Source organism: Paraburkholderia sp. BGA-UO-ETr-F12 (assembly GCF_059567945.1).
This window is the reverse complement of record NZ_JCAQOZ010000010.1, coordinates 1-56,049: the sequence shown is the minus strand read 5'-3', so window position 1 is coordinate 56,049 and position 56,049 is coordinate 1. Positions and strand designations below refer to the sequence as shown.

General features: G+C 61.5%; 52 protein-coding genes. 28 read left to right on the top strand and 24 right to left on the bottom strand.

All coding sequences use genetic code 11. The features are described from left to right. Positions 1-289 precede the first annotated feature (289 nt). Together AC57B6_RS03630 and AC57B6_RS03625 are read right to left on the bottom strand one after the other, a co-directional pair. A complete protein-coding gene (locus tag AC57B6_RS03630) occupies positions 290-1,558 on the bottom strand; it encodes an SGNH/GDSL hydrolase family protein (protein WP_496420706.1) in 1,269 nt (422 codons plus the stop codon). A 276-nt stretch (positions 1,559-1,834) separates the two neighbouring features. Beyond that, positions 1,835-3,460: an NAD(P)/FAD-dependent oxidoreductase gene (locus AC57B6_RS03625; protein WP_454806565.1), complete on the bottom strand. Its 1,626-nt coding sequence runs from the start codon at positions 3,458-3,460 to the stop codon at positions 1,835-1,837. Between the two features lie 216 nt (positions 3,461-3,676). Between AC57B6_RS03625 and paaA the strand changes: the two genes are divergently transcribed. The 8 genes from paaA to AC57B6_RS03585 all read left to right on the top strand — a co-directional run bounded on the left by paaA (position 3,677) and on the right by AC57B6_RS03585 (position 10,008). Further along, positions 3,677-4,675 (top strand): 1,2-phenylacetyl-CoA epoxidase subunit PaaA, encoded by a 999-nt coding sequence (gene paaA / locus AC57B6_RS03620; protein ID WP_028198608.1) that lies wholly within the window; start codon positions 3,677-3,679, stop codon positions 4,673-4,675. Positions 4,676-4,730: 55 nt separating this feature from the next. After that, positions 4,731-5,015, top strand: a complete 285-nt coding sequence (gene paaB, locus AC57B6_RS03615; protein ID WP_007179854.1) for a 1,2-phenylacetyl-CoA epoxidase subunit PaaB — start codon at positions 4,731-4,733, stop codon at positions 5,013-5,015. A gap of 8 nt (positions 5,016-5,023) precedes the next feature. Further along, positions 5,024-5,827, top strand: a complete 804-nt coding sequence (gene paaC, locus AC57B6_RS03610; RefSeq protein WP_491564805.1) for a 1,2-phenylacetyl-CoA epoxidase subunit PaaC — start codon at positions 5,024-5,026, stop codon at positions 5,825-5,827. A gap of 43 nt (positions 5,828-5,870) precedes the next feature. After that, the gene (paaD, locus tag AC57B6_RS03605) at positions 5,871-6,413 is read left to right on the top strand and encodes a 1,2-phenylacetyl-CoA epoxidase subunit PaaD (RefSeq protein ID WP_030102318.1); all 543 of its coding nucleotides are present in this window, start codon (positions 5,871-5,873) and stop codon (positions 6,411-6,413) included. 1 nt (position 6,414) lies between these two features. After that, complete coding sequence (paaE, locus tag AC57B6_RS03600; protein WP_025496386.1) at positions 6,415-7,503, top strand: 1,2-phenylacetyl-CoA epoxidase subunit PaaE; 1,089 nt, start codon at positions 6,415-6,417, stop codon at positions 7,501-7,503. Between the two features lie 158 nt (positions 7,504-7,661). Further along, on the top strand, positions 7,662-8,474 hold the full coding sequence (locus tag AC57B6_RS03595) for a DUF1835 domain-containing protein (RefSeq protein ID WP_496420705.1): 813 nt from the start codon (positions 7,662-7,664) through the stop codon (positions 8,472-8,474). 14 nt (positions 8,475-8,488) lie between these two features. Then, positions 8,489-9,097 carry a TetR/AcrR family transcriptional regulator gene (locus tag AC57B6_RS03590; RefSeq protein ID WP_144195267.1) on the top strand — a complete coding sequence of 203 codons (609 nt, stop codon included), beginning with the start codon at positions 8,489-8,491 and terminating at the stop codon, positions 9,095-9,097. 242 nt (positions 9,098-9,339) lie between these two features. Then, entirely contained in the window at positions 9,340-10,008 is a 669-nt protein-coding gene (locus AC57B6_RS03585; RefSeq protein WP_144195269.1) for a GNAT family N-acetyltransferase, read from the top strand. An 81-nt stretch (positions 10,009-10,089) separates the two neighbouring features. Here AC57B6_RS03585 and AC57B6_RS03580 read toward each other — a convergent pair whose 3' ends face one another. Further along, entirely contained in the window at positions 10,090-10,587 is a 498-nt protein-coding gene (locus tag AC57B6_RS03580) for an Lrp/AsnC family transcriptional regulator (protein WP_046567527.1), read from the bottom strand. Between the two features lie 208 nt (positions 10,588-10,795). Here AC57B6_RS03580 and hppD point away from each other — a divergent pair, with 208 nt between their 5' ends. Next, positions 10,796-11,893, top strand: a complete 1,098-nt coding sequence (hppD, locus tag AC57B6_RS03575; RefSeq protein ID WP_183804224.1) for a 4-hydroxyphenylpyruvate dioxygenase — start codon at positions 10,796-10,798, stop codon at positions 11,891-11,893. 139 nt (positions 11,894-12,032) lie between these two features. Here hppD and AC57B6_RS03570 read toward each other — a convergent pair whose 3' ends face one another. Continuing rightward, complete coding sequence (locus AC57B6_RS03570) at positions 12,033-12,239, bottom strand: hypothetical protein (RefSeq protein WP_030102320.1); 207 nt, start codon at positions 12,237-12,239, stop codon at positions 12,033-12,035. A 347-nt stretch (positions 12,240-12,586) separates the two neighbouring features. Between AC57B6_RS03570 and AC57B6_RS03565 the strand changes: the two genes are divergently transcribed. Further along, a complete protein-coding gene (locus tag AC57B6_RS03565) occupies positions 12,587-16,186 on the top strand; it encodes an indolepyruvate ferredoxin oxidoreductase family protein (RefSeq protein WP_046567521.1) in 3,600 nt (1,199 codons plus the stop codon). Positions 16,187-16,908: 722 nt separating this feature from the next. On the opposite strand, the gene AC57B6_RS03560 is transcribed toward AC57B6_RS03565, so the two are convergent. Next, positions 16,909-19,191, bottom strand: coding sequence for an NADP-dependent malic enzyme (locus AC57B6_RS03560; protein WP_028198600.1), 2,283 nt, complete (start codon positions 19,189-19,191; stop codon positions 16,909-16,911). A gap of 302 nt (positions 19,192-19,493) precedes the next feature. Further along, positions 19,494-20,729: an MFS transporter gene (locus AC57B6_RS03555; protein WP_028198599.1), complete on the bottom strand. Its 1,236-nt coding sequence runs from the start codon at positions 20,727-20,729 to the stop codon at positions 19,494-19,496. Positions 20,730-21,095: 366 nt separating this feature from the next. Between AC57B6_RS03555 and AC57B6_RS03550 the strand changes: the two genes are divergently transcribed. Next, the gene (locus AC57B6_RS03550; protein WP_252888503.1) at positions 21,096-21,782 is read left to right on the top strand and encodes an orotate phosphoribosyltransferase; all 687 of its coding nucleotides are present in this window, start codon (positions 21,096-21,098) and stop codon (positions 21,780-21,782) included. A 108-nt stretch (positions 21,783-21,890) separates the two neighbouring features. On the opposite strand, the gene AC57B6_RS03545 is transcribed toward AC57B6_RS03550, so the two are convergent. Next, complete coding sequence (locus AC57B6_RS03545) at positions 21,891-22,580, bottom strand: response regulator (protein WP_046567513.1); 690 nt, start codon at positions 22,578-22,580, stop codon at positions 21,891-21,893. Positions 22,581-22,846: 266 nt separating this feature from the next. Between AC57B6_RS03545 and AC57B6_RS03540 the strand changes: the two genes are divergently transcribed. The 6 genes from AC57B6_RS03540 (at position 22,847) to AC57B6_RS03515 (ending at position 29,570) form a co-directional block, all read left to right on the top strand. Beyond that, complete coding sequence (locus AC57B6_RS03540) at positions 22,847-23,449, top strand: YbhB/YbcL family Raf kinase inhibitor-like protein (protein WP_028198596.1); 603 nt, start codon at positions 22,847-22,849, stop codon at positions 23,447-23,449. Between the two features lie 68 nt (positions 23,450-23,517). Beyond that, positions 23,518-24,099: a flavodoxin family protein gene (locus AC57B6_RS03535; RefSeq protein ID WP_028198595.1), complete on the top strand. Its 582-nt coding sequence runs from the start codon at positions 23,518-23,520 to the stop codon at positions 24,097-24,099. 277 nt (positions 24,100-24,376) lie between these two features. Continuing rightward, on the top strand, positions 24,377-25,324 hold the full coding sequence (gene argC / locus AC57B6_RS03530) for an N-acetyl-gamma-glutamyl-phosphate reductase (protein ID WP_028198594.1): 948 nt from the start codon (positions 24,377-24,379) through the stop codon (positions 25,322-25,324). Between the two features lie 488 nt (positions 25,325-25,812). After that, on the top strand, positions 25,813-27,225 hold the full coding sequence (locus tag AC57B6_RS03525) for a DUF2957 domain-containing protein (RefSeq protein ID WP_030102325.1): 1,413 nt from the start codon (positions 25,813-25,815) through the stop codon (positions 27,223-27,225). Between the two features lie 100 nt (positions 27,226-27,325). After that, positions 27,326-28,573, top strand: coding sequence for a DUF2957 domain-containing protein (locus AC57B6_RS03520; RefSeq protein WP_028198592.1), 1,248 nt, complete (start codon positions 27,326-27,328; stop codon positions 28,571-28,573). Between the two features lie 172 nt (positions 28,574-28,745). Continuing rightward, positions 28,746-29,570 carry an OmpW/AlkL family protein gene (locus tag AC57B6_RS03515; RefSeq protein WP_035520426.1) on the top strand — a complete coding sequence of 275 codons (825 nt, stop codon included), beginning with the start codon at positions 28,746-28,748 and terminating at the stop codon, positions 29,568-29,570. Between the two features lie 293 nt (positions 29,571-29,863). Here the strand turns inward: AC57B6_RS03515 and AC57B6_RS03510 are convergent, their stop codons facing one another. Continuing rightward, a complete protein-coding gene (locus tag AC57B6_RS03510) occupies positions 29,864-30,499 on the bottom strand; it encodes a LysE family transporter (protein WP_491564801.1) in 636 nt (211 codons plus the stop codon). A 68-nt stretch (positions 30,500-30,567) separates the two neighbouring features. Further along, positions 30,568-31,437 carry an NAD(P)-dependent oxidoreductase gene (locus tag AC57B6_RS03505; protein WP_030102328.1) on the bottom strand — a complete coding sequence of 290 codons (870 nt, stop codon included), beginning with the start codon at positions 31,435-31,437 and terminating at the stop codon, positions 30,568-30,570. A 94-nt stretch (positions 31,438-31,531) separates the two neighbouring features. Between AC57B6_RS03505 and AC57B6_RS03500 the strand changes: the two genes are divergently transcribed. Together AC57B6_RS03500 and AC57B6_RS03495 are read left to right on the top strand one after the other, a co-directional pair. Then, positions 31,532-32,287, top strand: coding sequence for a Mut7-C RNAse domain-containing protein (locus AC57B6_RS03500; RefSeq protein WP_030102329.1), 756 nt, complete (start codon positions 31,532-31,534; stop codon positions 32,285-32,287). Between the two features lie 137 nt (positions 32,288-32,424). Further along, positions 32,425-32,703 carry a hypothetical protein gene (locus AC57B6_RS03495; protein ID WP_028198587.1) on the top strand — a complete coding sequence of 93 codons (279 nt, stop codon included), beginning with the start codon at positions 32,425-32,427 and terminating at the stop codon, positions 32,701-32,703. A 156-nt stretch (positions 32,704-32,859) separates the two neighbouring features. On the opposite strand, the gene AC57B6_RS03490 is transcribed toward AC57B6_RS03495, so the two are convergent. From AC57B6_RS03490 to AC57B6_RS03475, 4 genes are all read right to left on the bottom strand, one after another. Next, positions 32,860-33,072, bottom strand: a complete 213-nt coding sequence (locus tag AC57B6_RS03490) for a hypothetical protein (protein WP_028198586.1) — start codon at positions 33,070-33,072, stop codon at positions 32,860-32,862. A 226-nt stretch (positions 33,073-33,298) separates the two neighbouring features. Then, on the bottom strand, positions 33,299-34,051 hold the full coding sequence (locus AC57B6_RS03485; RefSeq protein ID WP_028198585.1) for an IclR family transcriptional regulator domain-containing protein: 753 nt from the start codon (positions 34,049-34,051) through the stop codon (positions 33,299-33,301). Between the two features lie 128 nt (positions 34,052-34,179). Further along, entirely contained in the window at positions 34,180-35,358 is a 1,179-nt protein-coding gene (locus AC57B6_RS03480; protein ID WP_183804232.1) for an SDR family oxidoreductase, read from the bottom strand. 79 nt (positions 35,359-35,437) lie between these two features. Further along, entirely contained in the window at positions 35,438-36,184 is a 747-nt protein-coding gene (locus AC57B6_RS03475) for a MipA/OmpV family protein (RefSeq protein ID WP_496420707.1), read from the bottom strand. Between the two features lie 201 nt (positions 36,185-36,385). Here AC57B6_RS03475 and AC57B6_RS03470 point away from each other — a divergent pair, with 201 nt between their 5' ends. From AC57B6_RS03470 to AC57B6_RS03460, 3 genes are read left to right on the top strand one after another with little or no spacing between them, the layout of a single operon-like run. Next, a complete protein-coding gene (locus tag AC57B6_RS03470) occupies positions 36,386-37,111 on the top strand; it encodes a response regulator (RefSeq protein ID WP_028198582.1) in 726 nt (241 codons plus the stop codon). Continuing rightward, complete coding sequence (locus AC57B6_RS03465; protein ID WP_496420704.1) at positions 37,112-38,527, top strand: ATP-binding protein; 1,416 nt, start codon at positions 37,112-37,114, stop codon at positions 38,525-38,527. A gap of 53 nt (positions 38,528-38,580) precedes the next feature. Further along, positions 38,581-39,516: a DMT family transporter gene (locus AC57B6_RS03460; protein WP_496420703.1), complete on the top strand. Its 936-nt coding sequence runs from the start codon at positions 38,581-38,583 to the stop codon at positions 39,514-39,516. 15 nt (positions 39,517-39,531) lie between these two features. On the opposite strand, the gene AC57B6_RS03455 is transcribed toward AC57B6_RS03460, so the two are convergent. The 6 genes from AC57B6_RS03455 to AC57B6_RS03430 form a co-directional block, all read right to left on the bottom strand. Continuing rightward, the gene (locus tag AC57B6_RS03455) at positions 39,532-39,783 is read right to left on the bottom strand and encodes a hypothetical protein (RefSeq protein ID WP_028198580.1); all 252 of its coding nucleotides are present in this window, start codon (positions 39,781-39,783) and stop codon (positions 39,532-39,534) included. 782 nt (positions 39,784-40,565) lie between these two features. Continuing rightward, positions 40,566-41,276: a DUF2242 domain-containing protein gene (locus AC57B6_RS03450; RefSeq protein ID WP_496420702.1), complete on the bottom strand. Its 711-nt coding sequence runs from the start codon at positions 41,274-41,276 to the stop codon at positions 40,566-40,568. A 177-nt stretch (positions 41,277-41,453) separates the two neighbouring features. Further along, on the bottom strand, positions 41,454-42,122 hold the full coding sequence (locus tag AC57B6_RS03445; RefSeq protein ID WP_046567490.1) for a lytic transglycosylase domain-containing protein: 669 nt from the start codon (positions 42,120-42,122) through the stop codon (positions 41,454-41,456). A gap of 123 nt (positions 42,123-42,245) precedes the next feature. Beyond that, on the bottom strand, positions 42,246-43,520 hold the full coding sequence (locus tag AC57B6_RS03440) for a cytochrome-c peroxidase (RefSeq protein WP_496420701.1): 1,275 nt from the start codon (positions 43,518-43,520) through the stop codon (positions 42,246-42,248). A gap of 8 nt (positions 43,521-43,528) precedes the next feature. After that, complete coding sequence (locus tag AC57B6_RS03435) at positions 43,529-44,758, bottom strand: alkaline phosphatase family protein (protein WP_496420700.1); 1,230 nt, start codon at positions 44,756-44,758, stop codon at positions 43,529-43,531. Between the two features lie 148 nt (positions 44,759-44,906). Then, the gene (locus tag AC57B6_RS03430; protein WP_244144001.1) at positions 44,907-45,890 is read right to left on the bottom strand and encodes a helix-turn-helix transcriptional regulator; all 984 of its coding nucleotides are present in this window, start codon (positions 45,888-45,890) and stop codon (positions 44,907-44,909) included. Positions 45,891-45,997: 107 nt separating this feature from the next. Between AC57B6_RS03430 and AC57B6_RS03425 the strand changes: the two genes are divergently transcribed. From AC57B6_RS03425 to AC57B6_RS03410, 4 genes are all read left to right on the top strand, one after another. Beyond that, the gene (locus AC57B6_RS03425) at positions 45,998-46,648 is read left to right on the top strand and encodes a glutathione S-transferase family protein (RefSeq protein ID WP_496420699.1); all 651 of its coding nucleotides are present in this window, start codon (positions 45,998-46,000) and stop codon (positions 46,646-46,648) included. Positions 46,649-46,843: 195 nt separating this feature from the next. Then, on the top strand, positions 46,844-47,104 hold the full coding sequence (locus AC57B6_RS03420) for a DUF6723 family protein (protein ID WP_496420698.1): 261 nt from the start codon (positions 46,844-46,846) through the stop codon (positions 47,102-47,104). A 250-nt stretch (positions 47,105-47,354) separates the two neighbouring features. Continuing rightward, a complete protein-coding gene (locus AC57B6_RS03415; protein ID WP_253045490.1) occupies positions 47,355-47,783 on the top strand; it encodes a copper-binding protein in 429 nt (142 codons plus the stop codon). A gap of 39 nt (positions 47,784-47,822) precedes the next feature. Further along, complete coding sequence (locus tag AC57B6_RS03410) at positions 47,823-48,656, top strand: hypothetical protein (protein WP_496420697.1); 834 nt, start codon at positions 47,823-47,825, stop codon at positions 48,654-48,656. Positions 48,657-48,740: 84 nt separating this feature from the next. Here AC57B6_RS03410 and glmS read toward each other — a convergent pair whose 3' ends face one another. The 5 genes from glmS to AC57B6_RS03385 form a co-directional block, all read right to left on the bottom strand. Continuing rightward, positions 48,741-50,558, bottom strand: a complete 1,818-nt coding sequence (gene glmS, locus AC57B6_RS03405; RefSeq protein ID WP_028198570.1) for a glutamine--fructose-6-phosphate transaminase (isomerizing) — start codon at positions 50,556-50,558, stop codon at positions 48,741-48,743. A 60-nt stretch (positions 50,559-50,618) separates the two neighbouring features. Continuing rightward, entirely contained in the window at positions 50,619-51,980 is a 1,362-nt protein-coding gene (glmU, locus tag AC57B6_RS03400; RefSeq protein ID WP_030102341.1) for a bifunctional UDP-N-acetylglucosamine diphosphorylase/glucosamine-1-phosphate N-acetyltransferase GlmU, read from the bottom strand. Positions 51,981-52,114: 134 nt separating this feature from the next. Continuing rightward, positions 52,115-53,113 (bottom strand): tRNA 2-thiocytidine(32) synthetase TtcA, encoded by a 999-nt coding sequence (gene ttcA, locus AC57B6_RS03395; protein ID WP_030102342.1) that lies wholly within the window; start codon positions 53,111-53,113, stop codon positions 52,115-52,117. Between the two features lie 3 nt (positions 53,114-53,116). Next, the gene (locus AC57B6_RS03390) at positions 53,117-53,512 is read right to left on the bottom strand and encodes a dihydroneopterin aldolase (protein ID WP_030102343.1); all 396 of its coding nucleotides are present in this window, start codon (positions 53,510-53,512) and stop codon (positions 53,117-53,119) included. Positions 53,513-53,610: 98 nt separating this feature from the next. Beyond that, the gene (locus AC57B6_RS03385; protein ID WP_153137760.1) at positions 53,611-54,429 is read right to left on the bottom strand and encodes an SDR family oxidoreductase; all 819 of its coding nucleotides are present in this window, start codon (positions 54,427-54,429) and stop codon (positions 53,611-53,613) included. Positions 54,430-54,442: 13 nt separating this feature from the next. Between AC57B6_RS03385 and AC57B6_RS03380 the strand changes: the two genes are divergently transcribed. Then, the gene (locus AC57B6_RS03380) at positions 54,443-55,633 is read left to right on the top strand and encodes a class I SAM-dependent methyltransferase (RefSeq protein ID WP_028198565.1); all 1,191 of its coding nucleotides are present in this window, start codon (positions 54,443-54,445) and stop codon (positions 55,631-55,633) included. Between the two features lie 22 nt (positions 55,634-55,655). Continuing rightward, the gene (locus tag AC57B6_RS03375; protein WP_028198564.1) at positions 55,656-55,850 is read left to right on the top strand and encodes a DUF2905 domain-containing protein; all 195 of its coding nucleotides are present in this window, start codon (positions 55,656-55,658) and stop codon (positions 55,848-55,850) included. Positions 55,851-56,049 lie beyond the last annotated feature (199 nt).

Here is a 56,049-nt window from a genome sequence, read left to right as displayed (position 1 = left end):
TTAATTTTTAAAGATCGAGTCCGCATTCACTACCGAATCCGCACCGCGTTGCCCACCTGCGCAACCACCGGTACCGCTTCGTTCTGCGTCGCTGCATCAGCAGCAGAGAAACGAGATTATGAAGGCTCTTTTTCGTTCTGTCAACAATATTTTTCCGCTTTCGCTTAAAACCTTGTTGACATCACAGCCGCTGGTTTCCGCCGCGGCCCTCGTTCGCAAACGAGGAGCCGAACTATAGGCGAACCTCGGCCATGTGACAAGGCTTTGGCGAAAATCTTTTTCTGACGACTCACTTCCGGGTCGAATTCACTAAAGCTGTGATCGGAACCGCGCCAGCCATTGCTGCGTATCCCGCGTCGCTGGGATGAATATGATCGCCACTATCAAAGGCTCGTTGCAGACGGCTCGGTTGCGCCGGATCGCGTAGCGCCGCATCGAAATCCACGATGCCGTCGAACGCGTGGCTGGTCCGAATCCACTGATTGACCGCCAGGCGGATCGCCTCCCGCGAGGCCGGCAACGAAGCCGGGGTCAACGTTGCGCCAAACACTTTTACGCCATGGCGCCGCGCATCCGCAATCACCCGCTGATAACCGGCAATCAGGTCGGTGGCAGTCACCGAGGTATGGGGCGAGTCACAGTCGAGGCCGTTACGTGCAGGCATCTCGGAGAAATTGATGTCGTTGATGCCGATCAGCAGAATCGCCGTCTTCACGCCCGGACGCTCCAGCACGTCCCGGTCGAACCGCCGCACGAGCGCATCGCCGTAGCAGACTGAGTCGCTCAATAAGCGATTGCCGCTGATGCCAAGATTGACGATCGCCGTCGAGCGATCACCAGTGCTGGCGAACCGACGCGTCAGCGCGTCCGGCCAGCGTCGGTTCTGATTCAGACTGGAACGCATGCCGTCGGTGATCGAGTCGCCGATCGCAGCGACTGCAACCGCCGAAGGCGCATCCACCGACAACCCCGTCACCCACACATATTGCGTAAACCGTCCGCGAAACGACTCCGCAGAGGCGTCGGCGGCATGATTTCCCGGCGAGGAAACGAAGTTCAACTGGCTCGAGACCCGATGCCACACCACGATTCGTTGGTCCGGCCCCATGAACGCGCTAACCGCGTAAGGCGCGCCTTCTACGATGTCGATGGCAATCGGGTCGCTGTCCAGCTCTGCTCCCGCCGGTACGCTCACCGAATTCTTGCCGCCAAATGTCACCCGCGCATCGCCATTGCCGAGCGCAGCAGCTCCGCCGGCCGAGCGCGCGATGCGCAAATCTTCGATGACAAGCGGTGTCTTGCCGTACTCGTTGCTGAGATGAATTCGCGCGGATTTACCCGCCAGCGTGGGATAGATGATCTGACGAACCGTCCGCCCTGCGACTTCCGGAGCGCGGTAAAGCGGCGGCAAGTCGGACCGCTGCGGGATGGGCTGCAAGGCAGTCGCCCACGCGGTAACCCAATGCGTTGAGGCGTCGGCGGCAAAAACAGTCGAGGAAACGGCGAATTGGCAAAGCAGCGCCGCGCCACATGCGGCAGCCAGGGTGCGAATGGTCATTCGGGTGGTCAGTTCGATGCGAAACGTGCATTGTGCCCGATCGCCAAGGCCATCGCGGCTCACCGCGCGGATGCCACCCTGCTGTCGCCGCGCCTCATATCAGGATGGCAGCGTCGAAAGATCGTTAAGCACCGACACGTAAAGTACGGAGATCCGGCCGTTGGAGCGGGAACCGGGCCTATTCGGATCTCGGTGCGAAGAGCACGACAAAGTACGAAATTTCAGGCGCGGTGCCTGCGCCGCAGTCATCCGACGCAAGCGCAGACGCATCGCCAATCAGCCCGCTACCGACGCCCCGGTCATCTTCAACGCAAGCGCCTCGGCCACTTCGATCCCGTCGATGGCTGCCGAGTAAATTCCGCCCGCGTATCCCGCGCCCTCTCCCGCCGGATACAGGCCCTCGACATTCATGCTCTGATAGTCGTCCCGGCGCCGCACGCGAATCGGCGACGACGTTCGCGTCTCGACGCCCGTCAGCACAGCATCATGCATGGCAAACCCGGCGATCTTCTTGTCCATCTGCGGCAAAGCTTCGCGGATCGCTTCGATCACGTAGTCGGGCAGCGCGGTGCTGAGATCGGTCGGATGCACGCCCGGCTTATAGGACGGCACCACCGATCCCAGCGAAGTAGACGGCCGCCCGGCGATAAAGTCGCCGACCAGCTGACCCGGCGCCATATAGTTGCCGCCACCCAGTTCGAAGGCCCGCTCTTCCCATTTACGCTGGAAGGCAATACCGGCGAGCGGGCCGCCCGGATAGTCGTCCGGCGTGATGCCGACGACAATCCCGGCGTTGGCATTGCGCTCCGCCCGCGAATACTGGCTCATTCCGTTGGTCACCACGCGGCCCGGCTCGGAGGTTGCCGCGACCACCGTGCCGCCAGGGCACATGCAGAAGCTATAAACCGCGCGCCCATTGCTGCAATGGTGCACAACCTTATAGTCGGCGGCGCCAAGCTGCTTGTGCCCCGCGAACTTGCCGAAACGGCTGCGATCGATCAGCCCTTGCGGATGTTCGATCCGGAAACCGAGCGAAAACGGTTTTGCTTCGATATAGACACCGCGGTCGCTCAGCATCTGGAAGGTATCGCGCGCACTATGACCGACCGCCAGCACGACATGGTCGCAGCGCAGCGTTTCACCCGTCGACAGTTTGAGCCCACGCACCTTGCCCTGATCGATTTCGATATCGTCGACCCGCGACTCGAAACGCACCTCGCCGCCCAGTTCGTGAATGGTCGCGCGCATCTTTTCGACCATGCTAACCAGACGGAACGTGCCGATATGAGGCCGGCTCAGATAGAGAATGTCCTCCGGCGCACCGGCGCGGACGAACTCCTCGAGCACCTTGCGGCCGTAGTGCTTCGGATCCTTGATCTGGCTGTATAGCTTGCCGTCCGAGAACGTGCCCGCGCCGCCTTCGCCGAACTGCACGTTCGATTCCGGATTGAGCACGGACTTACGCCATAGCCCGAAAGTGTCCTTGGTGCGCTCCCGTACGGCCTTGCCGCGCTCGAGAATGATCGGACGAAAGCCCATTTGTGCAAGGATCAGCCCCGCGAACAACCCGCATGGCCCCATACCGATCACGACTGGCCGCAAAGAAGCCATCTGAGCCGGCGCTTTGGCGACAAAATGGTACGTCATGTCCGGCGTCACACCGCAGTGCGGTACATCGGCAAGCCGTTTGAGCGCGGCCGCTTCATCCTTCACCTCGACGTCGACGATATACGTGAGCTTGATATCGGCGCGCTTACGCGCGTCGTGCGCGCGGCGGAACACGGTGTAACGGATGAGCCCGTCGTCAGCCACGCCGAGGTCAGCGAGGCGCGCGCGGACGGCGGCTTCGAGAGCACTCTCGGGGTGATCGAGCGGGAGTTTGATTTCGCTTAGACGTAACATGAGTGCCGGGGGATGCAGGAAGGCCGCAAATCGCAGCCAATTCGCAATTTTATAGGTTAAGTGTCCGCACGGGGCAGTGGCGCAAGTGAAACGCCGCCGGCGGCACGCCGTCACGCCCCTATCGATAATCGCAGTCCGTCTCAAAAAATTTATTAACCGACCGGTCGGTTGGTTTATACTGCGCAAACACAGACAACTTCCGCTGAGAGCGTCCTCATGTACACGCAATCCCTGGATATCCCCGGCAATGTCGCCCCGCTCGACGCGGCAGCGGGTTCGCCCGAGCAGGCGCAATTCGACGCGGTCATGGCCGCCGACGGCAAGATCGAGCCTCAAGACTGGATGCCCGACGCCTACCGCAAGACGTTGGTGCGGCAGATTTCGCAGCACGCACATTCCGAGATCGTCGGCATGCTGCCCGAGGGCAACTGGATCACGCGCGCGCCCAGCCTGAAGCGCAAGGCGATCCTCCTCGCCAAGGTGCAGGATGAAGCCGGCCATGGCCTCTATCTATATAGTGCGGCCGAAACGCTCGGCGTGTCGCGCGACCAGTTGATCGCAGCGCTACATTCGGGCAAGGCTAAGTATTCAAGCATCTTCAATTACCCGACGCCTACATGGGCGGACGTCGGCGTGATCGGCTGGCTGGTGGACGGCGCGGCGATCATGAACCAGATTCCGCTGTGCCGCTGCACGTACGGTCCGTACGCACGCGCCATGATCCGCATCTGTAAGGAAGAGTCGTTCCATCAGCGCCAGGGATTCGACGCGCTCATGTCGATGATGAGCGGCACCGAAGCGCAACGCGAACTGGTCCAGCAAGCCGTGAACCGCTGGTGGTGGCCGGTTCTAATGATGTTTGGTCCGAGCGACAAAGATTCGATCCACAGCAATCAATCGTCGAAATGGGGCATCAAGCGCATCTCGAACGACGACCTGCGCCAGAAATTCGTCGACGCGACCGTCGACCAGGCCAAGGTGCTCGGCGTCACGCTGCCGGATCCGAACCTGAAGTGGAACGAAGCCCGCGGCCACTATGACTACGGCGACATCGACTGGGAAGAATTTTGGCGCGTCGTGAATGGCGACGGCCCGTGCAACCGTGAGCGTCTCGCGACCCGCGTGAAAGCGCACGACGACGGCGCCTGGGTGCGCGAGGCTGCTCTCGCCCACGCCGAAAAGCAGCGCCAGCGCGCGCAACAGCACGCCGCTTAACTCATACAGTCACGCACTCACGCGACAAGCCGAACAAAGTATCAGGAGATCAGCAATGAACAAGGAATGGCCGATTTGGGAAGTCTTCGTGCGCAGCAAGCAGGGACTCGACCATAAACACTGCGGCAGCCTGCATGCCGCCGACGCGCCGATGGCGCTGCGCATGGCGCGCGACGTCTACACCCGCCGCCAGGAAGGCGTAAGCATCTGGGTGGTGCCGTCCTCGGCGATCACGGCCTCCGCGCCGGAAGACAAGGCGGAGCTGTTTGAACCGGCTGGCGACAAGATTTACCGCCACCCGACGTTCTACACGCTCCCCGACGAAGTCAACCACATGTAAGCGCGGCCATGAACATCACGCCCCAACATCTGCAGTACGTGCTGCGTCTCGCGGACACCGCGCTGATCCTCGGTCAGCGCAATACCGAGTGGTGCGGCCACGGCCCGATCCTCGAAGAGGACATCGCGCTGTCGAACATGAGTCTGGATCTGATCGGCCAGGCGCGTCTGCTGTACACGCACGCCGCCACGCTGGAGCAGCAACTCACCGGCAAAAGCCGCACGGAAGACGACTACGCGTACTTCCGCGCCGAGCGCGAGTTCGCCAACTACACGCTGGCCGAGTTGCCGCATTACGGCCCGCTCGCCGGCACCGCGCAAGCCGAGAAGGATTACGCGGTCACGATCGTGCGCAATTTCCTCTACTCGACGCTGATGGCGCATCTGTGGTCGGCGCTCACCGCGTCGAAGGATGAGCAGCTTGCCGCGATCGCCTCCAAGTCGATCAAGGAAACCAGCTATCACGTGCATCATGCGAGCGAATGGCTGATCCGTTTCGGTGACGGCACGGACGAATCGCATCGCCGCGCGCAAGCCGCACTCGACTATCTGCTGCCGTACACGCGTGAGTTTTTCAGTGCCGACGCCGTGGAAGAAGCCGTCGCCGCCGCTGGCATCGGGCCGCTGACGTCGGACCTGGAAGCAGCATGGCTCGAAGACGTCAAAGCCACCCTCGACGAAGCCACGCTCAAGCTGCCTGAAGCGGTCAAGCACATCACGACTGGCAAGCACGGTGAGCACTCGGAGCATATGGGCTTCGTGCTGGCTGAAATGCAAAGCCTCGCGCGCCAGCATCCCGGCGCAACCTGGTAAGCACGCAGCCGCGCGCACAACCGGAATCTGACGGAACTTCACGATGACGACCTCGACTGCCACGCCCGCCGCCGATGCCACGCTGGAACGCGCTTGGGCCGTGCTCGAAACGGTGCCTGACCCGGAGATCCCGGTGGTGTCGATTCGGGAACTCGGTATTCTGCGCGACGTGCGGCGCGCGGCCGACGGCGCGCTGGAAGTCGTGATCACGCCGACCTATTCCGGGTGCCCGGCGATGTCGCAGATCGCCGAAGACGTCGCTCATGCGCTCGATGTGGCCGAGTTGAAGCCGTATCGAATTGCCACGGTCCTCGCTCCGGCCTGGACCACCGACTGGATGACGGCCGACGCGCGCGAAAAGCTGCGCGCCTACGGAATCGCACCGCCCACAGGCAACTGCGGCACCGCCGTGCAGCCGCAGGAAAAAGTGCTGCGTTTCATGCCGCGCGCGCTGCCGGCGCCGTCGTGTCCGCGCTGCGGCTCGGCGCATACCGAGCGTCTCGCGCAATTCGGCTCGACGGCCTGCAAAGCGCTCTATCGCTGCCTCGACTGCCGCGAACCCTTCGACTACTTCAAACCATACTGATATGGCTACCCCGCAATTCCATCCGCTGCGTATCCGCGAAGTGCGGCCAGAAACCGCTGACGCGGTGTCGGTCGCTTTCGAAGTCCCCGCCGAGCTACGCGATCAGTATCGCTTCACGCAAGGCCAGTTCGTCACGCTGAAAACGCACATCGACGGTGAAGAAACGCGCCGTTCGTATTCGATCTGCGTCGGCGTCACCGATTACGACCGCGACGGCGAACTGCGCATCGGCATCAAGCGCGTGCGTGGCGGGCGTTTCTCGAACTTCGCGTTCGACACGCTGCAGCCCGGCCATACGATTGACGTGATGACGCCCGATGGCCGGTTCTTCACCCACCTGAACGCCGATCAGGGCCAGCAGTACATCGCGTTTGCCGGCGGATCGGGCATCACGCCGGTGCTCGCCATCATCAAGACGACGCTCGAAGTCGAGCCGCGCAGCACCTTCACGCTGGTGTACGGCAACCGCAGCGTCGACCAGATCATGTTCGCGGAAGAACTCGAAGATCTGAAGAACCGCTTCATGAACCGCTTCGTGCTCTATCACGTGCTGTCCGACGACTTGCAGGACGTCGAGCTGTTTAACGGCGTGCTCGACGAGGAAAAGTGCGCGGCCTTCATCGAAAATCTGCTGCCGGCCGACGCAATCGACGAAGCCTTCATCTGCGGCCCCGCCCCGATGATGGATGCCGCCGAGGCCGCACTGAAAGCCGCGGGCGTGCCGTCGGCCAAGGTGCACGTGGAGCGCTTCGGCTCGCCGCTGCCGCAAGCGGGCGTGCCGCCGGTCGAAATCACCGAAGACACCCCGGCCGCCGACCTCGAAATTGTCCTCGACGGGAAACGGCGCAAGCTGCGCCTGCCTTACCAGGGCGTGAGCGTGCTCGACGTCGGCCTGCGTGCCGGCCTCGCGCTGCCGTATGCGTGCAAGGGCGGCGTCTGCTGCACATGCCGCGCAAAGGTGCTCGAAGGCGAGGTCAAGATGGAAAAGAATTACACGCTGGAAGAACACGAAATCCGCGACGGCTTCGTGCTGACCTGCCAATGCCATCCGATCAGCGATCGTGTGGTGGTGAGCTACGACGAACGCTAAGCCAGGTGTGCCGGGTTGGCCATACGACGCCCGGAACGCTTTCAGCAGGTCCGCGATCCGCTTACACTAGGGGCCGCTCTCGATTGGACACCTGTTCCGATCGATGAGCGGCCCCTTTTTTGTCTTTTGTCGTTTTCTGCAAGCCCAAGCCACTGCCGATGAGCATCATCCACCTCACCAATGGCGACGTCGCCGCCGAATCACTGCGCGCCGCGCTAGCCGAGGCGAGCCGCGACGATCGCGTGCACGCACTGCGCGACGATCTGGCGGTCGGTCCGCTGCGCGGTATCGATGACGGACCCGACGTGCGAGCGGAATTCTGGGACCGTGTCAGCACCGACACCAGGCGTGATTTTCTGCGCGAATTCCGCGAGCAGGCAGCCGCGCTGGAGAACATCGCACGCAGCGAGGCGAACCTGGTGGTCTGGCACGGTGAAAGCTCAGCCGATCAACTTATGCTGCGCCGCGTCTGCTACCACCTACGCAACAGCCCGCAGCGACTCAATGAGGTGCGTCTGTCGATCCGTGACCTCACCGATCCGGGCGCATGGGCGCACAGCCGCAAAGACCGCGCGACCTCCGTCGGCATGTTCGCGCCGACTGTACTGCAAGGGCGCCTGACGGACGCAGCGCCGATTTCTGTTCTACGCATTAGCCGCCTCGCACTCGAATGGCAGGAAGCCAAGCACGCGAATGGCGAGACACGGCGCTGGCGCGACAACACTTTTACGAGCGGCAGCTTCACCGACCTGGACGCGCTGATTCTCGAACAGGCCACCGGCGACTGGCAACCCGCCGCGCGAGTTGCCGCCGAACTGATGACCGCCGATCTCGGGTATCTGGTAAGCGACAGCATCGTCCTGTGGCGCTTTCGCGAACTGGCCTCAACACGCCGCATCAAGCTGCGCGGCGACGCGGGCGCCTGGCGCACCCTGGAAATGTGCGCGGCGCTTGCCCCCTGTCCACACTAATAAAATAGACGACCATGGCCCGTACCCGAGCGCCCGACCACGAAACCCAGCGCGATCAGATTCTAGAACTGGCCGCGGCTAAATTCGCGCAGACCAGTTACCCGAGCACCTCGATGGCCGACCTCGCCGCCGCTAGCGGCACCTCGAAAGCACGCCTGTATCACTACTACGCGAGCAAGGAAGCGATTCTGTTCGATTTGCTCGACCGCTACACGAAGCGACTGATGCTGATCATCGCGGAGGTGGAAGGGGCAAGCCAGCGCCGCGGACTGTCCGAGCGGGAAACCTTCGCGGAACTGATCCGCGCGTTTCTGTCCGAGTACGAGACGTCGCACAGCCGCCACGTCGCGCTGCTCAACGACGTGAAATATCTGGTCGACACCCAGCGGGAGGTCATCCTGAACCGCCAGCGCGATGTGGTCGCGGCGTTCGCGCGGCAGTTGGCGCGCGCCTATCCGGAACGCGCCACGCGTGAAAACCAGACCGCGCTGACGATGATGGTGTTCGGCATGATCAACTGGACGTTCACCTGGCTCAAGCCGGACGGCCGGATGGGCTATCGGGAATTTGCCGAGCAGGTGGTCAATATGGTGGACCACGGATTGAGCTCTGCCGAGAGCTGATTGCGCAGGGCAACATTATTCATACGAGATAACTGCGGCAGGTGGCCTGAACGCAACAACTCGCCGCGAACGCTCGTTCAATTTAATTACCCTTAATAATCAATACATTAAAAAAAGGGCGCCATCTTTTTAGGCATTTGCTTCAGTTTTCGATACGGGTTTTCCCTAGTGTCAAGTCGAGGTTTCCGCTAAAATCGTTTTTGCGGTGCACCATGCCGCTCGATTAAAAGGAGAACCCGACCATGAACATGACTACACCCCGCACCGCTGAGCCGATCGTCGCACACGATCGTCTGTTGCAGTCAGGCGGTCGTACGCCTGCTCTGGTCCGCGAACTCACCGCCGTCGACCGCGAGCGGCTGCTAACCCACTTCCTCGCGCTTGACGAAGACGACCGCCTCCTGCGTTTCGGCCAGATCGTGCCGAACCACGTTATCGAGAACTACGTCCGCGCGATCGATTTCACGCGCGACACGGTTTTTGGCGTGTTCGACAGTCAGCTGCAACTCACTGGCGTCGGCCATCTGGCGTACCTGCCGGCCGAAGGCGACAAGCGCACAGCCGAATTCGGCGTGTCGGTGCTGGAGAGCGCGCGTGGGCGCGGGATCGGCTCCAAGCTATTCGAGCGCGCAGCCATCCGCAGCCGCAATACGCATGTCACCACGCTCTATATGCATTGCCTGTCGCGCAATTCGACCATGATGCACATTGCGAAGAAGGCTGGCATGAAGATCGAATACGCGTACGGCGAAGCCGACGCCTATCTGACGCTGCCGCCGGCGGATCAATCGAGCATCATTGCTGAAATGCTGCAGGAGCAAGCCGCGGTGTTTGACTACGCGCTCAAGCGCCAGGCGCGTCAGGCATCCAAGTTGTTCGAATCGTTCATGCCCGCAGCTGAGGCCGCTTAACCGGTCTGCGTTTCGAGCGAAAAAAGGGCAGCCGCGAGGCTGCCCTTTTTGTTTGCCTGTCAGTCGACGGCAGTCCGGCGCTCACAAAATCGGCAGCGCCGTCGTCTCCTTGAACTTCTCGAGCGAAAAGCTCGTCTTCACGTCGATCACAGAAGGGTGGTGCAGCAACTGCTCCTGTACGAAACGTGAAAAGTGCGCCATATCCTCGACCTGCACACGTAGCAGGTAATCCATATCACCCGTCATCGCGTGGCATGCGACCACTTCCGGCCACGTCTGCACCGCTGCGCGAAACAGATCGGCATGCGTGGCGCCACTGCGCGGACTGAGCGCCGGCCCGCTGCGCTTTTCCAACCGCACGTTGACATAGGCCAGCAGATCGAGCCCGAGCTTTTGCGGATCGAGCAAGGCAACGTAGCCTCGAATCACGCCACTCTCCTCCAATCGACGGATGCGCCGCAGACATGGGCTCGGGGATAGATTGATGCGCTCAGCGATCTCCTGATTCGACAGCCGGCCATTCTCCTGAAGGATTGCCAGAATGCGCCTGTCGATGGCGTCTATCTCTATTTTGGCCATTTCCTGCTACCCAGATTGAAAATCAAGCTAGAAAATAGCTTAAGCGTATCTCCGCACGATTAATTTCGCAAGTTTTCGTCGCCAGCCTGCCTTTACACTTGCGTCATTCGGTCGCGCTAACTCGCCCCCTCCCCCATCAGCATTTAGCTTTGCATGGGACCGGAGTAAGTGCTGAAGCGCCAACTCTGGTCGACATAGGAGACAGACAATGCAGGTTTCAACTTGGGAAAACCCGGTCGGCACCGACGGCTTCGAATTCATCGAATACACCGCCCCGGACCCGAAAGCGCTCGGCAAGCTGTTCGAACAGATGGGCTTCACTGCGGTGGCCCGGCATCGTCACAAAGACGTGACGCTGTATCGCCAGGGTGACATCAATTTCATTGTCAACGGGGAACAGCATTCGTTCGCGCAACGTTTCACGCGGCTGCATGGCCCGTCGATCTGCGCGATCGCTTTCCGTGTGCAGGACGCGGCGAAGGCTTACGAGCAGGCTCTGGAAAAAGGCGCCTGGGGCTTCGACAACAAGACCGGCCCGATGGAATTGAACATCCCGGCAATCAAGGGTATCGGCGACTCGCTGATCTATTTCGTCGACCGCTGGCGCGGCAAGAACGGCGCCGAGGCGGGTAGCATTGGCAACATCGATATTTACGACGTCGACTTCGAACCGATCCCGGGTGCGAATCCCCACCCGGTCGGCCATGGCCTGACCTATATCGATCACCTGACGCACAACGTCCATCGCGGCCGCATGCAGGAGTGGGCGGAGTTCTACGAGCGTCTATTCAATTTCCGTGAAGTCCGCTACTTCGACATCGAAGGCAAGGTGACCGGCGTGAAATCGAAGGCGATGACCTCGCCGTGCGGCAAGATCCGCATTCCGATCAACGAAGAAGGCTCGGACGTGGCCGGTCAAATCCAGGAATACCTGGACGCGTACCACGGCGAAGGCATTCAGCACATCGCGCTGGGCAGCAACGACATCTACCGCACGGTGGACGGTCTGCGCGCGGCAAACATCTCGCTGCTCGATACGATCGACACGTACTATGAGCTGGTCGATCGCCGCGTACCGAATCACGGCGAGCCGCTCGACGAATTGCGCAAGCGCAAGATCCTGATCGACGGCGCCCCCGACGACTTGCTGCTGCAGATCTTCACCGAAAACCAGATTGGGCCGATCTTCTTCGAGATCATCCAGCGCAAGGGCAACCAGGGCTTCGGCGAGGGTAATTTCAAGGCGCTGTTCGAATCGATCGAACTGGATCAGATTCGCCGCGGCGTGGTTCAGGACAAGGCCTGACGACTAAAAGCCGGCGCGGAATCTGGGAGAAATAAGAAAAAAGGGCGAGGATCTTCCGATCCTCGCCCTTCTTGTTTGTGCCATTGCCGAAGCACGGACAGCGGCAGATTTTCAACCGATACGTCGCTTCAGCGACGCATCACGAATTCTGATCTTCCTCGTCGGCCTTCGTGGATCGTGCAAGGCGTTCCACCGCAATGCGTGCGGGCGCGACTTGCGCCGTGCTGGTGATCGCGTTCGACAGCGTCCCTGCGCTGCCCGGGTTGGTGCTCGAGCGCACCGGTGCGCTCATGGCGAAGAATGCGGCCGAAACCATCAGGAACGTCTGGATGTTTCTCGTGTTCATGCGTACTCCTTTTCTAACTGCCCTGCTGTCCTGAAGCTCCACCGAATGCGGAGCGTTGCGTAGACATTGCTCGCAGGTGGGGTATTAGACAGACATTTCAACTGCGGTTCCGCAGATTTGTAGTTTTTACAGCTTGTTACAGTGCGACTCGAAAGCAGAAAGTCGTCCGTCTGTATCTGGCGAAAATCACGCTGCACCGCCGCATTTCCGGACACGCTGCGGCGGGTTTTTACCAGTGCTACCATCACTTAAAACACGTCAATATGGCGACCCCGGCCATACGCATTCACAAGATGCCGCGGCCCAAAAGTTTTGGCGATCCCAAACTGGGTGGAGGAGTACACATAATGAATGCCCCGCTAGACGCAGGTCAGCGAGCCTCGCTCGAAGCCGCTCTATCTTCCGTCACGCTCGACGACAAATACACCCTCGAACGCGGCCGCGCGTACATGAGCGGCATCCAGGCGCTAGTGCGTCTGCCGATGTTGCAGCAGGAACGCGACCAGGCGGCCGGGCTCAATACCGCTGGGTTTATCTCCGGTTATCGCGGATCGCCACTCGGCGGACTCGACCAGTCTCTGTGGAAAGCGAAGCAACATCTCGCCGCGCACCGGGTGGTCTTCCAACCCGGCGTCAACGAGGACCTCGCGGCGACCGCCGTCTGGGGTTCACAGCAGGTCAATCTGTATCCGAGCGCCAAATACGACGGCGTGTTCTCGATGTGGTACGGCAAGGGCCCGGGCGTCGACCGCTCCGGCGACGTCTTCAAACACGGCAATTCGGCCGGCTCGTCGCAACACGGCGGCGTTCTCGTGCTCGCCGGCGACGACCACGCCGCCAAATCCTCGACGCTCGCGCATCAGTCGGAACACATCTTCAAGGCGTGCGGCCTGCCGGTGCTGTTTCCGTCGAACGTGCAGGAATATCTGGATTTCGGCTTGCACGGCTGGGCGATGAGCCGCTACTCCGGCCTGTGGGTGGCGATGAAGTGCGTGACCGACGTGGTCGAATCGTCGGCTTCCGTCGATATCGACCCGCACCGCACAAAAATCATTCTGCCGGACGACTTCGCGATGCCCGAAGGCGGCCTGAATATTCGCTGGCCGGATCCGCCATTGGTGCAGGAAGCGCGTCTGCTCGACTACAAGTGGTACGCGGCGCTCGCCTATGTGCGCGCGAACAAACTGGACCGCGTCGAAATCGATTCGCCGCATGCGCGTTTCGGCATCATGACCGGCGGCAAGGCTTATCTTGACGTGCGTCAGGCGCTGACCGACCTCGGCCTCGATGACGAAACCTGTTCGCGCATAGGCATCCGTTTGTACAAAGTCGGCTGTGTGTGGCCGCTTGAAGCACAAGGCGCCCATGCGTTCGCGCGCGGTCTTCAGGAAATTCTGGTGGTCGAAGAGAAGCGCCAGATTCTCGAATACGCAATCAAGGAAGAGCTGTACAACTGGCCCGATGCGCAGCGTCCGCGCGTATTCGGCAAATTCGACGAGAAAGACGGCGCGGGCGGCGAATGGTCAGTGCCGATGGGCAACTGGCTGCTGCCGGCCCACTACGAGCTTTCGCCGGCGATCATCGCCAAGGCAATCGCCACGCGCCTCGACAAGTTCGACCTGCCGTCCGACGTTCGCGCGCGCATTGCAACACGCATCGCGGTAATTGAAGCGAAGGAAAAAGCTCTGGCGCGTCCGCGCGTCGAAGCCGAACGCAAGCCGTGGTTCTGCTCGGGTTGTCCGCACAACACCTCGACGAACGTGCCGGAAGGCTCACGTGCGATGGCCGGCATCGGCTGCCACTACATGACCGTCTGGATGGACCGCAGCACTAGCACCTTCAGCCAGATGGGTGGCGAAGGCGTCGCGTGGATCGGCCAGGCGCCGTTCACCAACGACAAGCACGTATTCGCCAACCTCGGCGACGGCACGTACTTCCATTCGGGCCTGCTCGCAATTCGCGCGGCAATCGCGTCGAAAGCAAATATCACCTACAAGATTCTCTATAACGACGCCGTCGCGATGACGGGCGGCCAGCCGGTCGACGGCGTGCTGACCGTGCCGCAGATTACGCATCAACTGGCTGCGGAAGGCGCGACGAAAATCGTGATCGTCACCGACGAACCGGAGAAATATTCGGCGAACGTCGGTCTCGTGCCGGGCATCGACATCCATCATCGCGACCAGCTCGACGAAGTTCAGCGTCAGCTTCGCGAGATTCCCGGCACTACTATCCTGATCTACGACCAGACCTGCGCAACCGAGAAGCGGCGCCGCAGGAAACGCGGCACGTATCCGGATCCGGCGCGCCGTGTCGTGATCAACGAAGCGGTGTGCGAAGGCTGCGGCGACTGCTCGGTCAAGTCGAATTGCCTGTCCGTGGAACCGCTCGATACCGAGTTCGGCACCAAACGCCAGATCAATCAGTCGACCTGCAACAAGGACTTCTCATGCGTGAACGGGTTCTGCCCGAGTTTTGTCTCGGTGGAAGGCGGACAACTGCGCAAGCCGAAGGCGGCGTCAGGCATCGTCGCCGATGCGATGCCGCCGGTGCCGGAACCTGAGTTGCCGTCGATCGAGCGTCCCTATGGCGTGCTGGTGACAGGCGTCGGCGGCACGGGTGTGGTGACGATCGGCGCATTGCTCGGGATGGCCGCGCACCTGGAAAACAAAGGCGTCACGGTACTCGACGTCACCGGCCTCGCGCAAAAGGGCGGCGCTGTGATGAGCCACGTGCAGATCGCGAGGAACCCGGCCGACATCCACGCAACCCGCATCGCGATGGGCGAAGCCAGTCTCGTGATCGGCTGCGATGCGATTGTCACGGCAAGCGACGAATGCGTCTCGCGGATGCAGGCCGGTCACACGCGCGTCGTGCTCAATAGCGCGCATACGCCGACCGCCGCGTTGATCAAGAACCCCGACTGGCGTTTCCCGGGCAGCAGCACGGAAGCGGACGTGCGCGCCGGTGCGGGAGACGACGGTGTCGATATGGTCGACGCGAATCACTTCGCCGTCGCGCTGCTCGGCGATGCGATCTACACGAACCCGTTCGTGCTCGGCTATGCGTGGCAACGCGGCTGGGTGCCGCTGACCTATCAGTCGCTGATGCGCGCGATCGAGCTGAACAACGTGCAGATCGAGAAGAACCGCGCGGCGTTCGAATGGGGGCGCCGTGCCGCACATGACCTCCCCGCGGTGCGCAAGCTCGCACAGTCGCAAGGACGCGGTGCCGCAGCGGAAACGACGAGCAACAAGATCATCTCGCTGCATACGCCAAAGGCGCTCGACACGCTGATCGACAAGCGCGCCGACTATCTCGCCGCATACCAGAACGCGGCTTACGCGGACCGTTATCGTGCGTTGGTGGCGCAAGTGCGTGTGGCGGAATCCGCGCTCGATTCAATCGACAGCCAGTTGCCGTTGACCGAAGCGGTCGCGAAAAATCTGCATAAGCTGATGGCTTACAAGGACGAGTATGAAGTCGCGCGCCTGTACAGCGACCCGGCATTCATCGAGAAACTGAACGCGACTTTTGAAGGCGACTGGAAGCTGCACCTCCATCTCGCGCCGCCGACATTCTCGAAGAAGGACGCCAAAGGACATCTGGTCAAGAAAAAGTATGGACCGTGGATGTTCAGCGCCATGCATATGTTGGCCAGACTGAAATTCCTGCGCGGCACGGCACTCGATCCGTTCGGCAAGACTGAAGAACGTCGCACTGAACGCGCGCTGATTGGGGAATATGAAGCGCTGGTGCGTGAGCTGATCGGAGGCCTGACTGCGCAAAAGCGCGAGCTGGCCGTCGAACTGGCGAATCTGCCGGATGGCATCCGCGGCTATGGCCATGTGAAGGAAAATAATCTGAAGGGCGTGCGGGTCAAGTGGAACGAGTTGCTAACGCGCTGGCGCTCGCCGGAAGCGGGGAAAACTCAGCACGCGGCTTGATTGCATTGCCGGCTTGATTTGCCAACGCTGGCCTGAAAATGGAAAAGGCGGCTGCCCTTGCGGACAGTCGCCTTTTTTTGCCTGCTTCGACACGTGATGCGTGTGTACAAGAACAAGCGGTACTGCTCCTTCCAACAACACAACAATCAACCAAAAACAAACAATTACCAGACAACAACTACTTACTGCGACTTCAACTACTTACTGCAACTTCAACTGCCCACAGCAACTTCAACTGCCTACTGCAACTTCAACCACCTACTGCAACTTCAACTACCTACTGCAACTTCAACTACCTACTGCAACTTCAACTACCTACTGCAACTTCAACTACCTACTGCAACTTCAACTACCTACTGCAACAACACACATCTACTGCAACTACTACAACCCATTGGTACAACTGTCTTCATCATCAGAACTGCAACTACTCAACACCAGAGATGAAGCGCAACGTCAGATTCGATGCAACGAAGTGACCAGCCGACTGTTTCGTTGCCATCGCTTAGTGCCGCGCCTCAGAAGTAACTTTACAAAAGTGTCACAGTGAATCGAATAGGACCAGTCTTAAAGCTCGTTTATCGACTTAAGAATCCTTCAGACAAACGCTCACTCAATTCAGAACGTGCAAATAAAAAGCGCCACGGAATCTGCTTCCGTGGCGCTTTTGCTGGCTTATCGCGAACGCCGCGATGCGGCGTCGCTTCGACATCAAATCATCATTACTGCGCGCTCACCCGCTTGCGTGCATTGGCCGAGGCCACTGCCGTCATGTTGATGATGCGGCGCACAGTCGCGGCCGGTGTCAGGATGTGCACCGGCTTTTCCGCGCCCAGCAGGAATGGACCGACCGTCACGCCTTCGCCGCCAACCATCTTCAGCAGGTTGTACGCGATATTGGCTGCTTCGACGTTCGGCATGATCAGCAGGTTCGCTTCACCGCTCAGCGTCGTGCCAGGGAACGCAGCCTTGCGGACCATTTCCGACAACGCCGCGTCGCCGTGCATTTCACCGTCGATCTCGAGCGAAGGCGCACGTTCAGCAATCAGCTTGCGCGCTGCAGCCATACGTTGCGACGACGCCGACGGCGCGCTGCCGAAGTTCGAATTCGACAGCAACGCGACCTTCGGCGTGATACCGAACTTTTCGATTTCGCGCGAAGCCAGCATCGTCATGTCGGCAAGCTGTTCGGCGGTCGGCGTTTCGTTCACGTACGTATCGCAGATGAACAGGTTGCGGCCCGGCAGCATCAGCAGGTTCATCGCGGCGAAGTTCTGCACGTTGTCCGCTTTGCCCAGCACCTGCTCGATGAATTTCAGATGCGTGTGGTACTGGCCAATCATCCCGCAGATCATGCCGTCTGCTTCGCCGAGGCGCACCAGGATCGCGCCGATCAGCGTATTGAACTTGCGCATCGCGGCCTTCGCGACGTCCGGCGTCACGCCTTCGCGCGCGCCGAGTTCGTGGTATGCCTGCCAGCATTGCTGGTAGCGCGGATCGTCTTCCGGATCGACCACCTCGAAATCTTCACCGCACTTCAGCTTCGAGCCCATCTTCTTCAGACGCATCTCGATCACCGACGGACGGCCGACCAGAATCGGCTTGGCGATCTTTTCCAGCAGCACGAATTGCGCGGCACGCAGCACGCGCTCGTCTTCACCTTCGGCGAACACGATACGCGCCGGCTCGGACTTCGCCGCCGCGAACACCGGACGCATCACCATGCCGGTGCGGTACACGGTCGTGCCGAGTTCTTCGCGATACGCGTCCATGTCCTTGATTGGACGGGTTGCGACGCCCGAATCCATCGCGGCTTGCGCAACAGCCGGCGCGATCTTGATGATCAGACGCGGATCGAACGGCTTCGGAATCAGGTATTCCGGGCCGAATTCGAGCGAGTGGCCTTCGTAGGCCTTGGCGACTTCATCGCCCTGATCGGTTTCTTCGGCCAGTTCAGCAATCGCGCGCACGCACGCGAGCTTCATTTCTTCCGTGATCGTGGTTGCGCCGACATCCAGCGCGCCACGGAAGATGAACGGGAAGCACAGCACGTTATTGACCTGGTTCGGATAGTCCGAACGACCCGTTGCGATGATGCAGTCCGGGCGCACCTTCTTTGCTTCTTCCGGACGGATTTCCGGTTCCGGATTCGCCAGCGCGAGGATCAGCGGTTGCGTGCCCATTTCGGCGACCATTTCCGGCTTCAGCACGCCGGCGCTCGAGCAACCGAGGAACACGTCGGCGCCGCGGATCGCGTCGGCCAGGGTACGCGCTTCAGTGTTCGCCGCGTAGCGTTCCTTTGAGGGATCGAGATTGCCGCGACCTTCGTAGATCACGCCCTTCGAGTCCGTGACCAGCACGTTCTTTTTCGACAGACCCAGATTCACCAGCAGATCCAGACACGCGATGGCCGCCGCGCCGGCGCCCGAACACACCAGCTTCACTTCGTCGAGCTTCTTGCCGACCACTTTCAGGCCATTCAGTATCGCCGCCGAGGCGATGATCGCGGTACCGTGCTGATCGTCGTGGAAGACCGGAATCTTCATGCGCTCGCGCAGCTTCTTCTCGATGTAGAAGCATTCCGGTGCCTTGATGTCTTCAAGGTTGATGCCGCCGAGCGTCGGCTCGAGCATGGCGATCGCTTCGACCAGCTTGTCCGGATCCGACTCGGCGAGTTCGATGTCGAACACGTCGATGCCGGCGAACTTCTTGAACAGGCAACCCTTGCCTTCCATCACCGGCTTCGCGGCGAGCGGGCCGATGTTGCCGAGACCGAGCACGGCCGTGCCGTTCGTGATCACGCCGACGAGGTTGCCGCGCGAGGTGTACTTCTGCGCGTCGAGCGGTTCGTCGTAGATCGCCATACAGGCCGCGGCGACGCCCGGCGAGTATGCAAGCGACAGGTCGAGCTGGTTCGACAGCGGCTTGGTGGGCGTGACCGAAATCTTGCCGGGTTTCGGATTCTGGTGGTAGGCGAGAGCGCTTTGCTTAAGTTGTTCGTCCATTTTTTAACCTGCGAGACGTAAGTAATTGGGCCCGGCACACTGCCCCGTGGCGGCGCTTCGCGTCTATCGAATGGATAATCGACGGCGGCGGTTTTCGCGTGCGCCGGTTGGGCGCAGCGTCGAACCTCGGCGGAGCGCAAGACGGTGCGGAGTGCTACGCGGGTCGATCAGTGTACACCCCGAACGAGTCGATGCACTGACTGGTTAACGCGGCTCGCCACCAGCGAAACAGGCGCCGGCAATGCTGCGGCGCCGCATCCAGTGGCCATTCCGCTCACCGTTGCGCGGGCGTCGAGCACACGTCATTCGAGTTCGGCGCCGCGTCGTTCGGGAATCAGAAAAAGCGTTGCGAAGACGTCGAGTAGATAAATCGACGCGAGCAAAACGAGCGCGGCGCCGAACGAATAGCGCGCGGCCAATGCGCCTACGACCACCGGCCCGAAACCGCCGACCGCCCGGCCGACGTTGAACAGTACGTTCTGCGCGGTGGCCCGCGCATCGGTGGGATAAAGCTCGGAAATCAGCGCGCCGTAGCCACCGATCATCCCGTTCACGAACACGCCCATTGCCGCGCCGCCGATCAGCAGCGCCATCGGGGTTGTCAGATGCGCGTAGACGAATACCATCACCACCGCGCCCACCTGGTAGAACAGGAACGTGGGCTTGCGGCCGAACCGGTCGGCGGCCATGCCGAACAGCCAGATGCCAGCCGCCATACCGAGAACCGTCACGGCTGTCCACACACCGGATTTGGTCAACGAATAACCGAAGGTCTTCGACAAATAGCTCGGAAGCCAGATCATCAGCCCGTAATAGCCGAAGTTCTGGACTGAACAGAGAATCGCCACGCCGATGCTGGCGCGCGTGGTGCGTGCGTCGGCCACCAGCAGCTTGAGCGGCAGCTTGCGCATGCCACGCGCAACGCGTTCGGTGAACAGTGCCGGTTCCTCAACGCTGCGCCGCACGAAAAACGACACCACGGCAGGTAGCAGTCCAAGCGCGAACATACCGCGCCAGCCAATCATCGGCAGCAGCAGCGGCGTCAGCAACGCGGCCGCCAGCACTCCAAGCTGCCATCCCAGCCCGACATACGACGACACGCGGGCCCGTTGCGACGCGGGCCACGCTTCGGCCACCAGCGTCATGCCGATGCCGAACTCACCGCCCAGACCAATGCCGGCAATGGTTCGATAAGCCAGCAGGTCGGTATAGCCTTGCGCCAACGCACAGAGGCCGGTGAATATGGCAAAAATCAGAATCGTCCACGTCAGCATCCGCACGCGGCCAAAATAGTCGCTTAAAACGCCAAAAATCAGGCCGCCGGCGACAGCCCCAATCAAGGTCCACGTCACAAGCGAACCTGCTTGTGCTGAACTCAGATGCAGATCCGCAGCAATGACCGGCAACATGAAACCGAGGATCAGCAGATCGAAGCCGTCCATCGCGTAACCGAGCACCGACGCGATCAGCGCGCGTCCCGCATAGCCACGCCTGGCGGGTTCACAGGTCTCGGTGGCAGAAGAAGAAGCGGCAGTCATTGAAAGCATTCCGTAGGACATGGCGACGGCCAACGTGCAAGGCCGCCAGGAAATTCGCGTGAGTGTAAAGGTGCCCCAAGCCGCTCACAAGCAAGCCATAAAACCGGCGCCCAGCCAACCCTGAAAGTCCCGTTCAGCGTGGCCGTTATGCCCGTCATTCGCGGCGAATGCACACGACAGCCTCCTCGGGAGGGGCCATTTCGGGTAAAATGTCGGGCTACGCGCGCAGCAAAATCGCAGTTAAACCGGCCGGCCTGTACTCCACCGACCGGCCGCGTATTCCGCCCATCATGGCGCGGATACCCCGCTTGCTGCGCCACCGGGCTTCGCGCCCGCTTCTCCTCGCTCACACCCAAGGATCCGCCCATGACAGGCTTCGATCGCCAGACGATCTCCGACACCACCGCCAAGATGCTGCTGGAAGTGCAAGCAGTGCACTTCAACGCGGAGACACCGTACATTTTCACGTCCGGCTGGGCGAGCCCGGTTTATATCGACTGCCGCAAGCTGATCTCGTATCCGCGCGTGCGCCGTGGCCTGATGGAAATGGCCGAAACCACCATCCTGCGCGACGTCGGCTATGAACAGATCGACGCGGTTGCCGGTGGCGAAACCGCCGGCATCCCGTTCGCGGCCTGGCTCTCCGACCGCCTGATGGTGCCGATGCAGTACGTGCGCAAGAAGCCGAAGGGTTTCGGCCGTAACGCGCAGATCGAAGGTCTGCTGACGGAAGGGCAACGTGTACTGCTGGTCGAAGATCTGACCACGGACAGCCGCAGCAAGATCAACTTCATCAATGCGCTGCGCACCGCCGGCGCAACGGTGAACCACTGCTTCGTTCTGTTCCACTACAACATCTTCAAGGAAAGCGTGTCGGTGCTGAAAGACATCGACGTCGATCTGCACGCGCTTGCCACGTGGTGGGACGTGTTGCGCGTCGCCAAGGCAAATAACTACTTCGATACCAAAACGCTCGACGAAGTGGAAAAATTCCTGCACGCACCGGCCGAATGGTCGGCGGCTCACGGCGGCGCCAACGCAACGCCGCAGTAAGCGCAGCCGCTTAATGCGGATGGAATAAAAAAGCCGCCTGTCTCATCGACAGGCGGCTTTTTTCATTGAGTTCGCATGGAGTTCGCCTGGCGGGACGAATGGTCGCGGCTAGGCCGCACTGCCGGTATCGTCGGCCGAGTGCGAAGACAGATTCAAGAGGCCGTTGCTCTGCGCGTACTGGAACAACTCCGAATCGCGATCGATCCCGAGTTTGCGCATCGCCGTATTCTTCTGCGTGCTGATCGTCTTGATGCTGCGATTAAGGTGCTCCGCGATCTCCTTGATCGTCATACCGGAGACAAACAGACGCACCACCTCGAGCTCGCGCCGCGACAGCATCACGTCTTCGTTCTTGCCGCCGGCATTCATGCGCAACGTGTCGAGCGACGCCTTGACGGACGGACTCATGTATTCGAGGTTGCGGCTGACGTGCTGCACCGCGAGCCCGATATGGCTCAGATCGTCCGATTTGTTGACGACCGAGGTCACCCCGAGTTCGCTCAGCCGCTTGAGCAGCGCGGCGTTTTCCAGCATCGTCAGCACGACAATGGGAAGGTCCGGGAAATTGCGGCGCAGATAGCCGATCAGCGGCAGACCGTCGCCATACTGGCCGCCAGGCATGGCCAGATCCGTGACGAGCACGTCGCACGGAATGGTCTGCAGCACCTTGATCAACTCGGTTGACTGTCGCGCGCGCGCGACGACCTGCAGACCTGGAAACTTGAGCAACGCTTGTTCGGCGCCGAACAGAATCACCGGATGGTCGTCAGCGACCACGACCCTGACTGGATCTTGCATTGCCCTCCCCTCGACAGATAAACCGCTCTCCAAAACTTCCGACATACCTTTCTATTCTTGGTACTTGAATTGACCGAGTGCGCGGTCTGTATTCGCGCGGACAATTCCTCCGACTATAGCCGATTTCACGCCCACCAAACCCGCCGGCGGCAACAATGAGCCGTCGCAAAGCGAATGTTAGACTTGAATCGACCTTGGGGCACAAAATAGGGACAATAATCCTCGCGAGGACAACCGCCTCGCGCCCCTGACAGGAGAACCGGCACATGCGCTCGCGTTGCCTGGTTGTTTCGCTTGCTTCGCTGTTCCGCCGGATGCCGTCCTTCACCTGCGCGATGCTGGGTCTTGCGCTATTCGCGGCGCATATCCCACACGCACTCGCCGAGGACGTGTTCACACTAACCAGCACCAGCTTCCATGCGGGTGGCGCCGTGGACGCGGCGCAGGTTTTTAATCAGGATGACTGCCAGGGCGGAAATCGCTCGCCACAGTTGACGTGGCGCAATGCGCCGGCCGGCACGCGCAGCTTCGCGATCACGATCTTCGATCCGGATGCACCCGGCCGCGGCTGGTGGCACTGGGCCGTGGCAGGCATTCCGGCCACCGTCGGCAGCTTGCCGGAGAACGCCAGCGCATCGGGCTTCCTGAAGAAACTCGGCGCGCTCGAGGCACGCAACGACTTCGATCTCGATGGATACGGCGGCCCTTGCCCGCCGCCCGGCAAACCGCATCGCTACATCATCACCGTCTATGCGCTGAGCACCGCGGACCTGCGCCTCGCACAAGGGCGCCCGGCACTCATGTTCGATCATGAGATCAGCACCGCCACGCTTGGCAGCGCGCGGATGGTGGTCAACTACGGACGGTAGCGGCGCCATCAACTCGCCACGCGCCGCTGCTATCCTTAGCTCTCTTTTTCAACTTGCCGGAGAATGCCATGTCGAAGATCGTCATCGTTTATCACAGCGGCTACGGCCATACGAAGAAAGTCGCGGAGGCGGTGCTGGCCGGTACGCTCGAAGCCGGCGCGGACGCGAAACTCCTGCCGGTCGGCGAGATCGACGACGCCGGCTGGGCAGAGCTGGCGGCCGCGGACGCCATCATCTTCGGCGCGCCGACGTACATGGGCGGGCCGTCCGCCGATTTCAAGAAATTTGCCGACGCGAGTTCGAAACCGTGGTTCGGCCAAACCTGGAAGGACAAGATCGCCGCCGGTTTCACCAATTCTGCGACCATGAACGGCGACAAGTTCTCGACGATCCAGTACTTCGTCACGCTGGCAATGCAACACAGCATGATCTGGGTCGGCACCGGCATGATGCCGTCGAACACCAAGGCGGCCACCCGTAACGATCTGAACTACGTAGGCGGCTTTACCGGCCTGCTGGCACAGTCCCCGGCGGATGCGTCGCCGGAAGAAGCACCGCCCGCGGGCGATCTGGAAACGGCGCGGATGTTCGGCGTGCGCATTGCCGGCGCTACGGCAAGATGGAAAGCGGGCGCGCAAGCAGGCGTTTGATAGCACGGTTCCATAGACTCGCCCCGCTTGGCGGTCTCACCGCCACGCGCGCGATGCGAGCGCCGCAGCGCTTCCCACGTATCGTCAATTTGCGCGGAACCGGCCTGCATCGGCATGCATCTGTCGCATAACCCGTCATGCCGATGTCACTTTAAGCGCGCATCGTCGTTTTTTCACCCCGCTTTGCACACCTTTTGCACACCCGTCGCTATCAGGTCTTAAAATAGCGTTCCGGCGCGGTGTCGCGCCCCGTTTCCAGTAAGCCAGTGAGATCGAGATGAGCACGAAAGTTTTTGTCGACGGACAGGAAGGCACGACCGGCCTGAAGATTTTCGAATACCTGTCGCAACGCGCCGACGTGGAGATCCTGCGTATCGAAGAAGCGAAGCGCAAGGACCTCGAGGAGCGCCGTCGTCTCATCAATGCATCGGACGTCACGTTCCTGTGTCTGCCGGACGTCGCTTCGCGCGAGTCGGCCTCGCTGGTCGAAAACGATCGCACCGTGCTGATCGATGCGAGCACGGCGTTCCGCACGTCGGCCGACTGGGCCTACGGCCTGCCCGAACTGGCTCGCTCGCAACGCGAGCGGCTGCGCACCGCGAAACGGATCGCCGTGCCGGGCTGCCACGCATCGGCCTTCGTGTTGGCCATGCGTCCCCTGGTCGAAGCCGGCGTCGTGGCGCCGGACTTCGCCGCGCACGCGTACTCGATCACGGGTTACAGCGGCGGCGGCAAGAAAATGATTGCCGACTACGAAGCAGGCGGCAACGACAAGCTCAAGAGTCCGCGCCCGTATGCACTCGGCCTCACGCACAAGCATCTGCCGGAGATGGCGGCGCACACCGGCCTGAACTCGGCACCGGTATTCACGCCGATCGTCGGTGACTTCTACAAGGGTCTCGCGGTCACCACCTTCTTCTCGCCGAACCAGTTGGCCAAGAAGACCACGCCGCAAGACGTGCGCGCGCTGTTCGCCGAGTACTACGCGGGTGAAGCCTTCGTGCACGTCGCACCGTTCGATTCCGAGGCGAATCTCGACGGCGGTTTCTTCGACGTGCAAGCGAACAACGACACCAACCGCGTCGACCTGTTCGTGTTCGGCAACGAAGAGCGCTTCGTGACCGTCGCGCGCCTCGATAACCTGGGCAAGGGCGCATCGGGCGCGGCCATCCAGTGCATGAACCTCGCCATCGGCGCCGCGGAAGAAGCCGGCTTGAAACGCTGAGCAAGTTCGAGATACAGACGTCTTCCACTGCCAATCCACTGAAAGGCCGGTCTTTACAGACCGGCCTTTTTGTTTTAAAAACCTGCCCGCCAAACTCCTCTTTTGCCGTTAATCAGTAGTAGCCCGCATTACTTTAAAAAGAAAAATCGGAATGCTTACCAACCGACGGTAATTCATTCCCAAAATCGACCCGTCCTGCATAGTTTTCCGCATAGGGAAACTCCGGATTTTTTCTCGAACGGTCGTTCGAAGAAGATAGAGCCATTTTGCTGTAACGCTTGCCTGGCAAGGGCGTGCAGCGAAGCAACGGTACGACTGTGGAAGCGAAAATTCCTTTTTTGTTTAAAAGGGCTGCGAAGTCCCGCGTAGTGTGCGTCCGACAAACAATGTCCTGTTTGAATCGATCTTTTTAGACGGCTCATTCAATTGACAGGCATTAAACGCGCAGCGAAATTAGTTCGCACAATTACATGAAGGGAGACAGCAGCATGTCGTACGCCATTATTCGAGGCCTGGCGATGGCCATCGCTACGACGCCATTGCTTATTGCTTGCGGCGGCGGCAAGGCCAGCGATCCCGGCACGATCAATGCCCCGCAATGCTCGGGCTCGAGTTGCGGCGTGCAGGGCCCACCGTCCACCGGCGCCGCCGCGGCCCCGCTGTGCCCCGCTACCGCGGACATTGGGAAGACCACCTTTCTCGGCGGCGCCGGCAGTGGCGAAGTGGTGCAACTGAACATCAACGCGACGGCGATGACGTACACGCTGAAGTGGCTCGAATCACCGATTCCGTTGCGCACGGGTCAAGTCACGCCGACGCGCGCGGGCACACAGATCACGGGCGCCGTGATCCACCCGCCGACCGGCGCGCTGCCGACCGCCGAACAAATACGCTGCGCCTTCATTCTCGGCGCAGGGACCGGCACCGCCGCCGGTGACGGTCAGCCTTACACGACACCCGATTTCGTCAATAACCCGAATCCCCCGATGATCCTCGTCGGTCAGGGCGTGGCTGGTGGCGGCATCCCGGGTGCGACGGTGCAGTTCAGTGGCCTGAACCTCGGCCTGCTCGGCTCGAACGTCGGCGCGGTGCCGAATCGGCATTTTGACTTCTATCCGTTTCTTGGTTTCGCGAGCACGACGACCGATATCACCAAGCTGCCAGGCACGTACAACGGCCTGCTTTACCACCTGACACCGTCGGGCAACTACGCGACGGTCGCGACCAACACGGTCGAAACGTTCGACGCCAGCGGCACCTGTACGAGCAGCAACGCCGCGAATCCGAATTATTCGCCAAACGCCGGCGGCTGCCTCACCACCGGCGATCCGTTGACGCTGAACAGCAATGGGTATTTCGATAGTCAGAAGGCCCCGCAGATCGTCGCGCAATTCAAGCTCCCGGTTCTGGGCCCAACCGGCAAGTCGGGCGTTGCCCACATGATTCTCGGTCAGGTCAACGGCGCCACGGTACCGCTGGTGGTCCGCACCGGTTTTGTCGACACGAGCAATCTGCTGACGGCAAAGGTCGACGACGAGTCCGGCATCGCCATGCTCGCCGCGGCCACGCCGCTTGCATCCGGTGGTTTCGATGGCGGCTACGTTGGCGCGGACTCGAACTTCAAGTACACCGCAACGTTGATCCAGGGTGCAGTCGGCACCTTCATCAATCCGAGCTCCTCGTCGGCGGAAAGCGGCTTTGGTCTGGGCTACGGGCTGCCGAGTCCGGGTCTCGTCGGCGTGCAGGACACCAACGGCAAAACCGGCTTTGCGATTGCGTCCGGCGGTCTCTACGCCATCGCCATCCAGGGCGCTGAGAACGGCGGCCTCACGCCGACCTCGGCGAACTCAGATACGCCAAACGCCCCCTACTTCGGCATCGGCGCGCAGATCAGCAAGTAAGGACTGAAGGACCGGCAGTTCGCAGTACGAGACATAACTAGAGCAAAAGGTGGCGGGACAGGGAGCCTGCCACTCACAACGAGAAAATTCTGGAGGCGGTATGAAATGGAGAATCCTTTCGGTGCTCGCTCTTGCAGCACCGTTACTGGGGGCGTGCAGCGGTGGCGGCGGCAATGGCGACGGACCGGTGACCGAAGTGCGTCTGTGTCCTGCGTCGCTCGACTACGGCACGGTGTTCACGGGCGGCGGCGGTGACGGCGAACTGGTCAAGCTGCAGATGGACACAACCAAGATGACGTGGCAAATCAGCTATATCGAATCGCCGATCCCGGCCACCACGGGCACTGTCGCGCCGACGCGCGCCGGCCAGACCGCAAGCGGCACGCTAACCCAGGAAACCCTGCTGCCGACCACCAAGCTGAATCAGTGCGCATTCCGCCTGAACGGCGCGAGCCTCGACCCGAATCGTCCGGCGCGGATTTTTGTCGGCGAAGGCGTGGCCGGCGGCACGATTCCGGGGGCGGAAATTTCCTTCGCCGGGATTCTCGGCGTAGGCGCGGTGCCCGATACGACGTTCCCGTATTACCCGTTCATCGGCTTCTCGTCGATTGAAACGAACATCGCGAACGTGGCCGGCACCTACAACCAGCTCGGCTATCACCAGGTCCCGTCGCAAAACTTCGCGCCGGTCGCGGTCGATACGAAGATCACGATCAATGCGGACGGTACGTGGACCGAGTGCGACAACTCCGGGGTCAACGCAGGCAAGTGTCAGCAACCGGGTACGAACTTCGCGCAGTCGTCCGACGGCAGCGGGGCTTTCGAAACCGACAACTTCCTCGGCCAGGCTAAACCGACGCTTGCCACGACACCCAAAGCTCGCGGCTACATGATCGTGGGGAAGCTGAAAAATCAGCTGGTGCCGATTCTGGTACGGACCGGCGCAGCGAATTCATCGGTGACGACACCGGTGAACGGCTCACTCGGCCCGTATGCGGACGACGAGTCCGGCATCTCGATCCTGGCGCCGCAAAGCGCGATTGCAGTGAACTCGCAGAACGGCGAGTACATCGGCGTGGATAGCCAGTTCGACTATCGCACCACCGCGCTCGAAGGCACGGAGGCCACGCTGCTCGATCCGTTCAACGCCTCGCAGGCATCGCTCGCGACCGCGCTGAATCTGGACTTCACGCAGACCGTGCCGGGTGTGGTGACGACGACGCAAGTGGGTGCCTCGACAGGCACCACGCCGACCGGAAAGATGATCTTCACGGGTGGCGTGTTCGGCTACCTCGATCTGACCAACGCGGCCTCGCCGTACTTCACGATCGGCGCCTTCGTCCAGTAATGGACGCAGCACGCGCTGCCGACACGCAACGAGGCGTTCGTGTCCCGGCTGCCGCGCACAGCAAACGCGCGGCAGCCGGCGTCCACCGAATATCCAGCGCAGCGGCCGCGCAGCCCGGCCGCCGTCGCTCGCCGCGCGCATAGAACGCAACGCGCGCCTCAGGAGGAACAACATGAAGAAAATCTTTTTCGCGATACTGGCCATCTGCCTGTCAGCCAGTGCGCACGCACAACACGCGGGGGACAACGTCGCCGTGCTCGGCTGGTTCCACGTCATGCCGCAGGATTCGAGCACGCCGCTGACCACTAACGTCGCGCCGACACCGATCAACACACCGTTGCGTCTGCCGAACTCGTTCACGTCCAGCGGCACGAGCTTGTCGACCAATACCGCGAATACTGTCGGCCTCGTATTCAGCCATTACCTTACCGACCATATTGCCGTGACGACGGTGGCGGGTGTGCCGCCGGTCTTCAAGATCTATGGGCACGGCACCATTCAGCCGCCGGGTCCGGCGGGCGCGCTCGGTCAGCAGAATCTGGGCGATCCGCAGGCCAACCCGATCGTAAAGAGCGTGCGTCAGTGGAGCCCGGCGCTGCTGTTCCAGTACTACTTCAATGAGCCGACGGCCCATTTCAGGCCGTTCGTGGGTATTGGTGTGTCGTATAACTGGTTCTCGGACGTTCAACTGAGCCCGAACTTCGTGAGCGCGACGCAGAACAATCTCGGCTCGGTGCTGGCAGCGGGTGCGGGCAAGCCGGGGCAAACGCAGGTGTCGGCGAAGGCGTCGTCGTCCTGGCAGCCGGTGTTCAACGCGGGTCTCGCGTACAACATCACCGACCACTGGGGCCTCGTGGCATCGGTCACGTACATTCCGCTGAAAACCACCTCGTCGGTCATCATCAAGGCGGCGGACGGCACGGAACTGGGCGTCTCAAAGTCGGAACTGAAAGCCGACCCGATCATCTCGTTCCTCGCGGTCTCGTATAAGTTCTGAGTTCGGCGCAGATGCACCAAAGCCGGCGGCCTCGCACAGGGGCCAGCCGGCTTTGTCTTTTCTGGAAAACCGCGGGAAATTCGGGGCAAAAAAAAGCCCGCCTAAGTGGGCGGGCTGAATCCATATCAGAGGAGACATGGAGGAGACAAGACGAACTATAGCAAATGATTTGGTGCGTCGCAACATGCAAATTAGGGTTGACCCTCAGCGTTGCGTAAGTACAACAAATTGTCCCGAGCCAGGCAAGCGGCGTTAAGCGCCACCCAGCAGGCCGCCACTCGCCTATAACTTGCCTAGTGCCGCACAAGCGCCATCATCGCGCCGAAGCCGACGAACACACCACCCGTCAGACGATTGAACGCCCTGGCGACGCTGCGGCTCTTCAAGGTGGCGCCGATCCGCGTGCCGAATCCGGCATACACCAGATACCAGCTCACCTCGATGACCGCCACGGTCGCGACGAGCACGCCGAACTGCGGCAGCTTGGGCTGCGCGGCGTCGATGAATTGCGGCAGCAGCGCGGCGGCGAACAGGATGGCTTTCGGGTTACTGCCGGCCACCAGGAAGCCATTGCGAAATAGCGCGAAGCGCGAACGCAAGGGCCTCGCGGACAGTTCCTCGACCGCGCCGGCAGCGCCTTCGTCAACCGGTGCACGCCACGCCTTGATGCCCAGATAGACGAGATACGCCGCGCCGATCATCCGCAGTGCGTTGAACATGGTCGGCCACGCCGTGAGAAACACACCAAGACCCGCCGCCGACACCGCCAGCATCAACACCAGCGCCGACAGGCAGCCGGCCATGGTTGCGCTGGAACGGCGCAGGCCGTGCCGGGCGCCGTGCGTCATAACCAGCAGCATGTTCGGGCCGGGAATCGCGCAAACAACGAAAACAGTCGCGACGAAAAGCCACCAGGTATGCAGACTCATTGAGCTCAATCCGGAAAAAGATCAGGGCGCCATTATGCCCGTGCGCATCCTGACGCACCCGCGCCCGCTCAGCGCCCTGCCCGCCGTGCCGCGACCTGTCCCAGCACCGCGAAGTCTTTCTCTCCGTCGCCGTGCGCCACGGCTTCGATCAGGCTGTCGCGCACCACGCTCGCGATCGGCAACGGCGTCGTGACCGCATCGGCGGCCGCCAGCGCAAGACGCAAGTCCTTCAATCCGAGGCGCGCCTTGAACAGCGCCGGCTCGTAGCGCTGCTCCGCGATCAGTTTGCCGTAGCCCGAATACACCGGTCCCGGGAACAGGCCGCTCGTGATGACATCGAGAAAATCCTGCATCGCAAGGCCGTGGCCCGTCACAAGCGTAGCGGCCTCGCCGAGCGTTTCAACCGCGGCGCCCAACATGAAGTTCGCCGCGAGCTTCATCACGTTTGCCTGTTGCGGCAACGAACCGATGCGCCAGGTTTTCTGGCCGATGGCGTCGAAAATCGGTTGAACGCGATCGATCGACTCAGCGGGACCGCCCGCCACGATCGTCAGCTTGCCTGCCGCTGCGACGTCGGGCCGCCCCAGCACCGGTGCAGCGACGTAATGGACGCCGCGCGAGGCGTGCGCCGTCGCCAGTTCCTCGGCCAGCGCCACCGAGATCGTCGCCATATTCACGTGGATCAAACCGCGCGGCGCGTGTTCCAGCAGCGACGCAGTGACGACTTCGCGCAGCGCGGTATCGTCGGCCAGCATCGAGAACACTGCGTCACCAGCAAACGCTTCGGCCGGTGTCGCGACGATCTGCGCACCTGCGTCGGCGAGCGGCCGCGCGCGTTCCGGCGAACGGTTCCACACGCGCACCTGGTGCCCGGCTTTCAAAATGTTTGCAACCATCGCGGCGCCCATCTCGCCGAGACCGATAAAACCGATGTCCATCTGTCGCTCCGTCTTCTAAAGAACTGGCAGTAAAGCACACCCGCGCGACACGTGCAGGACAGCGCGCAAATGAACACGGTGCGATACTGATGCGATGGTCACCGCGACATTCCGCTTCTATGAGGAGCTGAACGATTTTCTCGCCCGGCCCCTGCGCCGGCGCGCGTTCAGTTGCGCCTGCGCGCACGGCGCCACCGCTAAACATATGATCGAAGTGCTCGGGGTGCCGCACACCGAGGTCGAACTGATTCTGGTGAACGGTGAGTCGGTTGGTTTCAATCATCCGCTATCCGACGGCGATCGCATCTCCGTTTATCCGAAGTTTGAATCGCTGGACATCCAGCCGCTATTGCGCGTGCGCGAGCATCCGCTGCGCGTGGTGCGCTTCATTGCCGATGCACATCTAGGCGGTCTCGCCCCGCTGCTGCGGCTAGCCGGCTTCGATACGCTCTACGACAACCACTATCCCGACGCCGATATCGAAGCGCTCGCTGCCGCCCAGCAACGCATCGTTCTCACACGCGACCGCGAGCTATTGAAACGCCGCGCCATCACGCATGGCTGCTACGTCCGCACGCTGCGGCCGCGCGAACAATTACGCGAAGTGTTTGAAAGGCTGGATCTGGCCGGCAGCGCGCAACCGTTCCGTTTGTGTCTGATGTGCAATGCGCCGTTGCGGCGTATCGCCAAAGATGAGGTCGGCGACCGCGCGCCCGACGGCGTGCTCGAACGGCACAACCAGTTCGTCACCTGCGACGTGTGCCGGCGGGTGTTCTGGGAAGGCACGCACTGGCAACGCATGCGCGCTCTGATGGACAGCGTGGCGGGCGCGCCCGAACCGCCCGCCTGAACAACGCGCAACGCCTCAAATTCCTCGCCGTCCGAGCCGCGCTCGAGCGCCCTTTACCCGCGCAATCGCCGCCGTTAGCTCCACGCACGGCGCGATGCGTACAATGCGGGATTACTTATCTGGCAGAGGCCTTCCGTATGGCGATGAAAAAAACCGACCTTGAGAAGAACAAGGCACTCAAGCTGAACAATGCAATGAAACTGTCGACCGCCGAGCGCTTCGGCAAAGCCGCTGCCGCCGAGCCAAAGCTGGATCGCCGTGAACAGCGCAAGCTCGACCAGGCCCAAGGGCTCGTCGCGTTCGCCTGCAAGCTGAATGGCGACCTCGTCACGGAGCTGAAAGAGCGCGCCGCCACCCATCCGGAAGGCATGACCGGCCTGCTCAACGAGGTTATCAAGCGCGGCCTTGCGGACTGAACTGCGGCCAATACCCGCCGTTCAAGACAAAAAGGCCAGAGCAGAAGCTCTGGCCTTTTTGCTGGCGGTATTCGACCGGCGCCGCGCTGCACCCGCCGGCTAGCGGCAGGCGCAGGCAAACCGGCAGGGTTCGCCCGACAAAACCAAGCGAAATGCTTAATTTGCCGCGCCCTTGTCGTTCGTGCCAGCTGCCGAAGCGGCCGACGAAACCGCAGCGCGCTTACCGTGCGTCTTCAGCTTCTTGATGTGGTGCTTCTTCGGCGTGCTAGCTGCAGCAGCCGGCGCTGCTGCGTCCGATGCCTGTGCGAAAGCTTGAACGGAGACCAGCGCGATCGATGCGGCTGCGAGCGAGACGATGAATTTTTTCATGTGTTGTTCCCCAAACCTGGACGACTGAGTCAAATTGAATGAAATAGCTTAACGGTGAAGCAGACGGCGCTCGAGGCCCCTTCCCGCTCCCCGCGGGAGAGTATTACGCAGTGTATGCGGTTTGTCATGCGCAAAAGTCGATATGTATTTTCCGGGAGACAGCTTGCTTTCGATATGCTTTCACTCATTAAGCAGACCATATCAGGGAGATTACCTAGTGCTGCATTCAGATCAGGTTTCTGAGCAGACTCGCGGTTTCCTGGAGGGTCGGCAGCACCCGATGCAACGCGGCGTTCGCTGACTCCTGGCCGATCGGCATACTCACACTAATCGCGGCCACAACCGAGCCGTGCCGGTCCCGCAACGGTACCGCGACGCCACGCATACCCAGTTCCAGTTGCTGATCGGTGACGACATAACCGTCGCGGCGAATTTCGCCCAGCACTTCGCGCAAGCGTTCGACGGTCGAATACGTATGCGGCGTGAATACCTTGATCGGATAGGACGCCAGCCACTGCTCGATGCTTTCCGGCGCCTGGAACGCCAGCAGGACCAAACCCGCGGACGACAGCGGCGCGCTCGCCCGCGAGCCCAGCACGAAGCCGACCGCCATCGCCCGGTTCACGCCATTGCGCGCGACGTACACCACGTCGTGTTCGTCGAGAATCGCGACCAGCGCCGTCTCCTGCAAGGTGGCGGTGATGCGCTGGAGAAATGGCTGCACGGTGCGCGGCAAGCGCGCCGAATCCAGATACGACTGACCGAGCCGCAATACCCGCGGCGCGAGCCAGAACAGCTTGCCGTCGGTGTCTACGTAGCCGAGTTCGCGCAGCGTCAGCAGGTAGCGGCGTGCCGCCGTGCGCGAGAGCCCGGCGCGCGTGGCCACCATGGTCGGCGTCATGCGTGCATGCTCTTCGTCGAATGCTTCGATGATCGCCAGCGCCTTGGCGGCGCCGGCGATCCAGTCTTTCTCGTCCATTGTGTCTGCCTGAAAATCCGTCGCCGGCATGAGTCGATGGTAAGTCCATGGTGTCCTGAGTCACCCGGGCGTTGCGCGAATCTCGCGCGAATCGCTCACTGTATCGCCGGTAGTGACCTGGTGAGGGTCTATTTGAAATCCCAGCGCATCTGCTCGGCAATCCCCACCCCGCGCGAGGTCCGCACGCATTCGCTCACGTAGTCCGTGAACGGCAGCGGCTCGAAGCCGATCTCGTCGCGCAGGCGGCGGTTGTCGAACGTGTAGTCCAGCTCCGCGAAACCGGCGTACAGACGCAGCGCATGTTCGAGCAGACGGCCGCTGCCGCAACGGTCACGGCCCACTACCTCGCGCGCGATCCTGCCGAAGTCGCCCACGCGGCACATCGAATAGCGGCGCCCGGAGACGCCGGTGGCTTCGTCCATGGCGCTGATGATCTGACCGATGGTCGGCGCTTCCGAACCCGCCGACACGTGATACGTATCGAACGCCAGCGACGGCTTCATTGCCAGCAGCGCGAGCGCGCGCGCGCAATCGTCGGCGGACACTACGTCGATGCGGTTCATTGCCCGTGCCGTGAAGCGCCGCGCGGTGTGCACCACGCGAAACACCCAGAAAATGCTGGCCGAAGGCAGTGTGCCGAGCACCGTATGACCGACTACGATCGACGGCCGCACAACGACCAGCGGCAGATTCGGATACGTGCTGCGCAGCAGGCGTTCGACTTCGCGTTTGCTTTGCGTGTACGGCACGAGGTGGCGGGTTTCACCATAGCCGAACGGAGATTCCTGCACAGTCGCGCCACATTGCGTGCCGCACGCCATCGCCGTGCTCACGTGCAGAAAACGCCGCAGCTTTTTGCTGCCGACAAAACGCGACACGAAACGCAAAGTATCGTGCACATTCGTATCGAGCACTTGAGGATGTGTCGAAAACGATGCAAGCGCCGCGCAATTGATCACGTGCGATGCTCTGGCGAGCCGCGCCAGATCGATTTCCGAAAACTCGCTGCCGAGTTCGCCCACCATCACGTTGGCTTCCGTGATTCGCTGGGCACGAGCGTGCGGCAGCCCGCAACGCACGGCCGAAGCGCGCAGCCGCGCGAGCGCATCGGCCACGCTGGCGCCGCGCACCAGACACACCATGCGTTCGACCAGCCCGGCATTAACCAGGGTCACCAGCAGATTGCCGCCGATAAAACCAGTCGCACCGGTCAGCAGCATGCTGTCGACGCCAATCGCCTGCGCGCGCGCCGACGAAATCATGCTGTCCTGCCACGCGTTGGACAGAGGGGTTTGCCATGCAAACATCGCGAGCTCCTTGCAAGGAAGTCAGATCGTCGAGAGTGTTGATCCGCACAACCGACCAGCAGTTGCGTCAACACGCGCATCAATAGCGATACGTCAGCGCCGTGATCGCGAAGTAGTTGTTCTTCGACTGCACAATCGGGCTGTTCGCCGACGCACCGAGCAGGCGCGTCACGCCGCCTTCGGTATGCACCGACCAACGCGGCGAAAAACTGTAGGTCCAGGCCGCCGACACCTTCGCGCTGTCGAACCCGCCCTTCACTGCATAGGGCTGAAAGCGGCTCGTGCTCGCCTGCGCATCGGTCACGCCGAAAAAGGTCTGCGTATAGCGGCCGCTACCGGCATGCACGCTGCCCGTGATGCTGATTTCGTTGTCGACGGTTTGCAGCACCGGCACCGTCAGATCGATGTGCCCGCTCGTACCGCGGCTCGTGTGCGTGACCGGTTGATCCAGCGTGATGCTGACGGTCGACGGACCAAACAGATGCGCGCCGAGCTGTACGGACACCATCACCGAGCCCGGAATCTTGCCCATGCCCTTCAGGTAGTCGGAGCCCGGCAAATCGGCACGATTGCTGTCGGTGCGGCCGAAGTCATAGCTGAGCGCCGCGGATGCAAACAGCCCGTTGGCGAAGGTGTGCTTGTAACCGAGGCCGTCCGTCGGGCTCAAAAAGATGCCGTTGCTGAACTCCGCGGCGATCAACGGCGCGACAAACGGGCGGTAGTCGCGGCTACCCTGATAGCGCGGCGCCACACCGCCGGCCAGCGAAAACAGATAGAAATTCTCGGCGTAAGCGATCGACGAGCAGGTCAGGCCAAGCAGCGGAATACACAGATAAGAGAGGCGTTTGCGCACGATCAGGACTTTTTATTTGGAACGGAAGCCGCAGTCTAGGGACCCCGCCGTGCCACGTCTGTCCTGAAGTTGGGAGAATGTGTGCGCAATTGTGTTCAAGTGTTCGCGAATGTTCGCGACGTATCCCCTCGCGGCACGCGCGGATAGAATCGGCGCCTGATAGTGGAGACCCATATGAACGACGCCCCTCTTAAGACCAGCGTGCTGCTGATCGAGGACGACGATCGCCTCGCGCAGCTGATCGGGGAATATCTGAACAGCTACGAATTCAATGTGACAATCGTGCGACGCGGCGACACCGCCGTGGCCGCCGTGCGCGAGCACAACCCGGCACTGGTGATTCTCGATCTGATGCTGCCGAACATGGACGGCATGGAGGTCTGCCGGCGAATCCGCAGTTTTTCGCGCGTGCCCGTGCTGATCCTGACGGCACGCGTCGACGTATTCGATCAGATCGCCGGACTGGAAACCGGTGCCGACGACTACGTCATCAAGCCGATCGAGCCGCGTGTGCTGGTCGCCCGCGCCCGCGCGTTGTTGCGCCGCGCGCAGCCGGCCGAAAGTGCGGAGCCGTCCACGCAGGACGGCACGCTGAGCTTCGGCGAACTGGTGATCTCGCCGCCCGATCGCGCCGTGAGTTGGCGCGGCCAGCCGGTCGAGCTGAAGACCGCCGAGTACAACCTGCTGCTGATCCTTGCGCGCGCAGCCGGCACCGTACTAAGCCGCGACGACATTCTCAGGCAGTTGCGCGGCATCGAATTCGACGGCCTCGATCGCACCGTCGACGCCGGGATCTCACGGCTGCGCCGGCGTTTCGAAGATGCGTCGCCCGAGCCGCACAAAATCAAGACGATCTGGGGCCGCGGTTATCTGTTTAGTCCTTCGGCATGGGAGGAATGAATGCTCCGCTCCCTGATCCGGCTGTATCTGATCGTTCTGATCGGTGGCGGTCTCACCATTGCGTTCATCAACATCTCATTCTCGCAACTGTTCCATGAGCGAGTCACACAAACCGAGCGCGACACGGACCGTACGTACGCATTCGTACTCGACGATTACTTGCAACGACACGCGGGCCCGGAACGCGCTGCGGCGCTCGAGGAACTGAAAAAACACGGCGCCCAGGACTTCAGGTTGATGACGACCGACGAGGTCAAACCGCTGGTCGGCGAGCGTCAATGGCACGAGTTGCGCGCTGGCAAGCTGGTGTTGAACGACGACGCCACGAGTTACTACCTGCCGCTGTCGGATGGCACCGTCGTCAATTCGCGCCGCTACGAGGCCACCACCGTCGAGATTCAGGCATTCGCGTATGCGCTGGTCGCGCTCGCCACGCTGCTTTCAGTGGTCGTGTGGGTGCTCTATCACTGGCGCGAGTTGCGCAAGCTGGAAGCCGCGGCGCGCGCGTTCGGCGCCGGCGATCTGTCGACCCGCGCGCAGTTGTCGAAGAAATCGAACATCTACGACTTGTCGCAACAGTTCAACGAAATGGCTCGGCAGATCGAAGCGTCGATCCTGCATCAACGTGAAATGATGCACGGCATTTCACACGAACTGAAGACGCCGCTAGCGCGGCTCGAATTCGGCCTTGCGCTGTTGCAGTCGCCGGAGTCGCCCGAGCGTCAGCGCGAAAGGCAAATGGCACTGCGCAAAGACGTGCGCGAACTCGACGAACTCGTCACCGAACTGCTGACTTTGAGCCGCCTGGAACAAGGCGACGGGCATCGGCTGCTGATGCAGGTGTCGGTGAATGAGTTGCTCGACAGCGTGGCCGCGAGCATGGCCAACGACGTCGCCGATCGCTCGCTGACGCTTTCGGTCAGCATGGAGGGCCTGTCCCCCGCGGGTACGGGCGCCGCCGTTGCGCCTGCCGGCCGCGCTCCGGTTTCTCGTATGCCGGTTGCCCGTACGCCCACGTATCATGTCTGCGACCCCAAACTGGTCGCGCGCGCGCTGCTGAATCTGTTGCGCAACAGTACCCGCTACGCGCGGCAGGCGATTTCGCTGAGCGCGGCCGCTGGCGCGGCAGGCGCACTGGTATTGATCGTCGAGGACGACGGTCCTGGTATTCCGCTTGCCGAGCGCAACCGCATATTCGAACCGTTTCACCGGCTCGACTCCAGCCGTGACCGGCACACCGGCGGCTTTGGCCTTGGCCTCGCGATCGTGCGGCGCGTCGCGCTGGTTCATGGCGGCGACGTGCGGCTCGAAGAAGCGGCTTCGGGTGGCGCGCGTTTTGTAGTCACCTTGCCCGCGTTACCATTGCCGGTGCCGGTAAAGGGGTCCGTGCCGCAAGACGCCGTGCATCACGGTTAAGCCGAAAGCGCCCCCTCCCCCGCGTTAAGACAACCCGATTCGAAAAACAACCTTTGAAACCCGACACACGCCAACACCTGCGCGCCAATCTGTTGATGCTGATCGCGGCCATGATCTGGGGCTCCGCGTTCGTCGCGCAACGTCTGAGCCTCGATACGATCGGACCGTTTCTGTTTACCGGGCTGCGTTTCCTGCTCGGCGCGCTGGTCGTGTTAGTCCTGATCGTTTGCGTGCGGCGCTCCGCGCTGGCGGAATTGTCGAAACGCGAACCCGGCGGCGCACGCGAACTGCTCGGTGCGGGTGTGTTGCTCGGTGTCGTGCTGTCCGCGTCGATTTCGTTGCAGCAGATCGGCTTGCAATACACGAAGGTCGCCAACGCCGGTTTTATCAGTTCGTTGTATGTGGTGATCGTGCCGCTGCTTGGCGTGCTGTTTCGTCATCGAACGGGATTCGGCACGTGGCTCGGTGCGACGCTAGCCGCGATCGGCATGTACTTTCTGAGTGTCAACGAGCACTTCTCGATCCTGTATGGCGACTGGTATCAGCTTGCCGGCGCCCTGGTGATTTCCGTGCAGATGATGCTAGTCGGCCGCTTCGCGCTGCGGCACGACACGCTCATGCTGGCGCTCGTGCAGTTCGTGACTTGCGGGGTCGTGTGTCTGGCCATCGGTCTCGCGATCGAGCCTCTCAGTCTTGTGGTGCTCGAGCGCGCCGCGCCGACGATACTGTACGGCGGTGCGCTATCGGTGGGCGTCGCCTATACGATTCAGGTGGTCGCGCAAAAACACGCGGCACCCTCGCATGCCGCGGTGATTTTCAGTATGGAGGGCGTTTTTGCCGCGTTCGCCGGCTGGCTCGTGCTCGGCGAAACACTGTCGGCGCGTGCGCTGTTCGGATGCGCACTCATGCTCACCGGTTTGATCGTGTGCCAACTGATGCCCGCCCGGCGCCCCGCGAGCGAGCGTAATCGCTTGCCTCATGCTTCGTGAGGGTTTAGCCCGTCATCAAGCGGCAAGTGGCTGCGTGAAAAGCTTGGGCGTATCGGCAGTGGGCGGAAACACACACCAGCAGCCGTCGTCGTGACGAAAGAAAAATAGACCGCGCGATCCGGCCTCGGGAGAGGTTTCCACGCGTACATAACGCCTGCCGCCAAGACGGGTGCGGCTGAACTCAGTAACGCGAACCGGAGCGGACGGTTCAGGCGCCAGCCATTTCTCGACCAGAAAACGCAGCGATTGTTCGCTTGCCGCTCTCATGATCCGCTCCGGACCGGTTTGTCGTGATTCGCCTCGTGTGCGGCGTCGTTGCTTTCGTCGCTACCGGTACTGTCCTCGTCATGCTCGGAGGATGCGAGGGATATGGCCCGGTTAGTAGCCGCCGCCCGCAGCGTCGTGCAGTGGCTGGCATGTCTGATATCCGAAAGAAGACGGACTAGCTGTCGTGCTGTTCTACGTTTCATCGCACACCCCCGCACTGCACCAATAACTTCAGAAAACACTTTAACTCTATGCCTGGATAGGGCGTTGCCGAAATGGTTTTGACTAAATAGCAACAGTTGCGCTTGCAAAAACATAGACGCAATCTTTGTACCTTCCAGCCTCAATGTGCGCGCCTCGCGAGGCCCGGTCTGTACGGTGGCGAGCGAATGTCATTGACGAAAAAAGCCGATTCGCCACCCAGCAAAGCATGCCCGGCTACGCGAGTTATCCACAATTGCCTATGAATAACTTCGGGATATCGCGTCGGACAGCCTGTGCGCGAAATCTTGATAAGACGCGGTGCGAGGCAAGCTGCGTCAAAGTTATCCCGACTTTGTAGTTTTTCTACAGACGTGTTCCGCAGGGTTATGGTTTCTGCATGACTCTGATGTGACAGGGAATTGGAGAGTTATCCACAGAAGGGGTTAACCCTTGTTAACTATTACTACATATGTATACGTGTGAAGTAAAAGACATAGGATAAGTACCGCCACGTGATGAGATCAAAGGCTGATCAGCCCTTGATCAGTCTGAACCTGGCAAGGTTCGACGGCCATGGTTCACGGCGCCACGCTCGCTCCGCTTGCCGGTTGCACCATCGCGGCAGCAGCTTTGTCGATTGCATCGGGCATCTCAGGAAGAAGTGCCGGAGCCGGCGCTTCGATCTGAATCGGAACCGGCACCGGCACCGGCAAAATGCGCGTCTCGATACGGTTGCTCACAACCGGCTGCGTGCGCACCACCGTCTGCAAATAGTGATCGACGAGGCCAAAGAAGCGATCGTAGAACTTGCCCGACGGAATCGTCTCGCTCGAAATCTTGACCATCGCGTCGTTGTTCGAGCGGATCGGCAACGACAGCGAACCCAGCACGCTCAGCCCGACGCTCGCCGATGTATCGCTTTTCTTCAGCGCAAAACCGTTTTGCACCGCGTTGACGTAGACGATGCTCGTATCGCTCGCCTCTTCTCCCGGCGTGCACACCACGTGAAATTCGACAACGATGTGGGTATCGCCCGTCGGCTGGAAGTTTTTCGTTCCGTCGACGGTATCGGTGCGCGTCATCGTCGTCAGATAGCCTTGGCTCAGCAGCGCGCGGCGCGCAGCCTCGCACGTATCCGTAGTGCTCGAGTTGAAGTTTCGGGCGTAAGGGCTTGCGCCTGTTTCGAACAATTCCTGCTGGAATTTTGGCTGAGGTGCGCTGCTGCAAGCGACAAGTGTCAGCAGGCCGGCAAGCGAAACGGCGGTGGTTCTGGAAAACAAGGTGAACATGGTCGATCGAAAAAGGCGCAGCGTGAGCTCAGATGGAAATGCATTGTAGAGCGGTTGCCAGGCGTGCGTAAAAAGCGCGCAGCGCTTGCCCCCGCGCCGCCGGGCATGGCGTGACAGTTCGATCCGCAGCTTCAGTGCGGACGCACGACAAAGAGGAAAATCAGGGAGAGCGACTGCTCAGTGCGGCGTGGCAGGCGATGTGCTTTGCAGCGTCGGCGTGCCGTTCACTCCGGCGGCGTTCGTGGCATTCGTAGCAGTCGTTGTGTTGCCGGCCGGTATCGTGAAAGCGTCGGCCCAGTTTTCCGGTGCCGGACAACGATCGGCCTCGCACATGCCCGTTTGTGCGCTCAGATGCGATGCGACCTCCTGAGGCGCTGCGACGCCGGCGAAATCTTCCACGCGCAAGTTCACTTTCCTTGCGTACGCCTGCGATCCCCCGTAGCTCTTGAGCGCCGCGTTCATGTCGCCGTTTGCCGAGCGCATGTAGCCGTAGAGGATTGCCGAACCCATGTCGATGTTAGTGGTCGGCTCGGTGAGGTCCTTGACGTTTCTCAGCATCCCGCGATGGGCGCCCGGCACCACCTGCATCAGCCCGGTCGCGCCATTGGGACCCTTGGCCTTTTCCTTGAAGCGCGATTCGATCGAGATGATCGCCAGCAGCAGCGCCGGCGGCAGTGAATATTTCGATGCAGCGGACTGTACCGCGTCGGAAATCTTTTGAGCCTTTTCCTTTGCCAGTCCGAATTTCTGCGTCAAATACGCGGACATGCGGTCATTGGTTTCGTCGGCTGTGGCGGTTTGCATCAGGCCGAGCGAAAGCACGATCAGGCAAAGTAACCGGCTCATAACGGGGACGGAAAGAAAAGGGATCCGCGCATTATATCCCTGCCTGAAAAATAGGCACCAAACCGCCCCAAAATCGTCTGATGAAAAGCCGCTGGCTGATGTGCCTGTCGTTGCCCGCGGCTGTTATTTCGGCTGCTTCGGTTTCAGTACGTAATCGTCGTTCAGCGTCGCGAGGAACGCGGCGACGTCGTCGATATCCTGCTCCGACCACACGGGACGCTCGCCCGCTTTACGCGTAAGCGGCTCATCGGTCGTATCGACATTCACCCGCAGCGCAACCGGCAGGTCGTTGAATTTATCGACCTTGCCGTGCGCGTCTTTCGGATACCACTTCGCCGGATTGGTGTCGCGCTGCACGTAAAAGCGCAGCGCGTCCTTCAGCGTATGGAAGCGGCCGTTGTGGAAGAACACCTGGCGCGTCGCCGTATTACGCAGCGACACCGACTTGAAAAGTCCGCAGTTGCTTTTGTCGCCCGACTGATCCGTGCGCAATGGTCCACACAATCCCATATCGAAGTACTTCGGGTCCGCGTTCGCACGCAACTCCGGATTGCGCGGCACACCAAGCGCCTGGAAGTTGAAGTCGGTGAAAAGCGGATGCGAGCCGTCGACGCCTACCTGGTCGATGTGGCAGGAGGCGCAATTGCCGCCCGTCGGGCTGTCGAACAGTTTCTTGCCTCTCAACTCCTGCGCCGTCAGTTGCACTTTGCCGTCGAGGTAGTAATCGAACTTGCTGGTGTAGGGGTGGAAGCTCGGATCTTCGAGCTCGAAACGCTCGATCGCGGCCATCGCCTGCGCGAACGCTTTGGTGCGGTCGGCAAAAATGTTCTGGCCAAACACTTCCCTGAAGCGGGCGGCATAGGGCGCCCGCTCCAGTTTCGCGAGTAAGGCCGCCGGGTCCCGGTTGGCCATCTCATTGGGATTGAACAGCGGGAAGCTCGCCTGATCGTGCAACTGGTTAAAGCGCCCGTCCCAGCCGAAGCCGCCAACCGGTGCGTTGTCCGTCTCGCTCAGCCGCTCGGACAGGCTGGCCGCCTGCGCATGACTCCACATCGGCGTGCGGTTCAGCACGTAGCGCAAGCTCGGCACGGCGCGCGTGCCTTGCCGGTGCATGTCGGGGCCGCCGAACTGCGCGGCCAGCCCGTTAGGCGGCCCGTACGCGTGCGACGGGCTATGGCAGCTCGCGCACGACATCTTGCCCGAGGCCGACAACGACGCATCGAAGAACATCAGCTTGCCGAGCGCTGCGGCATCGCTGTAGATGGGTTGCGCGCCGGCCACCGTCGGCACCGGTGCCGACACTGCCGCGAACGGCAGCCACGCGGCGCCAAGCAGCGCTGCGAGCGCCGCCCATCGGGTGGCCGTGCGCCCGGTGAATCGTGTTGCAAAAAACCTCATCTGATTGCTTACAGGTTCGTGAAGATGTCGTTGCCGAACCCGACCAGGCCGGGCTGCCCTGCATAGCCCAGATAACCCAACTGGAAGATGTCTTCAATGCTCTTGAGCATCGAGTAGTGGTTGTATTGCACCGTCGACACCGTCCCCGGCTTGATGAACTTCGAAATCATCACCGCGCCGGTCTGGTCGCCGCCGAAGCTCTGCTTGGTCAGGTTGATCGTCAAGCCCCTGTACGTCAGCGACGAAGTCTGCGGGAACGCCGGCAGATTCGGACCCGGTTGCTGACTGCAGCAGGTCGAGCCGGCGAAGATCAGATCCTCGCCGGATGCCGACTGCGTGACGGTTGCGTAACTGCTTTCGTCGAAATTGATGATCAGCAGGCCGTCCTTCTGGAATGCCGGCGAGGCGGTAATAATCGGCACCCACTTCTGCAGGAACGTGTTCGCGCTCGTCAGGCCGCCCGGCTGGCCGTTCACGCACGGCGAATCGTGACCGTCGTCGCACAGGTTCGGCGTGATCAGGTTGAAGTTGGCGGTGGTCGAGATCGACTGCAGGTCGGTGGTGAGCCTGTTCAGGTTCACGACGTTCTGGCCGCAGCCGGGTGAGTCGATGATCGAATGGAAGTACATGAACGGGTTGTGACGCGTCGCGTACTGATCGCCCAATGGCACGGCCGCGCTCGGCGCTTCTGCCGACTGGGTCAGGTCGGTCGTGTTGAGCGTCGGGTGGCCGCAGGTGGCGGCTTCGCGCGTCGGGTCGTTGCCCATATCACCCTCGTAGCCCTTCCAGGTGTAGCCGGCAGCCGTCAACTGGTCCGGCAACGTCTTGATGCTGGCTGGGTACACGCAGCCCGAGCCGATCGCCTGACCGTCCTGTGTCATGCCGGTGAGCTTGTAGTCCTGATAGGTGATGCAGTCGTTGTCGGTTTCCGGCGTCGGCGCCTGACCGCTGATCATCGAGATGTAGTTGTCGAGGCTCACGTGCCCGGTGCCGTAGTACTGCTGCACCAACGCGCCTTGCGAAGCCAGCGTCTGCGACAGATACGGCGCCTTGCTATTGGCGCCGAACGTGGTCGCGTAGTTTTCGTTTTCGAGCGTGATGACGAAGACATGGCGAATCTGCTGCTGCCCGGTCGGCGCAATCGACGAGGACGACGAGCCGCACGCCGCGACGATAATACCGACTAAGGCCGCGCAAACGACCATGAAGAAAGCACGCAACCCGCTGCGCTGTGACATGTTTTGCCCTTGGGGATTAGAGTTTTATTCGCGGGCACACTCTAGGTAGCGTGTGTGACGAAGACGTGAATCGCGCCGCATCCTCGCGATATGCCGGCCATTCAACGCCGCATATATCGGTGGCCACGCTAATGGTGACCGCTCACCCTCATTGCATGTAGCGGCGGTGCAAAGCAGCCGCCACTTCGGCGAAATGAGCGCGCAATTCGGGCGGCGCCAGCACCTCAGCCTCGGTGCCGAAGCGCAGCAGTTCCGCACAGGCCTGTCTGATGGAGCCAACTGGCAATGTGACCAGACACCAGCCGTCGACCGGGTCCGGCTCGCCGATTTTCGCGCCTGAACGGGCGAACGGCGAGACAAAGGCGTCGAGCATCTTCATGCCCCACGGCGACAGGCGCAAAGTTGCCTCGCTCGAATGCATCTCTTCGGATAGACGCTGAGTGCTGTCTTGCCAGTAGGTGGCCAGATCGAAGGTGGCCGGCCGCTCGAAAGTCTCGTCCAGCATGCTCAATTCAAGAATGCGCGAAATACGATAGATGCGCTTGTCCGTGCCGACCCGCCCAACCACGTACCATGCGCCGCTTTTCAGCACGATGCCGAGCGGTTCGATTCGGCGAAATTTCTCGGCCTTCCAGCTCTGGTAGCGAATCTGCAGCGGATGCTGCTCCCACACCGCGTTGGCAATCAGCGGCAGGTTCGCGGGCTGGTCCGCATCGGCGAACCAACCCGGGGCGTCGAGGTGAAAACGCGAGCGCATGCGCTCGGCAGTCGAGCGCAATTCGGCCGGCAGCGCGGCCAGCAACTTGGTTTGCGCGCCGGCCATCACCGCGCCGAGACCGAGCGCCTGCACCGGGCCGGGCAAGCCCGCGAGGAACAACGCCTCGGCTTCCTGCGACGACATGCCGTTCAAACGCGTGCGATATCCGTCGAGCAGACGGTAGCCGCCTTCCGCACCACGCTCACTGTGGACAGGGACGCCCGCGGCGCTTAAGGCGTCGATGTCGCGATAGATCGTGCGCAACGAGACCGCGCATTCGTCGGCGAGCGACTGCGCGGTCACGCGTCCGCGCGCCTGCAAGGTCATCAGGATGGAAAGGAGGCGGCTGGCTCTCATACCCGCAAGTGTAGTCATACCTGACACAAACTGACAGGTATGGGCGTCTAGCATGGAGCCATCCAGCCAACGCCAAATGGACGCTGGTTTTTTCTCCGCGACACTTACCCAGAAAGGCTCCCACCATGACCACCGACCGCACGATCACACTGTTTCACTCACCGCAATGCCGCTCCGTCAGCGCGCTCACGCTGCTCGAAGAACTCGGCGTCCCGTATCAGTTGAAGGTGTTGAACATGAAGGCCGGCGAGCAACGCAGGGCACCGTATCTCGCGATCAATCCGCTGGGCAAAGTGCCGGCCATCCTGCACGGTGATGCGCTGATTACCGAACAGGTCGCCATCTTCATCTATCTGGCCGATCTGTTCCCCGAAGCGGGTCTGGCACCGGCACTCGACGATCCGTCGCGCGGCCCGTATCTGCGTTGGCTGGTCTACTACGCCGCATGCTACGAACCGGCGCTGGTCGACAAGGCGATGAAGCGCGAGCCGGCGCCGCTTGCCACGTCGCCGTATGGCGACTTCGATTCGATGCTCGGCAGTTTGACGAGTCAGTTGCAGGCGTCACCGTATCTGCTCGGGGACAGGATGTCGGCTGCGGACATCTTGTGGGGCATCGCGCTTCACTGGGGGATGATGTTCAAGCTGGTGCCTGAGACGCCGGTCGTGGTCGACTATGCGAGCCGCATTTGCTCACGGCCGAGCTTCGTCAAGGTGAACGCGCGGGATGTTGAGCTGGCGGCCGAGCATGAGGCGGCGCTGAAGGCCGCAGGATGATGCCAACTGCAGCGCCGATCGTTGCGATCCAGGATGCGGAACGCACGTCGTGGCCGGCCGGCTGATACGGGCATCCGGTTCGATGCGCCGGGATTTGAGACAATGGGGCTGCCGGTGAGTATCTTCCCGGGACAACCGGGCGTGCCTCGACCTTCCAGCAAGTGCCGGCCCATTGAACAAGAGATGTTTTCAGGTATGAGCAAGACCGCATTCATTCCGAGCGTTCCCGCGACGTCGGAGGACGACTTTGAAGTATCCGCGACGTCGAAACTGGCCGGTTACCGGCGCTTTTTCGGCGTGCTGAAAGTGGTTCGAACCACCGACGGCCGCGTGCTGTTCCCGTTCGACGGCGCACCGGAACTCGGACCCTACGCCTCCAAACTGGAAGCCATCGCGGCGGCACAAGTGTACGGTGAGCACATCGTGACCAGCGACCTGGCGCGTCCGGAGTTGTGAGCGCAAGGGTATGGCTGGCTTCGGCTTGATCGCTTAGGTTCGTGACCCGGCTTCGCCGCAGAGCGGGTCACTTCGGGAGCAACGAATGACTCGTCTGTGCAAGGCGCGCCCATCGGCGATGGTTGTATGGAGTGCGGCTGCGCTGATCGCCGCTTTCTGCCGATCCGGCTTCACTCAGGAGGGCAACGCTTACGCCACCAGTCAAACGGCACTCGGAAAAGCCGAGGTCGTGCACGCCCAGGTCCGTGTCGTGGCGATCCACCCCGACACCAACAGCGTCACGCTGCGAGGCTCGCATGGACGCCTGGCGGATGTCGATGTGAACCCCCAAGTGGCCGATGTCAGAAAACTGCGGGTTGGCGACAAGCTGAACATCGCATACCAGCAGGCGCTGCTGCTTCACATCGACAAGGTGACGGCCCGAGGCGTTCGTGAACGCATCGAAACAACCGTGGCGATACCGGCTTCAGCAGGATACGCATCGTCGGCACATCGGGTGCAGATTATCGCGACGGTGTTGAAGATCGACCGCAGGAGCCGGATGGTGACGCTGCGCGGGCCGAAGCATCAGCAGGTGCTGAGGGCCGCGGCGAGCATTCCGCTCGATGAGTTGAAAGTCGGTGATAGCGTGCGGGCGGAGTTCGTTTCGGCGGCCGCGGTGGAGGTGGTGAGGGAATGAGCAGTTTCAGCGACCGGCATTTACGACAACGTCCTGATTGTGCAACCAGATGCCGAGCTGGATTTCCCCTCAGGCCCATTTTGTGCTCCACCTCCGCGAACGCCGGGATTTTTCCCGAATGGTAAAACCTCACGACTGAGCCAATACGGCTATTGCAAAAACGGCAATCAAATTTCAGGAGGACTGGTGCGTCTGAGACGATGTTGGGCCCTATTGCTGACGATGACGGCGCTTGGTTCGTCCGCGGCGTGGGCAAGCGATATTCAGTGTGCGACCACGCGCCAACCGGCGGAGCGCGTGATATGCGACCACGCCATCCTGAACAACGAATACGACGATATCTCCGCGCAGCAGCAGGCGCTCCTGAACAGCGGCAAACTCTCGCCCGGACAGCTCGCCCAATGGCGGCAAACGCGCAATGCCTGCAGCGATGTCCACTGCATCGACACCGTATTCGCGCAGTGGAATACGATGGCGAGGTCGGTCGAAACCGGCTCCCGCGCGGCAGTGGCACCGGCTATAGCTTCGGCTACTGCTATGGCGCCTGTCGGACCCGCTTCGGAAGCGATCACCCTTCCCGCGTCACAAGCCGTGCCCACATCAGAAGCGTCTCTGGTACGCCAGGGGAGTGCCGCCGGCGTTGCGCTTCCGAAACCCGTGGAGACTCAGGCTTCTTCGCCAACGGTCGCCTCGGCTCCTTCGGGCGCGAGTGAATCGCGTGGCACGTCTGGCATGAGCGCGGGCCTGATGGTGGCCTTGATGGTGGCCCTGATTGCTGCGGTTGGATTCGGCGTTCTTTTTCAGCGCCGAAAGAGGAACGGTGGAAGCGCCGAGCAACGACCAGGTCATGCGCGCGACGAGGACAAGCCTTAAGCGCAATAGATTGAAGGGTGACGAGCGCGGCGATGCAGTCTTGTGATTTTCAGTGGATCGCCGCGCCAGTCACCGCACTAAACCTCACTCCACCGTCACCGATTTCGCCAGGTTCCGCGGCTTATCCACATCCGTCCCACGCGCACAAGCCGTGTGATAAGCCAGCAACTGCAGCGGCACCACGTGCAGAATCGGCGACAGCAAACCGTAGTGCTCCGGCATCCGGATCACATGCAGACCCTCGTCGTTCACGATCTTCGTATCCGCGTCCGCGAACACATAAAGCTCACCACCGCGTGCGCGTACTTCCTGAATATTCGACTTCAGCTTCTCCAGCAGCGCGTCATTCGGCGCCACCGTCACTACCGGCATCGCTTCCGTCACGAGCGCCAGCGGTCCGTGCTTCAGCTCACCGGCCGGATACGCTTCCGCGTGGATATAGGAAATCTCCTTGAGCTTCAGCGCGCCCTCGAGCGCGATCGGATAATGCAGGCCGCGCCCGAGGAACAACGCGTGCTCCTTGCGCGAAAACTCTTCCGACCACGCGATGATCTGCGGCTCCAGCGCCAGCACGCTATTCAACGCTGCCGGCAAGTGGCGCAACTGTTTCAGATACTCGGTTTCCTGCTCAGCGCTCACCTGTCCACGCAACTTGCCAAGGGTCGCGGCCAGCACAAACAGCGCAACCAGTTGGGTCGTGAATGCCTTCGTGGACGCCACGCCGATCTCGCGACCCGCATGGGTCAGGAACGACAACGCTGTCTGACGCACCATCGCACTCGTGCCGACATTGCACACCGACAGCGTATGTTTATGTCCCAGCGCCTGCGCATGCTTGAGCGCGGCCAGCGTGTCGGCCGTTTCGCCCGACTGCGAGATCACCACCACCAGCGACTTCGGATTCGGCACCGACTCGCGGTAGCGATACTCGCTGGCAATTTCCACCTGGGTCGGAATCTTCGCGACCGACTCGAGCCAGTACTTCGCGGTCAGCCCCGAGTAGTAGCTCGTGCCGCACGCCAGAATCAGCAGGTTGTCGATCTCGGCGAACACCTGGTCGGCACCTTCGCCGAAGAGCGACGCATCGAACGAATCGGCTTGCGGGATCGTGTCGGTAATCGCACGCGGCTGCTCGAAGATTTCCTTCTGCATGAAGTGACGGTACGGGCCGAGTTCGACCGCGCCGCCATATGCCGCGACCTGACGCACTTCGCGCTGCGCCTCGTAGCCGTCGCGATCGGCGATCCGCACGCCCTCGAGCGACAGTTCGCAGACGTCGCCTTCCTCGAGGAAGATGAAGCGTTCGGTGCTGCCGGCGAGCGCCAGTGCATCCGAAGCGAGGAAGTTCTCACCGTTGCCGAGTCCTACCACCAGCGGCGAGCCTTGCCGGGCGCCGACCACCGTATGCGGCTGGTCCTTGTGCAGCACGGCGATCGCGTACGCACCGTGCAATTGCCCGACGGCTTCACGCACCGACGCGAACAGGTCGCCGCGATACAGGCTATGAATCAGGTGGGCAATAACCTCTGTATCGGTCTGCGAGACAAACTCGTAACCCTTGCCCCGCAGCATTTCCCGCAGTGATTCGTAATTTTCGATGATGCCGTTGTGTACCAACGCGAGCGCATCTCTCGAGAAAATCGGATGGGCGTTGTCGGTTACCGGCGCACCGTGCGTCGCCCAGCGCGTATGCGCGATGCCCGTGATGCCTTCAAGGTGGCTTTCGTGCACCTGCGCGTCCAGATCGGCGACGCGCGCGACGCTGCGGGCACGACGCGGCCCGCTCTCGCCGAGAACGGCCACGCCGCAGGAGTCGTAGCCGCGATACTCGAGGCGACGCAGTCCTTCGATCAGAACGGGAACGATATTACGTTGCGCAACCGCGCCAACAATCCCACACATGGCTTATTCCTTTTCAGTGCTGGGTTTCAGGGAGCACGCTCCGCGCGCGCGTCACGCCCATCAGCTTTTCTTCTTGACCGGGCGTACGTAGCCCGGCTTGCTTGTTTGAGTCTTATCGTTCAGGACCAGCATGCCTTCTTCGACATCTTTCCAGACCGTTGTGCCCGCAGCGATCGTCACGCCGCGTTTCACCCGCACGGGCGCCACGAGTTGCGTATCGGAGCCGACGAACACGTCGTCTTCGATGATCGTGCGGAATTTGTTTGCGCCGTCGTAGTTACAGGTGATGGTACCCGCGCCGATATTCACGCGCGCGCCGATATCCGCGTCGCCGATATACGTCAGATGGTTCGCCTTCGAGCCATGACCCAGCACCGCGTTTTTCACTTCGACGAAGTTGCCGACGTGCGATTCGTCCTGCAACTGCGCGCCCGGACGCAGCCGGGCGTAGGGGCCGAGCACGACGTTCGCACCGACTTCGGCGCCTTCGATGTGCGTAAACGCGTCGACGCGCGTACCGGCGCCGATCGTTGCATTGCGGATTACACAGTTCGGCCCGATCGTCACGTTGTCGGCGAGGATGACGCGGCCTTCGAACACACAGTTCACATCGATCGAGACGTCGCGGCCGCATTCGAGCGTGCCGCGCACGTCGAGCCGCGCCGGGTCGGCAAGCGTCACGCCCGCAACCAGCAGCGCCTCGGCGACATTGCGCTGATGAATCCGTTCGAGTTCGGCAAGCTGCTGCTTGCTGTTCACGCCTAGCGTTTCCCACTCGTCGTCAGGCTGAGTGGTAACGACTTCGAGCCCTGCCTCGATTGCCATTTCAACCGCGTCGGTCAGGTAAAACTCGCCTTGCGCGTTGTCGTTTTTCAACGCCGCGAGCCAGCCGCCCAGGCGTTCGGTCGGCGCGACGATGATGCCGGTGTTGATCTCGGCGATCTTGAGCTGCTCGGGCGTTGCGTCTTTCTGCTCGACGATGCGCGACACCTTGCCGTGCTGATCGCGCACGATGCGGCCATAGCCACTGGGGTCGGCGAGTGTGACGGTAAGCACGCCGTAGCCGCCCTGCCCTGCATGGTCGGTCAGCGCCCGCAGCGTGCTGGCGCGCGTGAGCGGCACGTCGCCGTACAGCACCAGCGTGGGTTCGGATGGATCGAGCAAGGGCAGCGCCTGCTGTACCGCGTGGCCCGTGCCGAGCTGCTGCTCCTGCGCGGCGAACTGGACATCTGGCGCCGCTACCGCTTGACGCACGGCGTCGGCGCCATGACCGACCACCACCACCAGCCGCGTGGGCTTGAGCGCGCGGGCCGTCTCGATGACGTGAGCGAGGAGTGGCCGGCCAGCCAGCGGATGGAGCACCTTGGGAAGCGCGGACCGCATGCGCTTACCGGTGCCTGCCGCCAAAATCACGATGTTCATGGCGTCGGCAATCAGACGAGTTTGGAGCCGACGATTCTATCATGCAGGCCATAACGAAAAAGGCCGCTCACGCGGCCTGGCTACCCTGCTGAATCGGCCGGAAACCTTTGATTTCCGGACACTGCACGGCCTGATCACAGATCGTCGAACTGAACGATCGAGATCGGTTTCGATCCGTTGAACGTTGCGCCTTCGGCGGCATCGGTCGAGCACGGCTCCTCGTCGAAGGCAATATCACCTTGGGGATCCGCCTCGCCGCTTGCGCGCAGGCCGGCGAACGGGAACAGCTTGTGATCCATCAGGTGCGACGGCACGATGTTCGACAAGGCGTTGAACATATTTTCGACACGGCCCGGGAAGCGCTTCTCCCAATCGCGGATCAGCGCCTTCATTTCCGCGCGTTTCAGGTTCGGCTGACTGCCGCACAGATTGCACGGAATGATCGGAAATTCGCGCAACTCCGCGTACTTTTCCAGATCGGTTTCCTTCACGTAGGCGAGCGGGCGGATCACGATATTCTTGCCGTCGTCCGATTGCAGCTTGGGCGGCATGCCCTTGAGTTTGCCGCCGTAGAACAGGTTCAGCAGCAGCGTTTGCAGGATGTCGTCACGATGGTGGCCAAGCGCGATCTTGGTCGCGCCGAGTTCGCCCGCCACACGATACAGAATGCCGCGACGCAGCCGCGAGCATAGCGAGCAGGTGGTCTTGCCCTCCGGTACCAGCCGCTTGACGATGCTGTACGTGTCCTGGTTCTCGATGTGAAACGGAATGTCGAGTTGTTTCAGGTACTCCGGCAGCACGTGCTCCGGAAACCCCGGCTGTTTCTGGTCGAGATTCACCGCGACGATGTCGAAGTTGATCGGCGCGCGTTCGCGCAGCCGCATCAGGATTTCGAGCATCGCGTAGCTGTCCTTGCCGCCCGACAGGCAGACCATCACCTTGTCGCCGTCCTCGATCATGTTGAAGTCGCCGATCGCCTCACCGACCTGGCGGGCGAGGCGCTTGAACAGCTTGTTGTTCTCGTAGGCTTCTTTCTGCTCGCGGCGCGTAAGCGGTGTTTTACCCGCGGGCGCGTGCGCGGCCTCGGCCGCCTCAGGGGCCGCGGTGCCGTTCAGGATTTCCTGAGCGTTCATGGCTCAATCCTCTTTGATACGAAAGACTTCGACGCCCACCGCGTCGCAGTCGGGATAAACGTCCGGCTTTTCGGTCGACACGCACACGGCGCGCACCTGCGGATGATCGAGCAGCACCTTGACGAGGTCGTCGCAGAGGGTTTCCTGCAGATGAATATGACCTTGTTCGACGCGGCGCGCGATGGTGGAGCGCATGAAGTCGTAATCGACGACTTCGTGCAATTTATCCTGCACCGGCGTGGACAACGCGAGCGGCACGAACAGTTCGACGTTGATCACGACGCGCTGTTCGCCGCGCTTTTCGAAATCGTGCACGCCGATGTTGATGTGCACTTCGTAATTGCGCAGAAAGAGCCGGCGGCAGTCGGCGAGCCGGGGGTGCGAAAGAGCGGCAAACATGTTCGTTCCAGTCGAAAAAAGCGTGCGGGGCACGCAAAGGGACGCTGCAACACGCGTGCGGACCGCCAGCCAGAGCCGGCAACTCGCACGCGCGCCAGTCAGGCGCCCGTCAAAAACATTACGTCGCGCGGCAGCGGCACCAGGTGCTGCCCGCCGTCGACTACCAGCGTCGTTCCGGTGACGCCCGCTGCATCGGCGAGATACAGCGCGGCGGCGACAATATCCTCCGGTCGCGACGCGCGGCCCAAAGGCGTAGTACGGTGAGCGGCTTCAAAATCGGCCGGCGTCTGGTCGCCGGATTGCATTGTCAGACCGGGGGCGAGCCCGACCACGCGCACTTTCGGCGCCAACGCCTGCGCGAGCGCAACCGTCGCTGTCTGCAACGCTGCTTTTGACAGCGTGTAGGACAGGTAGTCCGGATTCATGTTGTACAGCTTCTGGTCCAGCACATTGATGACCACGCCGCGCTGGCTTTCATCGGTGCGCGCGGTGTCCGGCGTGAGTTCGAACAGCATGCGCGCGAGCACGAGCGGCGCGCCGAGATTCATTGCCGTGAGCTTCAGCAGCAGCTCGTAACCGACGTTAAGCGCCGTATCTTCCTCGAAGCGCGACGCATTGTTCACAATACACGACGGCCGGCCCAGCGCGGCCATACAGGCGGGTAAAAGTTGCCCGACCTGGGCCTCGTCGCCCAATTCCGCGTGCAAAGCCACCGCCCGGCGCCCCAAAGCGACGATTTCCGCGACCACCTGGTCGGCCTCCTCCCGCGACGCGCCGTAGTGGACCGCCACGTCCCAGCCACGCGCGGCAAAGCCGAGCGCGAGCGAGCGCCCGATGCGGCGGGCGGCGCCGGTAATCAGCACGATGCGCGGCGCTTCGGGCGCGCGGGCGGCGGCGGTATCCAGAGAGGCGGTCATTTACAATGCGGGGATGAATCCGAAAGCTCACCAACCCGATAGTTTACCTGCTCCCGGCCCGAGCGCGCTTGCGCAGTCCGAAGCGTTGGTCGCGCAGCTCCGTTCGGAGCTCGACGCGGCAGGCGGCTGGTTGCCGTTCGACCGCTACATGGAGCGCGCGCTTTACGCGCCGGGGCTCGGCTATTACAGCGGTGGCGCCCGCAAATTCGGTCTGCGCGGCGACGACGGCAGCGACTTCGTGACGGCGCCGGAAATGTCGCCGCTATTCGCATCCACGCTCGCGCGCCCGCTCGCCGAGGCCTTGCAGGCAAGCGGCACGCGCAACGTGATGGAATTCGGCGCCGGCACGGGCAAACTCGCCGCCGGCTTGCTGAATGCGCTCGACGCGCTGGGCGCCGAATTCGACAGCTATTCGATCGTGGATTTGTCAGGCGAATTGCGCGAGCGCCAACGCGAGACGATCGAGGGCGCGGCGCCCGCACTGGCCGCGAAGGTGCGCTGGCTGGACGCGTTGCCGGAGCGATTCGAAGGCGTGGTGATCGGCAACGAGGTGTTGGACGCGATGCCCGTACGGCTGTTCGCCTTCACCGGCGGGAGCTGGCACGAACGTGGCGTGGTGTGGCGGGATGAGGCTTTTGCGTTCGACGACCGTCCCGTATCGGCGGCAGCGGACGTTGCGTTTCTGGCCCAGATCGACACGGCTGGCGAAGACTACGTCACGGAAACGCACGAGGCCGCCGGTGCATTCACGCGAACCGTCTGCACGATGCTCACGCGTGGCGCGGCGTTCTTTATCGACTATGGTTTTCCGCGTCACGAGTATTACCATGAGCAGCGCGCGCAAGGCACGTTGATGTGCCATTACCGGCACCGTGCGCATGGCGATCCATTTGTTTATCCCGGTTTGCAGGACATCACAGCGCACGTGGAGTTTACCGGCATCGCCGAAGCCGGGGTTGAGGCTGGTGCGGACTTGCTGGGATTCACTTCGCAGGCGCGGTTTTTGTTGAATGCGGGGATTACCGAGGCGTTATCGGCGCTTGATCCAACGGACACGGCGAAGTTTTTGCCGGCGGCGAATGCGGTGCAAAAGTTGTTGTCCGAGGCGGAGATGGGCGAACTGTTCAAAGTGATTGCGTTTTCGCGTGGGCTCGACGACACGTTGCAGGCGTTTTCCGGCGGCGACCGGTCACATACGCTGTGATTTTTTGCTTTGAGGATGGATGATGATCCGCTGGCTGTTGACTACGTTTATCGCGGTGGCGGTGTTGTCGGCCTGCTGGCCGTGGCTCAGGAAGTTTGGAATTGGGCGAATGCCCGGTGATGTTACCTTGCGGCTGTTTGGGCGGGAGTATCCGTTTCCGTTTATGTCGACGCTTGTGGTTTCTATGGTTTTGTCGTTGATTGCCAGGGTTTTGTAGGGGTTTGGTTTTTGCCTGTTCGGCGGGTTTGTTGTTGGGCTGGATTTTGGGCGTTGCCTTGCTGTGTTTGTGGTCTGGTCTGTTGTTGGTCTTTTGGCCTTTCCTTGAATTGTTAGTGGTCTATTAGCGTTGCCCCTGTGCGGGGCGGCACCTACTTTTCTTTGCCTGCCGCAAAGAAAAGTAGGCAAAAGAAAGCGGC

Excerpts from the sequence above, each read along its gene's own strand:
- AC57B6_RS03630 (WP_496420706.1), bottom strand. The coding sequence starts at position 1,558 with ATGACCATTCGCACCCTGGCTGCCGCATGTGGCGCGGCGCTGCTTTGC.
- AC57B6_RS03625 (WP_454806565.1), bottom strand. The coding sequence starts at position 3,460 with ATGTTACGTCTAAGCGAAATCAAACTCCCGCTCGATCACCCCGAGAGT.
- paaA (WP_028198608.1), top strand. The coding sequence starts at position 3,677 with ATGTACACGCAATCCCTGGATATCCCCGGCAATGTCGCCCCGCTCGAC.
- paaB (WP_007179854.1), top strand. The coding sequence starts at position 4,731 with ATGAACAAGGAATGGCCGATTTGGGAAGTCTTCGTGCGCAGCAAGCAG.
- paaC (WP_491564805.1), top strand. The coding sequence starts at position 5,024 with ATGAACATCACGCCCCAACATCTGCAGTACGTGCTGCGTCTCGCGGAC.
- paaD (WP_030102318.1), top strand. The coding sequence starts at position 5,871 with ATGACGACCTCGACTGCCACGCCCGCCGCCGATGCCACGCTGGAACGC.
- paaE (WP_025496386.1), top strand. The coding sequence starts at position 6,415 with ATGGCTACCCCGCAATTCCATCCGCTGCGTATCCGCGAAGTGCGGCCA.
- AC57B6_RS03595 (WP_496420705.1), top strand. The coding sequence starts at position 7,662 with ATGAGCATCATCCACCTCACCAATGGCGACGTCGCCGCCGAATCACTG.
- AC57B6_RS03590 (WP_144195267.1), top strand. The coding sequence starts at position 8,489 with ATGGCCCGTACCCGAGCGCCCGACCACGAAACCCAGCGCGATCAGATT.
- AC57B6_RS03585 (WP_144195269.1), top strand. The coding sequence starts at position 9,340 with ATGAACATGACTACACCCCGCACCGCTGAGCCGATCGTCGCACACGAT.
- AC57B6_RS03580 (WP_046567527.1), bottom strand. The coding sequence starts at position 10,587 with ATGGCCAAAATAGAGATAGACGCCATCGACAGGCGCATTCTGGCAATC.
- hppD (WP_183804224.1), top strand. The coding sequence starts at position 10,796 with ATGCAGGTTTCAACTTGGGAAAACCCGGTCGGCACCGACGGCTTCGAA.
- AC57B6_RS03570 (WP_030102320.1), bottom strand. The coding sequence starts at position 12,239 with ATGAACACGAGAAACATCCAGACGTTCCTGATGGTTTCGGCCGCATTC.
- AC57B6_RS03565 (WP_046567521.1), top strand. The coding sequence starts at position 12,587 with ATGAATGCCCCGCTAGACGCAGGTCAGCGAGCCTCGCTCGAAGCCGCT.
- AC57B6_RS03560 (WP_028198600.1), bottom strand. The coding sequence starts at position 19,191 with ATGGACGAACAACTTAAGCAAAGCGCTCTCGCCTACCACCAGAATCCG.
- AC57B6_RS03555 (WP_028198599.1), bottom strand. The coding sequence starts at position 20,729 with ATGACTGCCGCTTCTTCTTCTGCCACCGAGACCTGTGAACCCGCCAGG.
- AC57B6_RS03550 (WP_252888503.1), top strand. The coding sequence starts at position 21,096 with ATGACAGGCTTCGATCGCCAGACGATCTCCGACACCACCGCCAAGATG.
- AC57B6_RS03545 (WP_046567513.1), bottom strand. The coding sequence starts at position 22,580 with ATGCAAGATCCAGTCAGGGTCGTGGTCGCTGACGACCATCCGGTGATT.
- AC57B6_RS03540 (WP_028198596.1), top strand. The coding sequence starts at position 22,847 with ATGCGCTCGCGTTGCCTGGTTGTTTCGCTTGCTTCGCTGTTCCGCCGG.
- AC57B6_RS03535 (WP_028198595.1), top strand. The coding sequence starts at position 23,518 with ATGTCGAAGATCGTCATCGTTTATCACAGCGGCTACGGCCATACGAAG.
- argC (WP_028198594.1), top strand. The coding sequence starts at position 24,377 with ATGAGCACGAAAGTTTTTGTCGACGGACAGGAAGGCACGACCGGCCTG.
- AC57B6_RS03525 (WP_030102325.1), top strand. The coding sequence starts at position 25,813 with ATGTCGTACGCCATTATTCGAGGCCTGGCGATGGCCATCGCTACGACG.
- AC57B6_RS03520 (WP_028198592.1), top strand. The coding sequence starts at position 27,326 with ATGAAATGGAGAATCCTTTCGGTGCTCGCTCTTGCAGCACCGTTACTG.
- AC57B6_RS03515 (WP_035520426.1), top strand. The coding sequence starts at position 28,746 with ATGAAGAAAATCTTTTTCGCGATACTGGCCATCTGCCTGTCAGCCAGT.
- AC57B6_RS03510 (WP_491564801.1), bottom strand. The coding sequence starts at position 30,499 with ATGAGTCTGCATACCTGGTGGCTTTTCGTCGCGACTGTTTTCGTTGTT.
- AC57B6_RS03505 (WP_030102328.1), bottom strand. The coding sequence starts at position 31,437 with ATGGACATCGGTTTTATCGGTCTCGGCGAGATGGGCGCCGCGATGGTT.
- AC57B6_RS03500 (WP_030102329.1), top strand. The coding sequence starts at position 31,532 with ATGGTCACCGCGACATTCCGCTTCTATGAGGAGCTGAACGATTTTCTC.
- AC57B6_RS03495 (WP_028198587.1), top strand. The coding sequence starts at position 32,425 with ATGGCGATGAAAAAAACCGACCTTGAGAAGAACAAGGCACTCAAGCTG.
- AC57B6_RS03490 (WP_028198586.1), bottom strand. The coding sequence starts at position 33,072 with ATGAAAAAATTCATCGTCTCGCTCGCAGCCGCATCGATCGCGCTGGTC.
- AC57B6_RS03485 (WP_028198585.1), bottom strand. The coding sequence starts at position 34,051 with ATGGACGAGAAAGACTGGATCGCCGGCGCCGCCAAGGCGCTGGCGATC.
- AC57B6_RS03480 (WP_183804232.1), bottom strand. The coding sequence starts at position 35,358 with ATGTTTGCATGGCAAACCCCTCTGTCCAACGCGTGGCAGGACAGCATG.
- AC57B6_RS03470 (WP_028198582.1), top strand. The coding sequence starts at position 36,386 with ATGAACGACGCCCCTCTTAAGACCAGCGTGCTGCTGATCGAGGACGAC.
- AC57B6_RS03465 (WP_496420704.1), top strand. The coding sequence starts at position 37,112 with ATGCTCCGCTCCCTGATCCGGCTGTATCTGATCGTTCTGATCGGTGGC.
- AC57B6_RS03455 (WP_028198580.1), bottom strand. The coding sequence starts at position 39,783 with ATGAGAGCGGCAAGCGAACAATCGCTGCGTTTTCTGGTCGAGAAATGG.
- AC57B6_RS03450 (WP_496420702.1), bottom strand. The coding sequence starts at position 41,276 with ATGTTCACCTTGTTTTCCAGAACCACCGCCGTTTCGCTTGCCGGCCTG.
- AC57B6_RS03445 (WP_046567490.1), bottom strand. The coding sequence starts at position 42,122 with ATGAGCCGGTTACTTTGCCTGATCGTGCTTTCGCTCGGCCTGATGCAA.
- AC57B6_RS03440 (WP_496420701.1), bottom strand. The coding sequence starts at position 43,520 with ATGAGGTTTTTTGCAACACGATTCACCGGGCGCACGGCCACCCGATGG.
- AC57B6_RS03435 (WP_496420700.1), bottom strand. The coding sequence starts at position 44,758 with ATGTCACAGCGCAGCGGGTTGCGTGCTTTCTTCATGGTCGTTTGCGCG.
- AC57B6_RS03430 (WP_244144001.1), bottom strand. The coding sequence starts at position 45,890 with ATGACTACACTTGCGGGTATGAGAGCCAGCCGCCTCCTTTCCATCCTG.
- AC57B6_RS03425 (WP_496420699.1), top strand. The coding sequence starts at position 45,998 with ATGACCACCGACCGCACGATCACACTGTTTCACTCACCGCAATGCCGC.
- AC57B6_RS03420 (WP_496420698.1), top strand. The coding sequence starts at position 46,844 with ATGAGCAAGACCGCATTCATTCCGAGCGTTCCCGCGACGTCGGAGGAC.
- glmS (WP_028198570.1), bottom strand. The coding sequence starts at position 50,558 with ATGTGTGGGATTGTTGGCGCGGTTGCGCAACGTAATATCGTTCCCGTT.
- glmU (WP_030102341.1), bottom strand. The coding sequence starts at position 51,980 with ATGAACATCGTGATTTTGGCGGCAGGCACCGGTAAGCGCATGCGGTCC.
- ttcA (WP_030102342.1), bottom strand. The coding sequence starts at position 53,113 with ATGAACGCTCAGGAAATCCTGAACGGCACCGCGGCCCCTGAGGCGGCC.
- AC57B6_RS03390 (WP_030102343.1), bottom strand. The coding sequence starts at position 53,512 with ATGTTTGCCGCTCTTTCGCACCCCCGGCTCGCCGACTGCCGCCGGCTC.
- AC57B6_RS03385 (WP_153137760.1), bottom strand. The coding sequence starts at position 54,429 with ATGACCGCCTCTCTGGATACCGCCGCCGCCCGCGCGCCCGAAGCGCCG.
- AC57B6_RS03380 (WP_028198565.1), top strand. The coding sequence starts at position 54,443 with ATGAATCCGAAAGCTCACCAACCCGATAGTTTACCTGCTCCCGGCCCG.
- AC57B6_RS03375 (WP_028198564.1), top strand. The coding sequence starts at position 55,656 with ATGATCCGCTGGCTGTTGACTACGTTTATCGCGGTGGCGGTGTTGTCG.